This is a genomic window from Klebsiella sp. BIGb0138, assembly GCF_004342285.1.
Classification (GTDB): domain Bacteria; phylum Pseudomonadota; class Gammaproteobacteria; order Enterobacterales; family Enterobacteriaceae; genus Klebsiella.
Genome location: NZ_SMCV01000009.1, coordinates 170,778 through 226,963 on the forward strand (window position 1 = coordinate 170,778; position 56,186 = coordinate 226,963).

Annotated in this window: 56 protein-coding genes, 3 tRNA genes and 1 CRISPR repeat array (1 of these 60 only partly in view); of the genes, 20 read left to right on the plus strand and 39 right to left on the minus strand. The window is 56.2% G+C overall.

The window, feature by feature from the left end; translation table 11 throughout:
• The 5 genes from csy2 to zigA form a co-directional block, all read left to right on the plus strand.
• On the plus strand, positions 1-227 hold the 3' portion of the coding sequence (csy2, locus tag EDF73_RS19780) for a type I-F CRISPR-associated protein Csy2 (RefSeq protein WP_132730760.1). It extends 700 nt beyond the left edge of the window; only the last 227 of its 927 coding nucleotides appear in the window; its start codon lies off the left edge, out of view; its stop codon occupies positions 225-227.
• A gap of 21 nt (positions 228-248) precedes the next feature.
• A complete protein-coding gene (gene csy3 / locus EDF73_RS19785) occupies positions 249-1,253 on the plus strand; it encodes a type I-F CRISPR-associated protein Csy3 (protein ID WP_132730761.1) in 1,005 nt (334 codons plus the stop codon).
• Between the two features lie 9 nt (positions 1,254-1,262).
• On the plus strand, positions 1,263-1,817 hold the full coding sequence (gene cas6f / locus EDF73_RS19790; protein ID WP_132730762.1) for a type I-F CRISPR-associated endoribonuclease Cas6/Csy4: 555 nt from the start codon (positions 1,263-1,265) through the stop codon (positions 1,815-1,817).
• Between the two features lie 305 nt (positions 1,818-2,122).
• Positions 2,123-2,933: a CRISPR direct-repeat array (repeat unit 27 nt; unit sequence TGCACTGCCGTACAGGCAGCTTAGAAA).
• Between the two features lie 139 nt (positions 2,934-3,072).
• Positions 3,073-3,855 carry a DUF3750 domain-containing protein gene (locus EDF73_RS19795; RefSeq protein ID WP_132730763.1) on the plus strand — a complete coding sequence of 261 codons (783 nt, stop codon included), beginning with the start codon at positions 3,073-3,075 and terminating at the stop codon, positions 3,853-3,855.
• A 323-nt stretch (positions 3,856-4,178) separates the two neighbouring features.
• Entirely contained in the window at positions 4,179-5,402 is a 1,224-nt protein-coding gene (gene zigA / locus EDF73_RS19800) for a zinc metallochaperone GTPase ZigA (RefSeq protein ID WP_132730764.1), read from the plus strand.
• A gap of 21 nt (positions 5,403-5,423) precedes the next feature.
• On the opposite strand, the gene EDF73_RS19805 is transcribed toward zigA, so the two are convergent.
• The 8 genes from EDF73_RS19805 to EDF73_RS19840 all read right to left on the minus strand — a co-directional run bounded on the left by EDF73_RS19805 (position 5,424) and on the right by EDF73_RS19840 (position 10,644).
• A complete protein-coding gene (locus tag EDF73_RS19805) occupies positions 5,424-6,782 on the minus strand; it encodes an ATP-binding protein (RefSeq protein ID WP_132730765.1) in 1,359 nt (452 codons plus the stop codon).
• On the minus strand, positions 6,751-7,437 hold the full coding sequence (locus EDF73_RS19810; protein WP_132730766.1) for a response regulator transcription factor: 687 nt from the start codon (positions 7,435-7,437) through the stop codon (positions 6,751-6,753). Before EDF73_RS19810 ends, EDF73_RS19805 begins: the two co-directional genes overlap by 32 nt.
• Entirely contained in the window at positions 7,437-8,288 is an 852-nt protein-coding gene (locus EDF73_RS19815; RefSeq protein WP_243655240.1) for a MipA/OmpV family protein, read from the minus strand. The genes EDF73_RS19810 and EDF73_RS19815 overlap by 1 nt, the downstream gene beginning before the upstream one ends.
• A gap of 459 nt (positions 8,289-8,747) precedes the next feature.
• Positions 8,748-8,824, minus strand: a tRNA-Val gene (locus EDF73_RS19820).
• Positions 8,825-8,828: 4 nt separating this feature from the next.
• A tRNA-Val gene (locus EDF73_RS19825) sits at positions 8,829-8,905 on the minus strand.
• Between the two features lie 4 nt (positions 8,906-8,909).
• Positions 8,910-8,986, minus strand: a tRNA-Val gene (locus EDF73_RS19830).
• A 455-nt stretch (positions 8,987-9,441) separates the two neighbouring features.
• Positions 9,442-9,819 (minus strand): acid resistance repetitive basic protein Asr, encoded by a 378-nt coding sequence (gene asr / locus EDF73_RS19835; RefSeq protein WP_132730767.1) that lies wholly within the window; start codon positions 9,817-9,819, stop codon positions 9,442-9,444.
• 195 nt (positions 9,820-10,014) lie between these two features.
• The gene (locus EDF73_RS19840; RefSeq protein WP_132730768.1) at positions 10,015-10,644 is read right to left on the minus strand and encodes an NAD(P)-binding domain-containing protein; all 630 of its coding nucleotides are present in this window, start codon (positions 10,642-10,644) and stop codon (positions 10,015-10,017) included.
• Between the two features lie 107 nt (positions 10,645-10,751).
• On the opposite strand from EDF73_RS19840, the gene EDF73_RS19845 reads away from it, so the two are divergent.
• Complete coding sequence (locus EDF73_RS19845; RefSeq protein ID WP_132730769.1) at positions 10,752-11,645, plus strand: LysR family transcriptional regulator; 894 nt, start codon at positions 10,752-10,754, stop codon at positions 11,643-11,645.
• Between the two features lie 53 nt (positions 11,646-11,698).
• Here the strand turns inward: EDF73_RS19845 and mdtK are convergent, their stop codons facing one another.
• Positions 11,699-13,072: an MdtK family multidrug efflux MATE transporter gene (mdtK, locus tag EDF73_RS19850; protein ID WP_132730770.1), complete on the minus strand. Its 1,374-nt coding sequence runs from the start codon at positions 13,070-13,072 to the stop codon at positions 11,699-11,701.
• Positions 13,073-13,303: 231 nt separating this feature from the next.
• Between mdtK and EDF73_RS19855 the strand changes: the two genes are divergently transcribed.
• Positions 13,304-13,939, plus strand: a complete 636-nt coding sequence (locus EDF73_RS19855; protein ID WP_132730771.1) for a riboflavin synthase subunit alpha — start codon at positions 13,304-13,306, stop codon at positions 13,937-13,939.
• Positions 13,940-13,994: 55 nt separating this feature from the next.
• Here EDF73_RS19855 and cfa read toward each other — a convergent pair whose 3' ends face one another.
• Positions 13,995-15,143: a cyclopropane fatty acyl phospholipid synthase gene (gene cfa, locus EDF73_RS19860; RefSeq protein WP_132730772.1), complete on the minus strand. Its 1,149-nt coding sequence runs from the start codon at positions 15,141-15,143 to the stop codon at positions 13,995-13,997.
• A 296-nt stretch (positions 15,144-15,439) separates the two neighbouring features.
• The gene (punC, locus tag EDF73_RS19865; protein ID WP_132730773.1) at positions 15,440-16,624 is read right to left on the minus strand and encodes a purine nucleoside transporter PunC; all 1,185 of its coding nucleotides are present in this window, start codon (positions 16,622-16,624) and stop codon (positions 15,440-15,442) included.
• 108 nt (positions 16,625-16,732) lie between these two features.
• On the opposite strand from punC, the gene punR reads away from it, so the two are divergent.
• Positions 16,733-17,644, plus strand: coding sequence for a DNA-binding transcriptional activator PunR (gene punR / locus EDF73_RS19870; RefSeq protein WP_132730774.1), 912 nt, complete (start codon positions 16,733-16,735; stop codon positions 17,642-17,644).
• Between the two features lie 18 nt (positions 17,645-17,662).
• Here the strand turns inward: punR and purR are convergent, their stop codons facing one another.
• Complete coding sequence (gene purR, locus EDF73_RS19875) at positions 17,663-18,688, minus strand: HTH-type transcriptional repressor PurR (RefSeq protein WP_132730775.1); 1,026 nt, start codon at positions 18,686-18,688, stop codon at positions 17,663-17,665.
• Positions 18,689-18,983: 295 nt separating this feature from the next.
• Between purR and EDF73_RS19880 the strand changes: the two genes are divergently transcribed.
• Together EDF73_RS19880 and EDF73_RS19885 are read left to right on the plus strand one after the other, a co-directional pair.
• Positions 18,984-19,073, plus strand: a complete 90-nt coding sequence (locus EDF73_RS19880) for a YnhF family membrane protein (RefSeq protein ID WP_004862736.1) — start codon at positions 18,984-18,986, stop codon at positions 19,071-19,073.
• Between the two features lie 163 nt (positions 19,074-19,236).
• Positions 19,237-20,403, plus strand: a complete 1,167-nt coding sequence (locus EDF73_RS19885; protein ID WP_132730776.1) for an MFS transporter — start codon at positions 19,237-19,239, stop codon at positions 20,401-20,403.
• Between the two features lie 41 nt (positions 20,404-20,444).
• Here the strand turns inward: EDF73_RS19885 and sodB are convergent, their stop codons facing one another.
• Together sodB and EDF73_RS19895 are read right to left on the minus strand one after the other, a co-directional pair.
• Positions 20,445-21,026, minus strand: a complete 582-nt coding sequence (gene sodB / locus EDF73_RS19890; protein ID WP_132730777.1) for a superoxide dismutase [Fe] — start codon at positions 21,024-21,026, stop codon at positions 20,445-20,447.
• Between the two features lie 343 nt (positions 21,027-21,369).
• The gene (locus tag EDF73_RS19895) at positions 21,370-22,257 is read right to left on the minus strand and encodes a C40 family peptidase (protein ID WP_132730778.1); all 888 of its coding nucleotides are present in this window, start codon (positions 22,255-22,257) and stop codon (positions 21,370-21,372) included.
• A gap of 337 nt (positions 22,258-22,594) precedes the next feature.
• Here EDF73_RS19895 and grxD point away from each other — a divergent pair, with 337 nt between their 5' ends.
• The gene (gene grxD, locus EDF73_RS19900; protein WP_132730779.1) at positions 22,595-22,942 is read left to right on the plus strand and encodes a monothiol glutaredoxin 4; all 348 of its coding nucleotides are present in this window, start codon (positions 22,595-22,597) and stop codon (positions 22,940-22,942) included.
• A gap of 51 nt (positions 22,943-22,993) precedes the next feature.
• On the opposite strand, the gene rnt is transcribed toward grxD, so the two are convergent.
• The 8 genes from rnt to EDF73_RS19940 form a co-directional block, all read right to left on the minus strand.
• On the minus strand, positions 22,994-23,641 hold the full coding sequence (rnt, locus tag EDF73_RS19905; protein WP_132730780.1) for a ribonuclease T: 648 nt from the start codon (positions 23,639-23,641) through the stop codon (positions 22,994-22,996).
• 107 nt (positions 23,642-23,748) lie between these two features.
• Positions 23,749-24,156 carry a lactoylglutathione lyase gene (gene gloA / locus EDF73_RS19910; protein WP_132730781.1) on the minus strand — a complete coding sequence of 136 codons (408 nt, stop codon included), beginning with the start codon at positions 24,154-24,156 and terminating at the stop codon, positions 23,749-23,751.
• A 207-nt stretch (positions 24,157-24,363) separates the two neighbouring features.
• A complete protein-coding gene (locus EDF73_RS19915) occupies positions 24,364-25,539 on the minus strand; it encodes a TieB (RefSeq protein WP_132730782.1) in 1,176 nt (391 codons plus the stop codon).
• A 40-nt stretch (positions 25,540-25,579) separates the two neighbouring features.
• The gene (locus EDF73_RS19920; RefSeq protein WP_132730783.1) at positions 25,580-27,799 is read right to left on the minus strand and encodes a TonB-dependent receptor; all 2,220 of its coding nucleotides are present in this window, start codon (positions 27,797-27,799) and stop codon (positions 25,580-25,582) included.
• 226 nt (positions 27,800-28,025) lie between these two features.
• The gene (locus EDF73_RS19925; RefSeq protein ID WP_243655241.1) at positions 28,026-28,817 is read right to left on the minus strand and encodes an energy transducer TonB; all 792 of its coding nucleotides are present in this window, start codon (positions 28,815-28,817) and stop codon (positions 28,026-28,028) included.
• Positions 28,814-29,680, minus strand: a complete 867-nt coding sequence (locus EDF73_RS19930; protein WP_132730784.1) for a ChaN family lipoprotein — start codon at positions 29,678-29,680, stop codon at positions 28,814-28,816. Before EDF73_RS19930 ends, EDF73_RS19925 begins: the two co-directional genes overlap by 4 nt.
• A 232-nt stretch (positions 29,681-29,912) precedes the next feature.
• On the minus strand, positions 29,913-31,010 hold the full coding sequence (locus EDF73_RS19935) for an alkene reductase (protein WP_132730785.1): 1,098 nt from the start codon (positions 31,008-31,010) through the stop codon (positions 29,913-29,915).
• A 53-nt stretch (positions 31,011-31,063) separates the two neighbouring features.
• The gene (locus EDF73_RS19940; protein ID WP_132730786.1) at positions 31,064-31,663 is read right to left on the minus strand and encodes a TetR/AcrR family transcriptional regulator; all 600 of its coding nucleotides are present in this window, start codon (positions 31,661-31,663) and stop codon (positions 31,064-31,066) included.
• A gap of 141 nt (positions 31,664-31,804) precedes the next feature.
• Between EDF73_RS19940 and EDF73_RS19945 the strand changes: the two genes are divergently transcribed.
• The 3 genes from EDF73_RS19945 (at position 31,805) to sodC (ending at position 33,582) form a co-directional block, all read left to right on the plus strand.
• On the plus strand, positions 31,805-32,044 hold the full coding sequence (locus EDF73_RS19945) for a DUF1289 domain-containing protein (RefSeq protein WP_132730787.1): 240 nt from the start codon (positions 31,805-31,807) through the stop codon (positions 32,042-32,044).
• A gap of 48 nt (positions 32,045-32,092) precedes the next feature.
• Positions 32,093-32,989: an aldo/keto reductase family oxidoreductase gene (locus EDF73_RS19950; RefSeq protein ID WP_132730788.1), complete on the plus strand. Its 897-nt coding sequence runs from the start codon at positions 32,093-32,095 to the stop codon at positions 32,987-32,989.
• A 71-nt stretch (positions 32,990-33,060) separates the two neighbouring features.
• Complete coding sequence (sodC, locus tag EDF73_RS19955; RefSeq protein WP_132730789.1) at positions 33,061-33,582, plus strand: superoxide dismutase [Cu-Zn] SodC; 522 nt, start codon at positions 33,061-33,063, stop codon at positions 33,580-33,582.
• On the opposite strand, the gene EDF73_RS19960 is transcribed toward sodC, so the two are convergent.
• From EDF73_RS19960 to EDF73_RS19970, 3 genes are read right to left on the minus strand one after another with little or no spacing between them, the layout of a single operon-like run.
• Positions 33,575-35,599: an FUSC family protein gene (locus EDF73_RS19960; protein ID WP_132730790.1), complete on the minus strand. Its 2,025-nt coding sequence runs from the start codon at positions 35,597-35,599 to the stop codon at positions 33,575-33,577. The genes sodC and EDF73_RS19960 overlap by 8 nt on opposite strands.
• Complete coding sequence (locus EDF73_RS19965; protein WP_132730791.1) at positions 35,599-36,495, minus strand: HlyD family secretion protein; 897 nt, start codon at positions 36,493-36,495, stop codon at positions 35,599-35,601. Before EDF73_RS19965 ends, EDF73_RS19960 begins: the two co-directional genes overlap by 1 nt.
• Positions 36,496-36,505: 10 nt before the next feature.
• On the minus strand, positions 36,506-36,742 hold the full coding sequence (locus tag EDF73_RS19970) for a DUF1656 domain-containing protein (protein WP_132730792.1): 237 nt from the start codon (positions 36,740-36,742) through the stop codon (positions 36,506-36,508).
• 171 nt (positions 36,743-36,913) lie between these two features.
• On the opposite strand from EDF73_RS19970, the gene slyA reads away from it, so the two are divergent.
• A complete protein-coding gene (slyA, locus tag EDF73_RS19975) occupies positions 36,914-37,354 on the plus strand; it encodes a transcriptional regulator SlyA (protein WP_132730793.1) in 441 nt (146 codons plus the stop codon).
• A gap of 38 nt (positions 37,355-37,392) precedes the next feature.
• On the opposite strand, the gene EDF73_RS19980 is transcribed toward slyA, so the two are convergent.
• Positions 37,393-38,745 (minus strand): GGDEF domain-containing protein, encoded by a 1,353-nt coding sequence (locus EDF73_RS19980; protein ID WP_132730794.1) that lies wholly within the window; start codon positions 38,743-38,745, stop codon positions 37,393-37,395.
• A gap of 222 nt (positions 38,746-38,967) precedes the next feature.
• The gene (slyB, locus tag EDF73_RS19985) at positions 38,968-39,435 is read right to left on the minus strand and encodes an outer membrane lipoprotein SlyB (protein ID WP_132730795.1); all 468 of its coding nucleotides are present in this window, start codon (positions 39,433-39,435) and stop codon (positions 38,968-38,970) included.
• Between the two features lie 267 nt (positions 39,436-39,702).
• On the opposite strand from slyB, the gene anmK reads away from it, so the two are divergent.
• The 5 genes from anmK to pdxY all read left to right on the plus strand — a co-directional run bounded on the left by anmK (position 39,703) and on the right by pdxY (position 44,392).
• The gene (anmK, locus tag EDF73_RS19990) at positions 39,703-40,827 is read left to right on the plus strand and encodes an anhydro-N-acetylmuramic acid kinase (RefSeq protein ID WP_132730796.1); all 1,125 of its coding nucleotides are present in this window, start codon (positions 39,703-39,705) and stop codon (positions 40,825-40,827) included.
• A gap of 92 nt (positions 40,828-40,919) precedes the next feature.
• Positions 40,920-41,243 carry a C-type lysozyme inhibitor gene (gene mliC, locus EDF73_RS19995; protein ID WP_132730797.1) on the plus strand — a complete coding sequence of 108 codons (324 nt, stop codon included), beginning with the start codon at positions 40,920-40,922 and terminating at the stop codon, positions 41,241-41,243.
• Positions 41,244-41,300: 57 nt separating this feature from the next.
• Positions 41,301-41,957, plus strand: a complete 657-nt coding sequence (gene pdxH, locus EDF73_RS20000) for a pyridoxamine 5'-phosphate oxidase (RefSeq protein ID WP_132730834.1) — start codon at positions 41,301-41,303, stop codon at positions 41,955-41,957.
• A gap of 238 nt (positions 41,958-42,195) precedes the next feature.
• Positions 42,196-43,470: a tyrosine--tRNA ligase gene (tyrS, locus tag EDF73_RS20005; RefSeq protein ID WP_132730798.1), complete on the plus strand. Its 1,275-nt coding sequence runs from the start codon at positions 42,196-42,198 to the stop codon at positions 43,468-43,470.
• Between the two features lie 61 nt (positions 43,471-43,531).
• A complete protein-coding gene (gene pdxY / locus EDF73_RS20010) occupies positions 43,532-44,392 on the plus strand; it encodes a pyridoxal kinase PdxY (protein ID WP_132730799.1) in 861 nt (286 codons plus the stop codon).
• Positions 44,393-44,429: 37 nt separating this feature from the next.
• On the opposite strand, the gene gstA is transcribed toward pdxY, so the two are convergent.
• From gstA to EDF73_RS20075, 12 genes are all read right to left on the minus strand, one after another.
• Entirely contained in the window at positions 44,430-45,041 is a 612-nt protein-coding gene (gene gstA / locus EDF73_RS20015) for a glutathione transferase GstA (protein ID WP_132730800.1), read from the minus strand.
• Positions 45,042-45,150: 109 nt separating this feature from the next.
• Positions 45,151-46,656, minus strand: a complete 1,506-nt coding sequence (gene dtpA / locus EDF73_RS20020; RefSeq protein ID WP_132730801.1) for a dipeptide/tripeptide permease DtpA — start codon at positions 46,654-46,656, stop codon at positions 45,151-45,153.
• A 600-nt stretch (positions 46,657-47,256) separates the two neighbouring features.
• Positions 47,257-47,892 (minus strand): endonuclease III, encoded by a 636-nt coding sequence (gene nth / locus EDF73_RS20030; RefSeq protein ID WP_132730802.1) that lies wholly within the window; start codon positions 47,890-47,892, stop codon positions 47,257-47,259.
• Positions 47,889-48,593, minus strand: coding sequence for an electron transport complex subunit E (locus tag EDF73_RS20035; protein ID WP_132730803.1), 705 nt, complete (start codon positions 48,591-48,593; stop codon positions 47,889-47,891). Before EDF73_RS20035 ends, nth begins: the two co-directional genes overlap by 4 nt.
• Positions 48,594-48,596: 3 nt before the next feature.
• Positions 48,597-49,217 (minus strand): electron transport complex subunit RsxG, encoded by a 621-nt coding sequence (gene rsxG / locus EDF73_RS20040; protein ID WP_132730836.1) that lies wholly within the window; start codon positions 49,215-49,217, stop codon positions 48,597-48,599.
• A gap of 9 nt (positions 49,218-49,226) precedes the next feature.
• Complete coding sequence (gene rsxD / locus EDF73_RS20045) at positions 49,227-50,279, minus strand: electron transport complex subunit RsxD (protein ID WP_132730804.1); 1,053 nt, start codon at positions 50,277-50,279, stop codon at positions 49,227-49,229.
• Entirely contained in the window at positions 50,280-52,559 is a 2,280-nt protein-coding gene (rsxC, locus tag EDF73_RS20050; RefSeq protein ID WP_132730805.1) for an electron transport complex subunit RsxC, read from the minus strand. It abuts the gene before it with no gap.
• Positions 52,552-53,130: an electron transport complex subunit RsxB gene (gene rsxB / locus EDF73_RS20055; RefSeq protein WP_132730806.1), complete on the minus strand. Its 579-nt coding sequence runs from the start codon at positions 53,128-53,130 to the stop codon at positions 52,552-52,554. The genes rsxC and rsxB overlap by 8 nt, the downstream gene beginning before the upstream one ends.
• 1 nt (position 53,131) lies before the next feature.
• Positions 53,132-53,713, minus strand: coding sequence for an electron transport complex subunit RsxA (rsxA, locus tag EDF73_RS20060; RefSeq protein ID WP_025710820.1), 582 nt, complete (start codon positions 53,711-53,713; stop codon positions 53,132-53,134).
• 79 nt (positions 53,714-53,792) lie between these two features.
• Positions 53,793-54,233: a DUF2569 domain-containing protein gene (locus EDF73_RS20065; RefSeq protein ID WP_132730807.1), complete on the minus strand. Its 441-nt coding sequence runs from the start codon at positions 54,231-54,233 to the stop codon at positions 53,793-53,795.
• A gap of 68 nt (positions 54,234-54,301) precedes the next feature.
• Complete coding sequence (gene ydgT / locus EDF73_RS20070) at positions 54,302-54,517, minus strand: transcription modulator YdgT (RefSeq protein WP_032687419.1); 216 nt, start codon at positions 54,515-54,517, stop codon at positions 54,302-54,304.
• A 217-nt stretch (positions 54,518-54,734) separates the two neighbouring features.
• A complete protein-coding gene (locus tag EDF73_RS20075; protein WP_132730808.1) occupies positions 54,735-56,105 on the minus strand; it encodes a GH1 family beta-glucosidase in 1,371 nt (456 codons plus the stop codon).
• Between the last annotated feature and the right edge of the window lie 81 nt (positions 56,106-56,186).

Sequence of the window (56,186 nt, forward strand, 5' to 3'; positions counted from 1 at the left end):
CATTGATGACCGGATATCAGCGTATCTCTGAGCTGTATGCGCCCGGTGTTGTGGCGAACGCACGCGATGAGCTGACCCCCTTCGCTTTCACTGAGGCGGTCTACGGTATTGGCGAATGGTGCGGATTGCACCGGATTCATTCGTTGGAAGAGATCTTCTGGCGCTATCACACCACTGACACCGGTTATTACTGCCGGATCGCGGGCGCACCACTGGCGGCCGGGTAACATAAATAAAAGGATTAACACATGGCAAAGACTCCTACTGTCGTAAAAACGGCTTCTGTACTGGCATTTGAACGCAAACTGGCAACGTCCGACGCGGTGATGTATTCCGGAAGCTGGCAAGGAGGCGGCTGGCAACCGATCCGCATTCAGGAGAAGGCCGTACGCGGTACGATTTCTAATCGCCTGAAAAACGCGATTACCAGCGATCAGACAAAGCTGAATACCGAAATTCAGAAAGCCAACCTGCAACTTGTGGATGTTGCCGCTCTCCCGGCCGATGCCGATACGCTACAGGTAAAATTCACCCTGCGCGTGTTGGGAAACCTCTCCATGCCGTCCGTGTGTAACGATCGCACATATCAGGATGCGTTACAGAAAGTCATCGATGGCTATATCAGCGAGCATGGTTTTGCGGAACTGGCTCGTCGGTATGCGACTAATCTGGCAAATGGGCGCTTTTTGTGGCGTAACCGCGTTGGTGCGGAAAAAATCACTGTTAAGGTAAAGGGCAGCCAGTCTTGGGTCTTTGATGCATACAGCTACACATTGCGTGACTTTACCGTCCAGGAGCAGGATACAGAGCTGAGTTCGCTGGCGCAGGAGATTGAAAAAGGGCTGCATGGCGATAGTTTTGTCTTGCTGGAAGTCGAGGCGCAGGTGTTGTTAGGCTCAGGGCAGGAAGTTTTCCCTTCTCAGGAGCTGGTGCTGGACAGCAACAGCAGCAAGAGTCGTCTGTTGTACCAGGTTGATAACGTAGCGGGAATGCATTCACAGAAAATTGGTAATGCGCTGCGCACTATTGACACCTGGCATCCTCTGGCAGGTGAACTCGGGGCGATCGCCGTCGAACCTTACGGCTCGGTGACCAGCCGTGGCATCGCGTGCCGGCAGCCAGGAGATAAGATGGATTTTTATACCTTGCTGGATAACTGGGTAACGAAAGGCCAGCAACCGGATGTGGATCAGCAGCACTACGTGATGGCGATATTGATTCGCGGCGGCGTATTTGGCGAGAAGAGCGAATAAGGAGCCGTTATGGATCACTATCTGGAGATCCGCGTTCTTCCCGATCCTGAATTTGGTGAAGAGATGCTGATGGCGGCGCTGTTCGCTAAACTGCATCGCGCCCTGGCGGAAAGAGGCAAGGGCGATATTGGCGTGAGCTTCCCTTTACACGGTGTGAAACCGGGCGCAAGCCTGCGTTTGCACGGAAGCGCAAAGGCGTTGTGCGAACTGGAATCGCTATCATGGCGCAGAGGACTGGGCGATTACTGCCAGTGTACGGAGGTGATACCCGTGCCTGAAGTCAAAGGCTGGCGTTGCGTGAGTCGTATACAGGTAAAAAGCAGCCCTTCGCGGCTATTGCGGCGTTCGGTGAAAAAGGGTTGGTTGACGGAGAAGGAAGCACAGCAGAGGTTACTCACTATGCAGCAAGAGCAGACGGATTTACCGTGGATTAATTTGCGCAGTCTTTCGAACGGGCAATCGTTCCGTTTGTTTATCCGCCATGGCGATATTCTTGCCGTTCCTGTTGGTGGTGAGTTTTCAAACTATGGGTTAAGTTCGACGGCAACGGTGCCGTGGTTTTGAGATCGACAACCGACGCCCGGTTTTAGGGGGTCGGTTCTCAATATTTTGTCCATTTGTGAATATTACCCAGAACTCTGACGGGTAATCCTCTGTTCTGCAGCTAGATGAGCTGCGTGACCCGATTCGTGGGTAACTCACACTGTACCCATAGGCACGAGCAGGTGCTTTTTACTAGACCCTTTTATTTTCTCCGGTTGCAACTTACTGATTTTTATTAAGAGTAATGGCAAGACTAAAAGAGGGGGTAATGGATTATTTTTGGGTATTATTTATATAAAACAAATGGTTGAGTTGCTATGGCTTTAGTGCACTGCCGTACAGGCAGCTTAGAAACTGATGGTTGGTCGCGATGACTACCGGATTCGGTGCACTGCCGTACAGGCAGCTTAGAAACGTTTAACTTATTGATTAAATTGATATCTATGGTGCACTGCCGTACAGGCAGCTTAGAAATGCAGATTTATCCGGCTGGCATGCCAGCGCCAGTGCACTGCCGTACAGGCAGCTTAGAAACACCACCCGGGCGCGTATCCCCAGTGAACCGGGTGCACTGCCGTACAGGCAGCTTAGAAATAATGCACCGCATGCCCGCCCGCCTCGCAATAGTGCACTGCCGTACAGGCAGCTTAGAAACATGTGTTCCCGAGGTTTTTTACCGTTTCAGCATGCACTGCCGTACAGGCAGCTTAGAAAATCACCAACGGATCGGTACGCGATACAAACAGGTGCACTGCCGTACAGGTAGCTTAGAAAACACCGGGGGCATTTACTTTGAACGACTTCTTGTGCACTGCCGTACAGGCAGCTTAGAAATGTTCCATGCGCTGTTGCCGGGAGGGATCTACGTGCACTGCCGTACAGGCAGCTTAGAAACTGAGCACGTTTCGTCATGATGTCGCCATAACGTGCACTGCCGTACAGGCAGCTTAGAAACTGCAGGTGGCTGACTAGTATCAGGCCTGTTTTGTGCACTGCCGTACAGGCAGCTTAGAAAGGAGTCGACGATTTCGTCCAGGGGCAGCGTGACTAGTGCACTGCCGTACAGGCAGCTTAGAAAAATCGAGGAAACCACCGACGGGCCACTTCGCGTGCACTGCCGTACAGGCAGCTTATCAATTAACACCGGATCTTCAGGCTGAAATCTGTCATCGGTGTAGGCATTATTGACGATGATCTGGCCATTTTATATTGCCGCCCGGCCTCGTCAGGACAATAATCGCCCCTATGGATGTTTCCTCACTGAATACGGGTCGCCATGATCATAAAAATCGTTTGTCTGAGCCTTCTTTGCATCATCCTGCTCTCCCTTGGCGCCAGCCTGGCCCAGGCGATGCATCAGCGGGAGCTGCGTTCGCAGGACGGCTGGTGGTCCGCCCGCCGTGACTCTGCGGGTCTGGCGCCCGATCCCCACCAGAATGCCCGCCTGGCTATCGTGCAGGTCTATGCTGCGCCCACCTGGGGATGGAAAGGCGTGGTGGCGGTGCATCCCTGGATCATCTATAAACGCGCCGGTGAAACGGAGTATAACCGCTACGAAGTGATTAGCTGGGGAGGCGGGGATAAGGTGCGCCATAATAGCAACCCTCCGGACGGCTACTGGTTCGGCGCGAAACCACGTTTGCTGGTGGAGCACCGGGGAGCAGAGGCCGAAGCCATGATCCCGCAGATTGTCGCGGCAATTGCCTCCTATCCGTGGCCGGATACCTACCACGCGTGGCCGGGTCCTAACAGTAACACTTTCATTGCCCATATTGGGCGCGAGGTGCCCGCCCTTAAACTGGATCTGCCCGCCAACGCGGTGGGGAAAGATTTTCGCTCGCTGCTGGATCCGATTGGCTTACCGCCATCCGGGCGCGGAGTGCAGGTGTCGGTGCTCGGTATCGCCGGCGTAACGCTGGGGGCTGAAGAGGGATTTGAACTTAACATGCTGGGGCTGAACGTCGGCCTGGATTTCACGCCGCTACGTATCCGTCTGCCGTTTATTGGCGGCCTGGGCCATGATAATTTGCACAATGACACCGCGGAACACTCGCGATAAATGACGCCGATGCCTTCCCCGTTGGCATCGGTTAATAGCCAGACGCCCGGATGAAGGGGCCGAGCCGCAGGCTATGGTTATGGATTAAGGTCTTGACCCCGGCGTCGCCATCTTCGGCATCTCCTGTACAGGGCTTCGGCGACCTCCTGCCGTTAAGCAACCGGGGTTTATATCCTCGCACATCCCCCCTCCATGTGGATAGAAAGGTCAATATTGGCATCTTTATTGTTATGTTATAACATAACAATAAAGCGCTGCATTCATGCTTAGCGGCCCGAAACGAGTGGGCCAACGACCAATAAAGTACGAGGAGATGAAAGGCAATGTCCGAAACCAGCGTAGCAAGTCAGGGCGATAAGCGCCTTCCGGTGACCGTTCTGTCCGGGTTTTTGGGGGCGGGGAAAACGACCCTGCTCAACCATATTCTGCACAACCGGGAGGGCAGGCGCGTTGCGGTTATCGTCAATGATATGTCGGAGGTCAATATCGATGCCGCTCTGGTCCGGGAAGGGGGAGCTGAACTTTCACGTACCGATGAAAAACTGGTTGAAATGAGTAACGGCTGTATCTGCTGCACGCTGCGGGAAGATCTCCTGCTGGAAGTCCATCGCCTGGCGAAAGAAGGGCGTTTTGATCAGCTGGTTATCGAGTCTACCGGGATTTCTGAACCGCTTCCGGTTGCTGAAACCTTTACCTTTGCCGGCGATGACGGGCAAAGTCTTTCAACCGTGGCGCGTCTTGACACCATGGTTACCGTCGTGGATGCGTTCAATTTTCTGCAAGACTATGACTCCGCGGATAGCCTCCAGTCACGCGGAGAATCACTGGGCGAAGGCGATGAGCGCAGCGTGGTCGATCTGCTCATTGACCAGATTGAATTCTGTGATGTGCTGGTCCTGAACAAAGTCGATCTGATCAGCGACGAGCAAAAAGAAAAGCTGATGGCTATTTTGCGCTCGTTAAATCCACGGGCAAAACTGGTGGTCTCCCGGTTTGGTCAGGTAGCGCTGGATAAGGTGCTGAATACCGGGCTGTTTGATTTCGATCATGCCGCTCAGGCGCCAGGCTGGCTGAAGGAACTGCGCGGAGAGCATACGCCGGAAACGGAGGAGTATGGGATTAGCAGCTTTGTTTTTCGCGCCCGCCGGCCTTTCCATCCGGCCCGTTTCTGCGAGGTAATGGCGCATGAACTGGCCGGCGTGGTCAGATCGAAAGGGTATTTCTGGTTGGCAAGTCGTGCGGAATTTGCCGGTTGCTGGTCACAGGCGGGGGGCGTGGCGCGTCAGGAGCTGGGGGGAATGTGGTGGGCAAGTGTCCCCAGAGAACGCTGGCCTGAGGATGCGGAGTCGCTGAAGTTTATCCTCGCAAACTGGATGGATGGCGTTGGCGATGCCCGGCAGGAACTGGTGTTTATCGGAATGAATATGGATGAAACAGCGCTGCGCGCCAGGCTGGCGTCCGCCCTGCTAACGGACGAAGAAATGGCGGAAGGGCCGCGCGGCTGGCGTCACTATCCCGACCCGCTTGAGCCCTGGTTTACCGCGTGAACGACCGGGAACGGGGGCAGTTTATCGCCCTCTGGCGATGCGCATTAGCAGTCCTGGATTCGCCCGTTCGCCAGCCAGCGTCCAGCCATGCGCCGTACATATTTCCTGGCAAATCGACAGACCCAAGCCGGCGCCATGATCCCGCCGGTGCGCTCCGCGCCAAAAGCGGGTAAACAGCAGCGGAAGTTCTTCCGCAGCAGCTCCGGGCCCCCGGTCTCTGACGCAGATGTTGTCCGCACTGAGGGTGATGCTTATCACCGAGCCGCCCGGGGCGTGTTGAATGGCGTTTTCTATCAGATTTTTCAGGAGTGTGAACAGGGCGCCACGGTCCGCACGCCATATCAATCGCGCCGGGGGACCCTCTATTGAGAGTTGGATCTGCGATTCGTCCGCGATCCTCCCAAGGAACGCCACAACATCACGGACGCTTTCCGCCACATCGACATCTGAGTAATGGTAGCTCAGGGGCTCGCTGGCTTCCGCCAGTAACAAAAGCTGCTGAACATGGCGCGTCAGGTGTTCGACCTGAGCCAGCAGCGGCGCCCGAATATCAGGGCCCACCTCCATCAGATCGAGCTCGGCGCGTATCAGCGCCAGAGGGGTTTTCAGCTCATGGGCCGCCTGGGCAAGAAAATCCTGCTGAATTCTGAATCCCTTTTCAATACGGTCGAGCGCAGCATTGAAGTTGTTGATAAGCGGGGCGATCTCAAGCGGGATCCGATCGCTCTGCAGCCTATCGCCCAGCGATTTCGGGGAGAGCTCGGCGGCGGCGAGGGATGCTTTCCTGAGCGGTCTGAGGGAATATTTGAGACTGAAGTATGCGCAGACAGTAAATATAAATAACAGGATCGCACCAAATGCCAGGATGCCGAAGCTGATGAACGGGATGGCGAACTCCTGATGCAGGAAGTCAACGATGCGCGAGCTTACCGTCAGCTGGACGAACCAGCTTTTCCCGCCATGTTCGATGCGTTCGGTGGCGCCATTTTGTACGACGCCGTTATTTTCAACAGAGAAGCGCCCTTTCTCCAGCCGGCTGCTCATGCCGTCCCGGGGCCAGCTTTTTGCTCCGGGAGACATCAGCGCCACATTTCCGTCTTCATCCAGCACGCGCCAGGCTGTCTCCTGGGATAGGCTGTCGTAGATCCATAGCGGATGCTCACTGCTATTATGGAAACCGACAGGGCGTCCTGCACCGTCGAACGCCAGCAGCCGCGCCAGACTGAGCGTACGCTCGGGCATGGCCATGCCCGGCAGGCGCTCTTGCGCAATGGCGCCGAGCAAGACCAGCAGGCCGATGCTCAGCAGCGCGCCAGCAACGTAGGCCAGCAAGATCCGAAACGCCAGGCTACGGAGCCACGTCGGTGGGGTGAAGCGCATAGCCCTGACCTCTGATATTGACGATCTGCAGACCGGAACCGATCGCCTTAAGTTTACGGCGGAGGCGATGCAGAGCGACGTCCAGCGCGTTAGGCGTTACCGATTCGGTCAATCCCCAGCCGGCGGCTTCCAGGGCGCTACGGCGGACGATCCCGCCTTGCTTGCGCACCAGCGCCAGCATGATCTGCACTTCGGCCGGCGCGAGCAGGATACTTTCGACGCCGCAGCGAAGCGTGCCGGCGTCCGGGACAAGCTGCACGTCACCGTGCTCTGGTTGCAGCGGTTGGCTCAGGGACGGGCGGCGCAGCAGCGCCCGGACGCGTGCGACCAGCTCCGCCATGGCAAACGGCTTTGGCAGGTAGTCATCCGCGCCGGCTTCCAGGCCTTCCACCCGGTCGTGCAGCGCGTCTCTGGCGGTAAGTATCAGGCACGGGATGGTCACTCCGGCCTGGCGCATTCTCTGCAATAAATGCACGCCGTCCCCGTCAGGCAGGCCGCGATCCAGCACCAGCCCCTGATAGGAGACCAGTTGCATCGCCTGCCATGTGAACTCGCCGCGATCCACTACGTCCACCGCAATACCGGCGTTGGCTAATCCCTTACATATGAGTCTGGCCAGATGCTCATGATCTTCGACTAAAAGGATTCTGCCCATTAAAAGTGATAGAGATATCCAAGGAAAACGCGGTTTTCGGTTGAACGGTCCACTAACGGACTGTCCGTGACGGCGGCGGCCAGATGTCTGGCCCGGATGTCAAACATCAGCGAATGGCGCTCATTGAACCGGTAGACGCCCAGCAGGCCAACTTCGGTATTGATGCCAGATTCGCCGCGGTAGGCTGGGCGTCCGTTTCTGACCTCATCCGCCCGCACGCCATAATAGTAGTCAACATACCTGTTGTCATGCCACAACGCGCCGATACGAGGCGTGAGGGTAAAACGTTCCCCCGGTTGCCACGATCGTTCCAGATTCAGGCTGAAACGTTGTCCATCGCTGTTGCCAGCCACATCGTGCGTCCAGTCCGCGCTGATGTTCGCCAGGCTGGTCTGCCACTCTACCTTTGCGCCAGCCCAGAGACCACTTTTGCGCTTCGCCATGCCTTCCAGCGCCCATGAATCATCGGCCTCATAGCCGGCCCCCTCCCAGCGGGCAAGGAGGCGGACATTGATCCTGTTCGTCGCGCTGAACTGCAGGCCCGGCAGTTTAGCCTCGAGGGTGGTTCCGAAGAAGCGGACGTACCTGTTTTCGATATGCAGCAAGGGAAGTACGCTGGTATCGCGATCAACACCGGTATACGGCTTCTGCAAATTGACGACGCCCAGGCCAAGACCCCAGGTGGTTTTTTCTGAACTTGCCTCGTCGGCGAGGACGGTAGGGGAGGCGAATACCAGCCCGCCGGCGAGAGCGGCGGCCATCAACCGCGTAACAGTCGGTTGACCGGCGAGAAACAGGGGGGGAAAGCCCATGGTTATATTCCTGATGAGGGTATTGAATGTCCCCATCATCAGAAGAGCTCCCTTACTCGTTTCTTACTGAGCACGAATTAGTTTTCACGTGACCTCTGACGGCCTTTTTCAGGTCACGGGGTCGGGATGTCTGGATAGCGCTGCATCCCCGCGCCGATCGATTTCGCAGCAGATCAAACCGCCGATGGAGACGCTCATCCTCCTGACATCACCTCGGAAACCGGCATTACAACTGGAACGATGCCAGGCATGAGGCTGGTTTCTGGCGTCTTCGCGAAGCTCTTATACTTTTCAGTGAAATATTGGGCTAACGTCCGAAGGACCTTCGTTTGTCTGGCCGGCAGCATAACTACCAAAACATAATATTCGCGTAGCATGAAAATGGATTTCAACGCGGCGGAACAGAGGGATTCTATGGGGATTACGCAGAGGAAAGTATGGAGAAATCACACCTTTCAATAGCCTGCAGACGATTGCTAATGTCTGCGGAATAAAGAATGGTGCGTCCGAGTGGACTCGAACCACCGACCCCCACCATGTCAAGGTGGTGCTCTAACCAACTGAGCTACGGACGCATTATGGTGCGTTTAATTGGACTCGAACCAACGACCCCCACCATGTCAAGGTGGTGCTCTAACCAACTGAGCTATAAACGCATTATGGTGCGTTCAATTGGACTCGAACCAACGACCCCCACCATGTCAAGGTGGTGCTCTAACCAACTGAGCTATGAACGCAATGTTGTGGTGACAACGGGGACGCATATTAGCGATCGGGAGGGGTTGTGGCAAGAGGCAAACGCCACTTTTCTTTCAGATCTCACGCGATTGCGGAAGTTTTATGCATATTGTCTATATTTTACTGATGGTAAAGGATATTTCTTATCCACCCACCCTGTTGCGCGCGCCGCTCACGGGCCACGCGGCGCGCTGAAATTCTCAGCGACGGGGTAAGGGGAAGCGCAGACGGTGGTATTTATCGCGGTAAGAACGGCTTGCGCGTGGCGTCAGCGCCTGCGCAATGGAGAAAAACCGGGGGGTTATTTAAAAATAAGCCGCAGGGTAAAAAGCGCGCAGAGGATCAGCAGGATCAGTATGAGCTCAAAACGGTAGCGCCGCAGCATGGTCCTCTCCTGAAAAAAAACGGCGCTGAAGCAGCGCCGATTTATGATTAACTCAACTTCGCGCAAGCATTACGCTGCCGGCTGTGCAGCCGATTTAGCGGCCTGATGTTTGGTTGTTTTGTGGTGTTTTTTGGTTGCCTGAGCTTTCTGCGCTACCGGTTTTGTGGCGGGTTTAGTCGCCGCTTTATGGTGTTTTTTAGCGGCCTGGGCTTTCTGCGCGGCGGCCGGTTTTACAGCCGCTTTCTTGTGCTTTTTCGCCGCCTGAGCTTTCTGCTCTGCAGCGGGTTTAGCGGCGGCTTTATGGTGTTTCTTGTGATGGGTGGTTTTGGCAGCGGTGCTGTGAGTGGCAGCAGCCGGAGCCGGAGCGGTGCTTGCCGCATCGGCAGCGAAAGCAACAGAAGACAGACCCATAGCAGCGGCAACGACCAGAGCTAATACTTTTTTCATTCTGATATCCTCGAAAATGTTTCTTCAGTGTGAACCCCACTGCGGGGCTGTTGAAACCTACTATAGGCTTCTCTTTTCGCGGCTTCAGTGAGCGTTTGGTATCGGCAGGTAACGGAATGTACAACGGTTGTGGCGGGAGAGAAAGTATAAGAATCTCCGCTAACAGGAAGGCGTTAGCGGAGGTTGCTATGTCGTTTAGCCGCGGGTCGTTTGCGCAAGCGTCGTCAGCAGCTCCTGGCGGGTCATGCGCACACAATAGGCGGGTCTGCCGCGTTCAAAACGCCATCCTTCGGACAGGGGGCCGGCATCAACCGCGTCAAAACCAAACGCCTCATACAGCGCGGCGGCGATGTTTTTGCCTTCTTCATCATCGCCTGCCAGCGGTAGCGCGCGGCGATTTTCCGCACCGGCGGGTAGGCCATCGCTTTCGAGTTGCGTCATTGGGATGGCGTTAAACGCTTTGGTGACTCTGGCTGCGGGCAAGATATGTGCTAATAATTCACTGGTGGTGGTTTGCCCGGCATCGAGCCGGGAGATCTCGCCATCGCGCTCGGGGTAGTAATTTACCGCATCAATGACATGTTTATTGTTAATACCGGCGACCGGCAACGCATTCACCGCGCTGAGTGGCACGGCGATCACCACCACCTCGCCAAATTCGGCGGCATCGTTGGCGCTGCCAATCTGACAACCGATCATTGGACGCAGACTGAAAAGCGTCTGCGGCCCCCGTGAGTTACTGAGCATGACGTCATGCCCGGCCTGCAGCGCAAGTTTCGCGATAGACCGCCCGACAAAACCGGCGCCAATAATTCCAATCTTCATTTTTCACTCCTGACGAATTGTCCCGCTGAGTGAATAAATTTAATTCCCTCATCATAGAAGATAAATCGTAAGATGGTTGAATGATAAACAACTCAAATGAGTGAATTATGGATCAGCTCACCAGCATGAAGGTGTTCGTCAAGGCCGCAGAAGCGGGCTCATTTGCTGCGGTTGCTGAACAGATGCGGCTATCGCCGCAGATGGTCGCCCGTCACGTGGCCGCGCTTGAGGCACACCTCGGGACCGCATTGATCGCCCGCACCACGCGACGGCAGACGCTCACCGATATCGGCCGGAGCTACTATGAGCGTTGTCGGGTGGTGCTGGCCGAGGTCGCCGAGGCGGATGCGGTGGCGCTGGAGATGAAAGCGACCCCTGCAGGTATCATCCGGGTCAATGCGCCGGTTACCTTCGGTTCCCATGCGCTATCGACATTTATCGCCGATTATCTCGCCCGTTATCCCGATGTTGAGGTCGAGCTGACGCTCAGCGATCGCATTGTCGACCCGATTGAAGAAGAGTTTGAGGTGATTATTCGCATCGGCGAACTGGCCGATAGCTCGATGGTCGCATGGCCGCTGCTCCCTTACCGCTTAATTACCTGCGCCTCTCCCGACTATATTTTGCGCCACGGTGAACCGCAATCGCCGGACGACCTTCAGCGGCACTCCTGCCTGGTCTACGGTCACTGGTCGGCCATCAACGCCTGCCGCTGGCAATTCGACAAAGACGGCTCGACGCTGGAGGTCAAACCCGCCGGGCGCTTCCGTTCAAATGACTGGAAAGCGTTGATGAATGCCGCTATCGCCGGGCATGGCATCACCCTGGGGCCGGAGGAGGTGCTGAGAGGCGAAGTTGAACAGGGGAGGCTGGTGCAGGTCTTAGCGGAATTCTCCGGGCCTTCGCGCCCGATGCATGTCCTCGTCCCCGCCGGGCGCAGAAGGACGACGAAAATAAAATGTTTTGTGGAGGCGCTAAGAAAAGCGCTAGGCCCGCGTTGAATCAACATCAACCGGAGTAAGGGCACCCCGTCAATGGGGTGCCGTATAGGGCATCAACGCGCCGCGCGCTGCAAAATCACGTTTGAGGGCTGACGCTGCAGGAAGCGCATACGCAGCATCATCATAATCGCCGCCGAGGTTAAACCGATAATAAACCCGCACCAGAAGCCTGCCGGACCCATGCGCGGGACGATAATATCGGTTAAAGCCAGCAGGTAGCCGCTGGGCAGCCCCAGCACCCAGTAAGCGGTGAAGGTGATAAAGAAGATCGAACGCGTATCTTTATAACCACGCAGGATCCCGCTACCAATAACCTGCACGGAGTCGGAAATCTGATACACCGCCGCCAGCAGCATCAGCTGGGAAGCCAGCAGCACGACTTCCGGGTTGTCGTTATACAGCAGGGCAATCTGTTCACGCATCAGGATGGTGAAAATCGCCGTGATCACCGCCATACAGACGCCGACGCCCACCCCGGTTCTGGCCGAAACCTGCGCATCCAGGGTGGAGCCCTGGCCGAGGCGGAAACCGACGCGGATGGTGACCGCCGCCGCCAGCGACAGTGGTAAAACGAACATCAGCGAACTGAAGTTAAGGGCGATCTGGTGGCCGGCAACATCGACAATACCCAGTGGAGAAACCAGCAGTGCGACAACGGCAAACAGGGTCACTTCGAAAAACAGCGCCAGCGCAATCGGCAGTCCGAGCTGAACCAGGCGTTTCAGGACGCTAAAATCCGGTTTGCTGAACCCCTCGCTGCTGCGAATATCGCGCATCGAACGGGCGCGGCGCACCCAGGCGATCATGCTGATAAACATTACCCAGTATACGGACGCCGTCGCCACGCCGCAGCCAATGCCGCCCAGTTCCGGCATGCCAAAGTGACCATAGATAAAGATATAGTTCACCGGAATATTCACAACCAGGCCGATAAAACCCATGACCATCCCCGGCTTGGTTTTCGCCAGACCTTCGCACTGGTTACGCGCGACCTGGAAGAAAAGATAGCCCGGCGCGCCCCACAGCAGCGCCCGCAGATAGCCCACGGCTTTTTCCGCCAGCGCCGGGTCGATATTATGCATCGAACTGATGATATAGCCGGCATTCCACAGCACCACCATCACCAGCAGGGAGACGAACCCCGCCAGCCAGAACCCCTGACGCACCTGATGGGCAATACGATCGCGGCGCCCGGAGCCGTTCAGCTGGGCGATAACCGGGGTCAGGGCCAGCAGCAGGCCGTGGCCAAAGAGAATGGCGGGCAGCCAGATAGAGGTGCCAATGGCCACCGCCGCCATGTCGGTGGCGCTATAGCCTCCCGCCATTACGGTATCGACAAAGCCCATTGATGTTTGGGCGACCTGAGCAAGGATCACCGGAATTGCCAGGGCTAATAACTGACGCGCTTCAATAAAATACTTCTGCACGTGAACACCTTTTATATTGTTGTTATTTTGCGACTAAAAAAGCCGCCTTAGATGGCAGCAAGAAGAAAGAGCAGAGGGATTTGCCAGACTATTGTAGCGAGGATACGCCATTAAGCCAGTGAAAAAATGGTAGGGGCACGATGCGCGCTGGCAACCTTTTTTATCAGCTGTTATTGTTCCAGGCAGGTATAACGGTAATGATACCGTCACGAAAGTCTACAGGAGCAAAGCATGTTTACTGGCATTGTGCAGGGGACCGCTAAAGTGGTGTCCATTGATGAAAAACCCAATTTTCGCACCCATGTGGTGGAGCTGCCGGAGCATATGCTCGCAGGCCTCGAAACCGGGGCATCGGTGGCGCACAATGGCTGTTGTCTGACGGTTACCGAAATTGACGGCCCGCGCATCAGTTTTGATCTGATGAAAGAGACGCTGCGTATTACTAACCTCGGTGCGGTGCAGGAAGGCGACGTGGTCAACGTGGAGCGCGCGGCCAAGTTCAGCGATGAAATCGGTGGGCACCTGATGTCCGGGCATATTATGACCACCGCGGAAGTCGTCAAGATCCTGACCTCGGAAAATAACCGGCAGATCTGGTTTAAGGTCCAGGATCCGACCCTGATGAAATATATTCTGTATAAAGGCTTTATTGGCGTCGACGGAATTAGCCTGACGGTAGGTGAAGTCACTCCGACGCGTTTCTGCGTACATCTGATCCCGGAAACGCTCCAGCGCACGACGCTGGGGGCGAAAAAACTCGGCGACCGGGTGAATATCGAGATCGACCCGCAGACTCAGGCGGTGGTGGATACCGTCGAGCGGGTGCTGGCGGCGAAAGAAGCGGCGCAAAAAATCAGCGAAGAGTAACGCAGAATTAACGGCAGCATAAAAGAAAAATCCCCCGTATTACCGGGGGATTTTTTTACCGAGCGACGCGGAGTCCATTTTCGGCGCCGCGGGAAAAGACCACCTGCCAGAGCTGAATATCCCGCGCACGAAAAGCGCCTGCGCAGGCATTCAGGTAGTAACTGAACATGCGTTTAAAACGTTCCGAGTAGTTATCGGCGATTTCCGGCCAGCTGGCCAGAAAACGCTCATACCAGGCCATCAGCGTCGTGTCGTAATCGGCCCCGATGTTGTGCCAGTCCTCCATCACGAAATGCGATTCGCTGGCCTGCGCAATCTGGCGCACCGACGGTAAGCAGCCGTTAGGGAAGATATATTTATTAATCCATGGATCGACGTTGTGGTCCGTTTTTTTCGAACCAATGGTGTGCAGTAAGAAACGGCCATCGGCGCTCAGGTTGCGGTCGACCACCGAAAAGTAGGTGTCATAGTTTTTAGGGCCGACGTGTTCAAACATCCCGACGGAAACAATACGGTCAAAACTATCATCTAAGTCGCGATAGTCCTGCAGCAAAATAGTGACGTCTAGCCCTTCGCAGCGCTGTTGCGCCATTTTTTGCTGTTCTGCAGAAATGGTGACGCCGACCACGCTAACCTGGTAATTTTTGGCCATGTAATAAGCCAGGCCGCCCCAGCCGCAGCCAATATCCAGCACCCGCATGCCTGGCTCCAGCTCCAGCTTGCGGCAAATAAGATCGAGTTTTGCCTGCTGAGCTTGTTCCAGCGTTTGCGCATCTTTCCAGTAAGCACAGGAATATTGCATATAGGGGTCGAGCATGCGGCTGAAAAGATCGTTGCCAAGATCGTAGTGCTCTTTGCCGACGATCCACGCACGTTTTTTACTTTGTAGATTGAACAGGCGTGCGCTCGCGATACGCAGCGTGTCTTTCAGATGGTGAGGAAGCTGACTTTCCAGTCCGGCGCGAAGCACTTTATGGAAGAATATATCCAGCCGTTCGCAATCCCACCAGCCGTCCATATAACTTTCACCTAACCCCAGAGACCCTTCCTGTAAAACACGTTTAAAAAAGAGCGGGTTTTTAATCCGGAGATCGGAGGGGGCGGGCCCATTAATTTCAATGCCCGCGCGACCGAGCAACTCGGCTGCAATTCGGTACCAGTCGTCGTTTGGTACGCTTACTTCTTCTATACACGATGAACTCATAGCTTCTCCATCACGCCCAAGTGATCAGAACCTTAAAACAGCGTAGACGCTTTTTTGGCTTTGTGAGAAATCTCACGGAATATCCGTGAAGCTGCTATCCGACGTAGAACAGAGGAAGGGTGATAACCCTTGCCGAAAGGCCTTCCATGGTGAAACGGGATGCATCCTGCCCCCGTTAAGTGCAATAAACTTTCTATTTATGTGATGCCGGATCCAGTATAGGCCGCTAATATCGGGCTTTCAATAAAAATATATTAGCAGGCTAATTACTGTACGATAACATCAGTGAAATAATTCTATGCATGCGACGACTCCGTCGTCAGGCAGGCGGTATGACGCTGCATGAGGTATCCAATCCCGGCCAGCGCAATCGAGGCCAGCATCACGCTGGTGGTGGTCAGCAGCGGAGTGGCGATCAGCGCGGAAACCAGCAAACTGGTCAGGAAGCACAGGCCGAGCTGCAGGGTGTTCTGCAGCGCCGCGGCGCGGCCGGTGGCCTGCGGGAACGGCTTCAGCGCCTGGGCGACGACGATCGGGTAAATACCGCCGTTAACAATCGCCATGACGCAGAAGGGCACCATCAGCGCAACAATTGATACATCCGCCAGTCGGCCAACCAGCCAGGTGGCCGCGACGCTGACGGCGAAAATCACCAGCAGCCACGGGAGCAGCTGATTTCCCTGCCATTTTTGTAGCGCCGCGCGACAGCCATAGCCGCCAACTAAAAAGGCGATGGTCTGCGGGACATAGCTCAGGCCAATGGCGGTGGGGCCATAGCCCATCTCGTGCAGAATAAACGGTGAGCCGGTCAGCCAGGCGAAAAAGCTGGCGGAGCAGGCGGCGTAAATCAGTACATTACCGCTGTACTCGCGGGAGCGCAGCAGGGCAAGGAAGGTCAGCTTTTGCGCAGTGGCGCCGGGCTGCCTGTTCGCCGGTTTAAGCCGCAGGGCCGGCAGCATCAGCAGCACCGCGATAGCGAACAGGGTGGCGAAAATCGCCTGCCATTCGAGGTGCGTGAGTAACCAGCTGCCGAGCAGCGGCGCCAGCGCCGGAGATAAGCCCACTAGCGGCATAATGGTGGCAAAAATGCGGTTAGTGCGCTGGGCAGGGTAATAGTCGGTGACCATCGCCTGCCAGGTCACCGCCGCCGCGCAGACGCCGATGGCCTGAATAAAGCGCAGGACCAGCATCAGCGTGGCGTCACGCACCCACAGCATCCCGAGGCAGCTGATAGCGAAAATCGCCAGCCCGGACAGCAGAACCGGTTTGCGGCCGTAGCGGTCGGAAACCGGCCCCCAGAACAGCTGGCCGAGGGCGAAGCCGGCGAGGAATAAGCTCAAGCTGGCGCTCACCGATGCCGCTGAGGTATTCAGATCTTGTTGAATAGCTGAAAAAGCCGGCAGGTACATATCGGTGGCGAGGAAACCCAGCACGCTGAGTCCCGCCAGCCACACTAAAAATCCTTTCCCAGGTTGTTGCATAACATTCTCTTATAGATGCGGTCTGATGCCGCAGAGTGTAGGGAGTGCATAATGGCTTGTGAAACGCTAATATTTGCTACATGCATTCAAAAATTTTGCAGGCAGAATATGTGGTCCGAATACTCACTCGAAGTCGTTGATGCTGTTGCCCGCAACGGTAGCTTTAGCGCAGCGGCGCAGGAGCTGCATCGCGTACCTTCAGCAGTCAGCTACACCGTACGCCAGCTCGAAGAGTGGCTGAAGGTCCCCCTTTTCGAACGTCGCCATCGCGATGTTGAACTCACCCCGGCCGGGATCTGGTTTTTACAGGAAGGGCGTTCTGTTATCAAAAAAATGCAGATCACCCGCCGGCAGTGTCAGCAGATTGCCAACGGCTGGCGCGGGCAGCTGTCGATCGCCGTCGATGACATTGTTAAACCGGCGCGTATGCGGCAGATGATCGTCGATTTTTATCGCCACTTTCCCGATGTCGAACTGATTGTTTTTCAGGAGGTGTTTAACGGCGTCTGGGACGCGCTGGCCGACGGACGCGTGGAACTGGCGATTGGTGCGACCCGCTCGATTCCGGTGGGCGGGCGCTACGCCTTTCGCGATATGGGGATGCTAAGCTGGCACTGCGTGGTGGCGAGCCATCATCCGCTGGCGCAGATGACGGGCCCGTTGAGCGATGATATGTTGCGCAACTGGCCGTCGCTGGTGAGGGAAGATACCTCCCGCTCGTTGCCGAAACGCACAACCTGGCTACTGGACAATCAGAAAAGGGTGGTGGTACCCGACTGGGAATCGTCGGCGACCTGCCTGTCGGCGGGACTCTGCGTCGGGATGGTGCCGACGCACTTTGCCCGTCCGTGGATCGACCGCGGCGAATGGACCGCGCTGGCGCTGGAAAATCCGTTCCCGGACGCGGCGTGCTGCCTGACCTGGCAGCAAAGCGATACTTCGCCGGCGCTCGCGTGGCTGCTGGATTATCTGGGCGACAGTGAAACGTTGAACCGCGAGTGGCTGCGGGCGCCGGAGTAACCGGCGCCGTGGGGAAGGTTAGCGGCGGTAGTCGACGAACGGGCCGTCAACGACCGAGCGGCGTTCCACCAGACGCGGGTGAACCTCGATCGACTGCGACTCTTCGCGCTTGTTGACGATACGATCCATCAGCATGTTGAAGGCGGCTTCGCCGAGAGAATCTTTCGGCTGATGAATGGTGGTCAATGCCGGGCTGAAATAGCGGGCGTTGCGCACGTTATCATACCCGATCAGCGAAATATCCTGCGGCACGCGCAGGCCCATTTCGTCCGCCGCGCAGATGGCGCCCATCGCCATGATGTCGCCGCCGCAGAATACCGCCGTCGGACGGTGCTGCTGGCTGAGGATCTGCTGCATCGCCCGGTAGCCGGATTCCGGTTCGAAATCTCCCTGAACAATCCAGCTTTCCGGAACGGAAATCTGCGCTTCTTTCATGGCTTGCATAAAGCCGGCCAGCCGTCCGGCACCGGTATTACGCTCCAGCGGGCCGGGGATCACGCCAATTTCACGGTGGCCGCGTTCGACCAGGTAGCGGCCAGCCATATAGCCGCCCTCGAAGGCGTTATCGATGACCGAATCGGTAAAGTCGGCCTTCGCTTCACCCCAGTCCATCACCACCATCGGAATGTGGCGGTACTCTTCCAGCATGCTCAATACCGATTCCGGGTATTCCGAGCACATCACCAGCAGGCCGTCGACGCGCTTTTGCGCCATCATCGACAGGTAGGCCTGCTGCTTTTCAAGATCGTTCCACGCATTGCCCAGAATCAGGGTATAGCCTTTCTGGAAGCAGCTTTTCTCTACGGCTTCGATAATCTCAGCGAAATAGGCCGCTTCGCTGCTGGTGGCCAGCAGGCCGATAGATTTGGTGTGATTAACCTTCAGACTGCGCGCAACCGCACTGGGGGAGTAGTGCAGCTCTTTGATCGCCGCCCAGACCGCGTTGCGGGTTTCTTCAGCAACGAAGCGGGTTTTGTTAATCACATGTGAAACTGTTGTAGTGGAAACGTTTGCGCGCTTCGCTACATCTTTAATTGTTGCCATTACTTCTCACTCCAGACCTTGACCTGATCGTCTGATTATCGGTACGTAAACGTTTGCCTATACACACCCTGAGTACAATGTTCAACATTGCATCACGTCGGGAAAACGACACAGAACGACAGGAAGGGGTCAATGGCCGATACGCTTTCAAATTAGCGTGGGATTTTGTCCGATCTTGCGGCAAAGGGGAAGAGCAAAAATGTGCATCACCCTAAATCTCAGAAGATTTTTACGCTATATTGTGCAAAAATGAGCAAGCTCACTTTTCATGTGGGGATAACAGGGGGAAAAATTGATGGATACAGATTTGAAGTTTTCGCTGACCACAACGATTATTGTTCTGGGTCTCATTGTTGCCGCCGGGCTGACGGCGGTACTGCACTGATTTTGCCGGGGGAGAGCGCTCTTTCCCCCAACGTCCCGCCATTATTATCAATTTTGCAAAAATCTTTTGCCATTCCGTTTACTTTTGTTTTTCTGTGATTGATGTCATGCTTTTGACTTCTGATGAGATGCCGTCGCTGAGGACGGTCTGCTGGAGTCATTGAATGAAAATCAACTTTCCCCTGTTAGCGCTGGCGATCGGCGCGTTTGGTATTGGTACGACGGAGTTTTCCCCGATGGGGCTGCTGCCGGTCATTGCCAAAGGTGTCGACGTCTCTATTCCGGCTGCGGGAATGCTGATCAGCGCGTATGCGATTGGCGTGATGGTCGGCGCGCCGCTGATGACCTTACTGCTCTCCCATCGCGCGCGCAGAAATGCGCTGATTTTCCTGATGGCGATCTTTACTCTCGGCAACGTCCTCTCCTCAATGGCGCCGGATTACACGACCTTGCTGATCTCGCGCATTATCACCAGCCTTAATCACGGCGCTTTCTTTGGCCTGGGGTCGGTGGTTGCGGCGAGCGTAGTGCCAAAACACAAGCAGGCCAGCGCGGTGGCGACGATGTTTATGGGGTTGACCATCGCCAATATTGGCGGCGTTCCGGCGGCAACCTGGCTGGGTGAAACCATCGGCTGGCGGATGTCGTTTCTCGCTACCGCGGGCCTCGGTCTGGTGGCGATGGCCAGCCTGTGGTTCTCTCTGCCAAAAGGCAGCGCCGGCGAGCGGCCGAATGTTAAACAGGAGCTCACCGTGCTGATGCGTCCGCAGGTGCTTTCCGCGCTGCTGACCACGGTGCTGGGGGCCGGGGCCATGTTTACCCTCTATACCTATATTTCGCCGGTGCTGCATACCATTACGCATGCGTCGCCGCTGTTCGTCACCGCGATGCTGGTGCTGATTGGCGTCGGCTTCTCGCTGGGCAACTACCTGGGCGGTAAGTTTGCCGACCGTTCCGTTTCCGGCACGCTGAAAGGCTTTCTGCTGCTGCTGATGGTTATCATGCTGGCGATTCCGCTGCTGGCGCAAACCCAGGTGGGGGCGGCGATTAGCATGGTGGTGTGGGGAGCGGCGACCTTTGCCGTTGTACCGCCGCTGCAAATGCGCGTGATGCGCGTCGCTCATGAAGCGCCGGGGCTCTCTTCTTCGGTGAATATCGGGGCGTTTAACCTCGGCAATGCGCTGGGTGCGGCTGCCGGTGGGGCGGTGATTTCCGGTGGGCTGGGCTATGCCTTTGTCCCGGTGATGGGGGCGATTATTGCCGGCGTGGCGCTGCTGCTGGTGCTGTTCGGCGGCCGCTCGCAGCCTGAAGAGGCGTTTGCCGGGCAGTAACCGGGGATACGCAGAAGGGGCAACCCTTCTGCGTAGGCGATTTATGCCGCCAGATTGGCCGCCACAAACGTCCAGTTTACCAGCGCCCAGAAGTGCGCCAGATACTCAGGGCGGGCGTTACGGTAGTCGATGTAATAAGCGTGTTCCCAGACATCCACGGTCAGCAGCGGCGTAGCCTCGCCGGTCAGCGGCGTGCCCGCATTGCTGGTGGAGACAATACTCAGGCTGCCATCGGCATTTTTTACCAGCCATGTCCAGCCGGCGCCAAAGTTCTTCGCTGCCGCATCGCTAAATTGCGCTTTGAAATCGGCAAAGCTGCCGAAAGATTTGGCAATGGCTGCCGCCAGTTCACCTTCCGGCTCACCGCCGGCATTCGGCGCCAGGCAGTTCCAGTAAAACGTGTGGTTCCAGACCTGAGCGGCGTTGTTAAAGACGCCACCTTCTGAAGTACGCACGATCTGTTCTAAAGATTGGCCTTCAAACGCGGTGCCTGTGATCAGGTTATTGAGGTTAGTGACATAGGCCTGGTGATGTTTACCATAGTGGTATTCCAGGGTTTCGGCGGAAATGTGCGGCGCGAGGGCGTCTTTTGCATATGGTAATGCAGGTAATTCGAACGACATTGTTACTCTCCTTATAACTTCTTGTTTTCTTCTCACATTTAAAGGATGTATGACCATCCGGATACAGCGTGTACTGCGCTTCGCCGCGGCGAGTGCGACAGCTTTTTATTGTGACAAGGATGCTAACACTTGCCGATGGTAGTGAAAAGCCTTACTCCGATAAAGGTTATATTGAACAGGTCAGACGGAGGAAACCAGAGGCAGGTCGCGCTGGAAGGAAGGGCATCTGCGGCGCGTACATCGCTTAACGGCGGTGAAATATAGCTTTTTTTTTCAGGAGCGGTCTGTTTTGCCGGCGGCGGGTTCGCGCCAGATAGCCTGCCGCAGGCGCGGCAGGAGAGGCTTAGCGAATGGTTTTCGGCGTCATCACGCGGCGGGCGCCGACATAGTGGCGAACCCAGTAATCTTCGCTTAACGAGGTTATCTGAATATCGCGACCGGTGCGCGGCGACTGAATAAATTTGCCGTTGCCGACGTAGACGCCAACGTGGTCAGCGGTGCCGCGGCCACGGGTGCGAAAGAAGACGAGATCGCCGCTTTGCAGTTCGCCGCGATCCACCGGGCGGGCATCGCGCAGGTGATACATTTCATTAGCCGTGCGCGGGATGCGAATTTTCACCAGATCTTTATAGGCGTAGTACACCAGGCCGCTGCAATCGAAGCCGGTTCGCGGCGAGGTTCCGCCCCAGCGATACGGTTTGCCAATCTGATCCATCAGCTTCGACATCGCCGTGCTCTGCGCTTTTTGCACGCGGGCCTTATGCGCATCCGCCAGCGTCAGCGGCTGTTCTTCGGTCACGGTAACGGTTTTACAGCGCTTTTTGTATCCTTTACGCGCCACGCACTGCGTCTGGACGCTGGCCATCACCTGGGCCGACTCGGCGCCCGATTTGAGCGGCTTCGCACACTGCTTTTTATAGCCTTTACGCAGGACGCATTTTTTCGTACCGCCGGCGGCCTGACGGTTCAGCGCCGTTTGGCTGGATGCGGTCGTGCGGGTGGGGTGTCGGGTGCGGGAGGCCGTAGTGGCTTGTTTACTTGAGGTTTTGGCTGTGGATTTTGTTTTCTGACCGCTGGCTTTCTTTTTACGTTCGGTGGTGCCTTTCGCCTGATGTCCTTTTGGCGTAGCGGAGGTGTGCGTATGCCCTGAAGCATGCGCCAGTGGTGTAAATAAGATAGATGCAAACAGTAATGCACAGAGCGATATCGCGATTTTGTTTAGCTGCGCCACTGAGCAATCCCCTGATTAATGACAGATATGTGGCCATACCTGACGGTGAATGACAAAACCCAACGATTCTAAAGCATAAAAACCCGGAAAGTTAATACTCTTTTGTATCTAAAGTGTCGTTTGATTAACAATTGCAAAAAATTATCTCAGACATTAAGCACCTTGTACGCGAAATGTACAGCGATAACGCTTTTCGCGCCACAAAGTGATATTTATAAGGCAACTTCTGGGCACAGAAGATAAAATATAACGAGTGAAAAAAATGTTATTATCTGTCCTGCGTTCAGGACGCTACAATGACAAATTACTGCCGTATAGAAGTTAAGGAAGCATGACAATGAGCACGACTGTAGAAAAAATCCAACGTCAAATCGCTGAAAACCCGATCCTGCTGTACATGAAAGGGTCTCCGAAACTGCCAAGCTGCGGTTTTTCCGCCCAGGCCGTACAGGCCCTGTCCGCTTGCGGCGAGCGTTTTGCCTACGTTGACATCCTGCAGAACCCGGATATCCGCGCGGAACTGCCGAAATATGCGAACTGGCCGACCTTCCCGCAGCTGTGGGTAGATGGTGAGCTGGTTGGCGGTTGCGACATCGTGATTGAAATGTATCAGCGCGGCGAGCTGCAGCAGCTGATCAAAGAAACGGCCGCTAAGCACAAGACTGACGAGCCGAAAGCGGAGTAATTCTGCTGTCTGTAAAAAAGCGACTTCCGGTGAAGTCGCTTTTTTTATCTCTTATTCCTCTGTCGCCAGCGGCAATGGCCAGCCGCCAAGACGTTTCCAGCGATTCACTATCTCGCAAAACAGCTGAGCCGTCTGTTCGGTATCGTACAATGCGGAGTGTGCCTGGGTGCCATCAAACGCCATGCCGGCCGCCAGGCAGGCTTTGGACAGCACGGTCTGACCGAGCGCCAGCCCGCTAAGCGCCGCGGTGTCAAAGGTCACGAAAGGGTGGAACGGATTACGTTTCAGACCCGCACGTTCGGCCGCGGCCATCGTAAAGGTGAGATCGAAGGTAGCATTGTGAGCGACCATAATGGCGCGATTGCAATTGTGGTCCTTAATCCCCTTGCGGACTCGTTTAAAAATGGCGTGCAGGGCGTCGTATTCGCTCACCGCGCCGCGCTCAGGGTCGTGCGGATTGATGCCGTTGAATGCCAGCGCTTCAGGCTGCAGATTGGCACCTTCGAAAGGTTCAACATGAAAATGCAATGTCTCGTCCGGCATCAACCAGCCTTGCTCATCCATTTTCAACGTAATGGCGGCTATCTCAAGCAGGGCGTCGGTTTTGGCATTAAACCCGGCGGTTTCGACATCAATCACCACGGGGTAAAAACCGCGAAAACGGTCGCACAGACCATTAAGTTGAACGTTCTCGGACATCTGATTCTCTTAACTGGAAAAAAGTAGCGCGCATTATGGCAAATTTTGCCGCGCCTTGCAGCAGGAAGGGGCGAAAACAGCGGGCGCCAACCGACGCCCGCAGCCGGTTAGTGGCCGAGACCTTTACCGGCGTCTTTCTCTTCAATCAGTTCGATTTTGTAACCGTCCGGATCTTCAACGAAAGCGATAACCGTGGTGCCGCCCTTAACCGGGCCCGCTTCACGGGTGACGTTGCCGCCGTTCTGGCGAATACGCTCGCAGGCTTCAGCTGCATTATCCACGCTCAGTGCGATATGGCCGTATGCGCTACCGAGATCGTATTGATCCACGCCCCAGTTGTAGGTCAGTTCGATAACGGCGGTATCGCTCTCTTCGCCGTAACCTACGAAGGCCAGCGAGTATTTGTATTCGGTGTTTTCGCTGGTACGCAGCAGCTTCATGCCCAGCACGTTAGTGTAAAACTCGATGGAACGTTGCAGGTCGCCAACGCGCAGCATGGTGTGAAGTAAGCGCATATTTTTTATACTCCTTTTGTACAGCCACCGATCGGAGGCCGTCAGTGCAAATAGTCAGAATAGTACGGGAAACGGGCAAGGCGTTTCCCGTACCGCAGCACTATAACCTAAAAAGGCCGTCTTTTCAGGCGGCCCTGACGATCTTGCCCGGCACCTCGCCGCAAATCGCTGCCGTCAGCGGGTGTCGCCGCTCGTCATCCCGACAGATTACGATTTTTTTAAGTCAATGCGCAGAATGCGCTCTTTCGCCCCTGCAACAAACACATCCGGATCCCAGTCACGATTGAATCCCTCTTTGATACCGACGTAGAGGGTGTCCATATCCGCTGACAGCACCATCTGGTTTGGATAAACCGGCACACGGAATTCGCGGCTGACGGTATAGGTCCCGGCATCGACGACGCTGAGGGTGCCGCTGGTGAAGTTGGTCACATACAGTTCGTTATATTTTGGGTTAAAGCGCACCGCGTTGGCCCCGACGCCGGTGTGGACGTAGCCGAGCTGCTTACCATCGCGGAGATCAAATATATACAGCCCGTCATGCGGCCCGCTGCGGTCGTCATGGTCGAAGGCCACGACAAAAATCCTGCCGGAAGCCGGGTCTACGGCTAAATTTTGCGCGCTGGCGAGCCGGGGTTGCGGCGCGTTCAGGGGGATGGTGCGCAGCAGACGGTGCGTTTTCGCATCGATCTCGTTGACGTAATCCTGGCCGCCGACGTAGATTTTCTGCGTTTTTTCATCCAGCGTCAGGCCGTATGCCGTCCCTTTGTAGGCATCTTTCACCTCGCCCCTGAGGGCCAGCGTCGTGCCGTCCAGCATCAGCAGTTTATGCAGCGGTTTCATGCCCTGCGGCGTCCTCAGCATATTGCTGTAGCTGACGAACAGCATATTGGCGTCATGACTGTAGACCATATGGCGCAGGTGCTCGAAGCGGGAATCAGCCGCATCAGCGGTATGAAAGCTTAATTTCTCGCTGGTGTTGATGAGTTTGTCGGTGAGGGTATCGAGCTGGCTGATCCGCAATGAAGCCGATTGGGTGTGCCCGACGTAAAGCCGGTGCTGCTGCTGATTCATCGCCAGCGAAAACGCGCGATAGGGCATCGGGTGGCGGCTATCGATATGCAGCGAGTCGGGATTAAACGTATAGAGATAGCCCCTGTTCGCGGCGCGGTTGACCCGGTCGGTGACGGCGGCGAAGACCTTCTGCTGGGTATTATCGAAGGCCAGTTCATAGATCCCCTCATCGGCATCCTGCAGATAGTTTGTTTTCAGCGCGAAGCGTGAAGCTTCACGCTGCGGCGGATCGATGGCGAAGGTCACGGTCGGGAACAGGGCGGCGAGCAAGAGGCCGGCCAGGGGTTTAGCAACATTGAAGCGCTTCATTGTTATGCTCCTGATTGGAATAATGTGTTAAACGGCTGATTCAGAACTGAACCTCGCCGCCGAAGACCCAGGTCCGGCCCCGCGCGGTGGTGTTTATCGAGGTGCCTTCTTTGGCATTATCGAGGCTTTGGTTCATCCGGTTGAGCGCTTCGGCGTAATCACGATTGGTGACGTTCTGGACGCTTAAACGCAGCAGTATGTTGTCGGTCATCTGCCAGCTACTGTAGAGGTCGACGATGGTTGGGATATTGGGCATGCTCTCTTTCGGGACGGTGTTGGTGTCGTTGTTGATCCCCCCGGTACTCAGACGTTTCGTTTTGCCGGTGAATTTCACCAGGCTGCCGGCGGTGAGCTTGCGGTCGAAAAGACGCCCGCCGATATCCAGGGTGGCGTAGCTCGAGGGCAGGTCGCTCAGATCGCTGTAGGCAAAGCTGTAAACCGTGCTGGCGATCGAGGTGGGCTGATCGGTCTGCTGTTTGCTCCAGGAGAGGTTTGCGTAGGCGAATCCAAGATCGTATCCGGCCTCAATTTCGTAGCCTTTGCTGGTGACCGGCGAAGGGGTGTTGATATAGATGTTAGCGTTGAAGCTTTCTGAGACATCGTCGATATCCTGACAGAGCCGGCCGCTGCTGCAGAGGAAAAAGGATTCGCTGGTGATGTAATTCTTGATGCGGGAGCGGTAGGTCAGCGCTTTTAAGTGGAGGCTGTCCTGGGCGAACAGCAGCCCCTGCTGATTGATGTTAAATCCCGCTTCCCAGGTTTGCGCCTTTTCAGGCTTGAGGAACGGGTTCATTGAGGCGCCGCCTTCGTTAGCGAAAAACACCTCCTGGACGTTAGGCGCGCGCGAAGAGCGGCTCCAACTGATGAATGGCTGCAGCCACGGCGTTACCTGCGCGGAGAAGGTTGCCGAAGGGTTAACGGCGCGGTCATCGAGGTGCAGGGTGCTCTCACCCTGGGGGAAACACTTCTCATTGTCTGCGCAGGCGGGTTTGAAACCTTCAACCAGGCTGCGGGTGTAATTGAGAGTGAGATCTAACGTATAAATATCCTGGCTTAGCGTCAGGGTGGAATATAGGGCGGAGATCTGCTGTTTCCCGGCCGGTGCAAAAGCGTTGCTGTCAGTCCGGGTATTCTGAATAAAGCGGCGGGTATAGCGGGTATCCATCCATTTCCCTCCGAGCTGGAAAACCGAATACAGGTCGTCGGTGATTTTAAATCGGCTGGTATTACTGATGTCGAAGGCGTTAGATTTATTGGTGAGCGAGGAGTTGTTGAAATTATACAGCGATCCCGGCTTATAGGCCTGATTGCCCCGGCTGGTGCTGGCCAGCAGGTTAATTTCCACTCGTTCATCCAGCGGGGCGTAGTGATAACGCAGGTAATAATCATCGCTGGTAATGTCGCGGCGGGTAAATGCGTTGCGGTAATTTCTGCCGGAGAGTTCGAGTTTATTAAACTGGTCGGCATTGAAGTTCACTTTATACAGCTGAGAGCGTGGTTCCTGGCGCAGATATTTATTATCTTCAGCAATAAAGTCTTCGCTGCTGCGCCCGCCGCCATTTTTATAGGTCGCATAGGTTCGTGAACCGCTGATGCCCACCAGCGCCCCAAGGCCGCCGCCGTTGGCAAAACTCCCGGTCTTACCGGCCACCGCCACCATGCCGGTGCGTCCAAGACCGTTATCGCCCACCGAGAAGCGCGAGAGCAGGCCCGTCTGGCGTCCTTCCTTCAGCACATCATCAATACCAATGGTGCGCATATTGGCGCTCCCCGCCAGCGCGTTGACCCCTTGCGCGCCTGCGCTGCTGCCGCGCGCCACATCGACCCCGGCGAGAAAGTTCGGGTCGAGCGGTACGCCCGCCGCGGTGTTGGCCCCGCCGTGGTAGTTTGCCGGCGCCATACCGAAGTAGGTCTGCGTAACCCCGTCCACCATGGTATTGACCCGCCCCAGTCCGTTCATGCCGCGAATGTTCACGCTGATCGCACCCTGCAAGGGGTCGATTTGCGTGTAGGTGCCCGCCATGCTGCGCAGCGACGCATCCAGACTCTGCAAATTCTTATTTAGCGTACGCGAGCTATAGGCCCCGGGGCGGGTATAGCTCTCTTCAGAGGAGCCGACCGGGTTGTTATCTGCCAGCGGGTTGTCGGTAATGGTGAGCGGCGAAAAAACCGATTCCCCCTCATTTTCCGCGGCAAAAGCATGGCCGTGCATAATAAGCAGCCCGGTCATGAGTCCTCTGACTATTTGTGATTTTTCCATAATCAATTCCTGTTAGGTATTTTTTTAAACGCACAAAATGAGCGTATTTATCCGCCGGCCTGAGAGTTCCGGTCGGTGCTAAATCGCGCATAATAAAAAATGCGACGGCGGACCTGGCGTCATAGCGCGGTCAGCTTCTGTCTTTTAAAAAATAAATTTAGTGACGGTTAAAAATTATATTAAGGATGAACCGTTAAATATTTACCGAATAAAAATGGGACCTTGGCTATCGGTTTAACAGGTCAAATTCTATCGGTAGCGTGACCTGATGAATGCCGTTTTTTAATATTTCTTTTGGCGGCGGCGGGAGCGGCCGCGCATTTTGCAGGGCGGTTAACGCCGCTCTGTCCAGAGAAAGGGTACCCGACGAGACGACCAGCTGTGAGCTAAGTAACTCGCCGCGTTCATTTACCCTGAAGGTGATTTTCGCCGTTCCGCTGCGCTGACGGCGGCGCGCGTCATCAGGATAATTACGCATTTTGTTGATCTTGCCCTTCACCAACGACTGCCAGCTTATTTTGCTCTCGCTGATGCGCGAAGCATCGGTATCCAGCGGCGCGGCATTACGCTGGGTGAGCGCCGGCTGCACCGGCGGCGCGGCCATGCTGGTGGTCGTCGCATTGCCAGGCTCTGCCCGCTGTTCGCGATGGGATTTTTTCCGTAGCTCGGCGGCTTTTTTATTCTGTCGTTCCGGCCTGGACGCGGCCAGCTTGAGTTCAGCGTCGGGATGGGCAAGGAGCTTCGGCAGCGCCTTGTCATGTGCGGTCTCCTGCTCCGTCATCTGCTCGACTTTGCGCTGTTGACTGACGCCTGGCGACAGTTCGGGTCTGATGAATGAGACTTCCAGTTCCGCGGCGTATTCCATCATCACGGCGGCAGGCGGTGATTCGGCTGGCCGGAGTGAAAAATGGATGATGAATGGCAAGATCAGCGCAGCGTGGAACAGCACGCTGGCGGCGGAACCTCCGAGCCACGGTGAACGAGGCGGGGTGAAGGGGGCGATCGTATTGCCGTTCATTTTGTCGCCGCAACTGACCAGATGTAGTCAGCCTGTTTTGCCGTCAGCGTGGTCGCGGTGGTAGTCAGCATCACCACCACCGGCTCCGGCGCCTGTAAATCGGCCAGATGCAGCGGTACGCCAACGTCTTTCGCCGCGTGGTAACCGCCGGCGATCAGCAGGGCCGGGCGCGGCGCGCGGGAGAGTTGCTCGGCCATAAAGCGGTCGCGATGCTGTTGAATCGCCACCATGGCATTGACCTGTTGATCGTTGATTTGGCCATCGTGCATCAGATAGATAATGGCCGCCAGGGATTGCCGGACCTGCGGACGAGAAGTGCGTTCTCCGGGGGGAAAGGTTGGGTTTTTATAAAGCTCGCCGACCTGCTGGCGGCTGATATTCGCGGCAAGCAGCGGATACGGGCCTTTCAGCGCCGTCATCACCACGTCACGGTACAGGTCCCATGGCCAGCCGCTGTTCCAGCGCATCGCTGCGGCGGCGCGGGTCGCGCTGACCGGGGAGCCCGACGCCGCGGCCTGTTTAACCTGAGTGACCGCATCCTGCTGGCCGCTATCGATCATTTCCATCAGCACGCTGCCCTGGCGGCGGGAGAGGGGCAGGTTTTGCAGCAGCCACTGTTCAATGGCGTGATGGCGCACGTTGGTGTGCTCTTCACCGACGATGACCAGCGGCGCGCTGTCGAGGCGGGTAAGCAGCTGTGCTGATGTCAGCGTTTTACCGGTGTGGGCATCCAGGATACAGGCGCATTCCACGCCAGCAGCGGCCGTAGCGGCGGAAGTGGGCGTGGCAGCGTTCTGGCAGCCAGACAGAGCAAAAACGCTGCTGATAAGCAGAGATTTGAAAAAATATTCCGTATTAAACATAAATATCCGTTTGTATTTCTTTAGCTGTAGTTTTTTATGCTAAAAAGTGCGGCTGGATTATATGTGGTAATGATAATGATTATCAAGATCATTCTCATTTATGGTGATAATCAGGCAGGTGGATTTGCGCAACTGCAGTGAAAAAAGCGTACGCGGCTTGCGCAATGCCGGGCGGGGGAAGCCGAAGAGGAGCGAGGATAGCGGCGGAGCCCCGCCGCTAACAACAAAAGAATTACAAGGTCGGGTAGTCGGTATAGCCTTCCGCGCCGCCGCCGTAGAAACTCTCCGGACGCTGCGGGTTCAGCGCGGCTTTATGCTGCAGGCGGGCCACCAGGTCAGGGTTGGCGATAAAGTCACGACCAAAGGCCACTGCGTCGATTAACCCTTTGTTAATCAGGTCGTTGGCTTTTTCAACCGTGTATGCACCAGCACCGATAATGGCGCCAGGGAAACGCGCCCGGACTTTCTGACGGAACGCCTCACTGTACGGCTGGCCGCCCGCCCAGTCCGGCTCGGACATGTGCAGATAGGCAATACCTCGTTTCGCCAGCTCTTCAATCAGATACAGCGCATCGGCCTCCTCATTCGGACCGTTATCGACATTCTGGAAGCTGCCGATTGGCGAGACGCGGATACCGATGCGATCGGCGCTCCACTCTTTGCTGACCGCATCCACCACTTCCAGCACCAGGCGCGCACGATTTTCCACGCTGCCGCCGTACTGGTCGGTACGATGGTTAGACGTCGGGGAGAGGAACTGATGCAGGAGATAGCCGTGCGCGGAGTGCAGCTCCACGAGGTCGAAACCGGCATCACGCGCGTTACCTACCGCCTGGCGGAAATCATCGACGATACCCGGGATTTCATCCAGCTCCAGGGCGCGCGGCATTGAGGTATCGGCGCGCACGGCGTGGCCGTTTTCATCACGCAGAGAGGTGCGGGTACCGGCGCTGATAGCAGACGGCGCCACCGGGGCCTGGCCGCCAGGCTGCAGACTGCTGTGCGAGATCCGCCCGGTATGCCACAGCTGGACGGCGATGCGGCCATCTTCTGCGTGAACGCCAGCGGTAATTTTCTGCCATGCGGCGATCTGTTCCGGGCTGTGCAGACCCGGGGCGCCGGCGTAGCCTTTAGCCTGGGCGGAAATCTGCGTCGCTTCGGAGATGATCAGCCCGGAGCTGGCACGTTGACGGTAGTACTCCGCCATCAGCGGGGTGGGGATGTCGCCCGGTTCGATGCTGCGCAGACGCGTCAACGGAGCCATAAACACACGGTTAGGCACGGTTATCGCGCCCACTTTCAACGGGGTAAACAGTTTTGCTTCGGACATAGTGACTCCTGAGTAGACCGGTCGTCTTGTGATTCATTAAATAAAAACGCCTGTTACAGTTCAGGCGCCGTAATAATCGTTTTGGCATGCGCGAGGGCGCTTTCCAGCGGCGTGGCGCTGCGGGTAATCTTGGCCTGCAAATTGGCACCCAGCCACAGGGAATAGAGCACCTGGGAGAGGGTAAACGCGTCGCCGCGAAATCGCAGGCTGCCTTCCTGACGGCCCTTTTCCAGCGCTGCGCCCAGCAGGGTAATAATCTGGCTGGCGCCTTTATCCATTTCGGCACGCATCGATTCCGACAGATCGCACACTTCGGCCGAGAGTTTCACCGTCAGGCAGCCGCTAATAATGCCCTGCTGGCAGAACTGCGTCAGCGTGTGCTGATAGTAGGCCAGCAGGCGGTCGCGATAGTTGCCTTCACCGTGGGCAAAGTGTAGCGCCAGGCGCTGAAGGTAGCCCGTATAGTGATATTCCAGCAGCGCGACGCCGTAAGCTTCCTTGGAGCGAAAGTAGTGGTAGAAAGAGCCTTTCGGGACTTCCGCTATTTTCAACAGTTCGCTCAGGCCCATACCGGTAAAACCGCGGTGCATGCACAGCTGTTCGCCGGTGGCCAGGATATGTTCGCGGGTATCGCATTCGCTATGTTTGTTCATGGCGCTCACTGTAGTAGACCGATTGGTCTAATGCAAGCGAAAATTAGCGACCGCCTGGCCCAGAGGCTGAACAACAAAAGTTGCGTACCGCGGATGAAACGTCTTCAATAAAAGACAGAGAGAAGTGACGGGAGGCATGAGGTGGCAGAGCAGCTGGAGTTTTTCCCGGTACAAAGTCCGTGCCGGGGAATTTGTCAGTCAGATGAGCGCGGTTTTTGTCGCGGGTGCTTTCGCAGCCGTGAGGAGCGTTTTAACTGGCAAACGATGAGCGATGTACAAAAGCAGGATGTTCTGCGCCTGTGTCGCCAGCGTCTATTGCGCAAATTACGCGCAAATAAGCCGGCGCCTGCGGAAGAACCGCAGCAACCCTCACTGTTTTAATAGCAAAAGTGCGTATACTCAGAACACTTTTTTGTTGAGGACGGTGTTATGGTTCAGCGTATTGCTATGGCTCCACAGGGGCCGGAATTCTCACGTTTTGTTATGGGCTACTGGCGTTTAATGGACTGGAATATGTCCGCGCAAGCGCTGGTCAGTTTTATCGAGCAGCACCTGGATCTTGGCATTACGACCATTGATCATGCGGATATTTACGGCGACTATCAGTGCGAAGCGGCCTTTGGCGAGGCGCTTAAGCTGGCGCCGCATCTGCGCAGCCGGATGGAAATCGTCAGCAAATGCGGGATTGCGACCAAAGCCCGCGCCGAAAACACCATTGGTCACTATATTACCGACCGCGATCATATCGTGCTGAGCGCAGAGCAATCCTTGCGCAATCTGGCGACCGATCGCCTCGATCTGCTGCTGATCCACCGCCCGGACCCGTTGATGAATGCCGATGAGGTGGCGGAAGCCTTCCTCGCGCTGCATCACAGCGGTAAGGTGCGCCATTTCGGGGTCTCAAACTTTACGCCAGCACAGTTTACGCTGCTGCAATCCCGCCTGCCGTTTACGCTGGCGACTAACCAGGTTGAAATTTCCCCGGTGCATCAGCCGCTGCTGCTGGATGGTACCCTGGATCAGCTGCAGCAGCTGCGCATCCGCCCGATGGCCTGGTCCTGCCTTGGCGGCGGCCGTCTGTTTAATGACGACAGCTTCCAGCCGCTGCGCGATGAGCTGGCGCAGGTAGCCCAGGAGCTGAATGCCGAGAGCATTGAGCAGGTGGTTTATGCGTGGATCCTGCGCCTGCCGTCGCAGCCGTTGCCGATTATCGGATCCGGTAAAATTGAGCGCGTTCGCTCCGCGGTTGTCGCGGAAAAACTCAATATGTCCCGTCAGCAGTGGTTCCGCATCCGTAAAGCCGCGCTCGGCTACGACGTCCCTTAATCCCCGCTCAGCCTCCGCAATGGCCGTCCCTGGTTTACACTTATCAGGGACAGAGCCATTCTGGAGGTATTATGCAACGATGTATCCTCGCAATACTCGCGTTAGCGATCCCGGCAGGCGCACTGGCGGCCAGCGAAAACGTCGATCTCAATCTGGTGACCAGCCAGAGCGTGGGCCAGGCCGTTGGCAGCGTTAAAATCAGCGAAACCGCCGGCGGGCTGGAGTTCACGCCCGATCTGAAAGCGCTGCCGCCGGGTCAACACGGTTTTCATATTCACGCGAACGGCAGCTGCCAGCCGGCGATAAAAGACGGTAAGGCCGTCGCCGCCGGGGCTGCCGGCGGGCATTACGACCCGCAACAGACCGGGAAACATGGCGGGCCTGAGGGGCCAGGCCATCTGGGCGATCTGCCGGTACTGGTCGTCGACAGCGACGGTAAAGCCACTCAGCCGGTGGTGGCGCCGCGGCTGAAAACCCTGGCTGAGGTCAAAGGGAAAGCGCTGATGGTCCACGTGGGTGGGGACAATATGTCTGACAGTCCGCAGCCCCTCGGCGGAGGCGGCGAACGTTTTGCCTGCGGCGTGATTAAGTAGTTCTTTCCGTTATGGTCCCGGCGGCAGGCGCCTGCTCAAGCTGGGACAACGCGCAGTATAAGCGCCAGATCACCGCCGCCAGATCTTTTGCTGCCGGTTGATGATGGTGATTGAGCGTGTCGCAAATACGCTGCAGTTCCTGCAGCGTAGAGGCCAGCGGACGCTGCTGGACCCCGCGTTCGCTCATCACGTCCCGCAGCAAACTGATACACAAATCACGCACGCGTGAGAGGGGATCGGAGCGGGTCTCCCAGTCGCGCAGCTGCCAGACCACGTGTGAGCAGTTTAGCAGCACCACGCCCCAGCGCAGCAGCCAGCGGCGCGCTAAGGCATCCTGGCTGTTACTCAACTGACTGATGTGATGGTAAACCAGAGATTCAAACTCATGCTCGCTGTGCTGCGGGCGGCGACTTAGCTGATCGACAAAGTGACGCCGTAACGCTTTGATGTGGCGACGGCTTTTACGCGCATCTGAACCGGGGCTAATCACCGCAAAGGCCAGCCAGGCAAAGCCCACGCCAATAATTTTCCCCAGGTTGTCATTCAGAAAGGAGGCGAAGTCGTACGCCGGCGGGTTGGTCACCGAAATGAACGAGCCCATAAACACGATCAGCTGTCCCCACAGACCCGCCAGCTTCGGCATCTGTAATTTAAGTAGCTGCATGGTGGTCAGCAGAGGGAAAAGAAACAGCAGGAACTGCCATAGATCGGTTATCTGCACCATCAGGCCGAATTTCACCACGAAGCTGAACACCGAGAGCAGCAGCAGCGTGCGCATCAGCAGGGTCAGAGATTTGAACGGCGACGGCGAGACGGAGTACAGCACGCAGCAAATGGCGGCCAGGGTCAGCGCGGCCGCGCAGGCCTCCCATTGGCTGCTGATCCCCCAGGCGCCGATGGCGACCAGCGCGCAGAACGTTCTGACGCCGTTCCACAGCGCCTCTGCCTGATCGGTATAGCGGGCCAGCGCCGGTGCGGAAGGGACATTGAATTCGGCGATCGCCGAGGCGTTTTCCACGCGGCGGATCCAGCGACTGCTGTCGAGATACAGGCGGCAAAAGTAGCGCAGGCGCTTCCAGAAGGCGAGATGGCGATAGTCGGCATCCGCCGGGGGAGCCAGCGGGGCGACGATCCGGGCGACGGTGTAAAAATCGGCGCGTGGGTTAGCCAGTTCGACGAGCAGCGTTTCCAGCACCTGACGAGTGTGCGCCGGCGCCGCTGGCCAGTTGATCAGCATCCGGCGCAGGCTCGAGATGACGCTGGTCAGGCGCAGCTGCTGGTGGAGTAAATAATTGAGCAGCGGATTCTGGCGGCGAAAGCGGTAATGGCTCCAGAAGGCCTGAATACGCAGCAGGTTCATGGTCAGAATTTGCCCGATCACGCTTTCATGAGCGCTGCGAATCGCATCGGTGGTTTCCGGCACCCACAGCAGGCTGGCGTGCTCAAGCAGGCGGGCATGCATATTTTTTAATGCCGTCAGCAGCGTCGCGCCGTCTGAGGTGCTGGGCATGATCATCATCATCAGCCCGCCGCAGAGGATACCGACGATCACCTCGCACACGCGCGACTGCGCAATGGTCCATAGCTCGTTTGCGTCGGTGATGTTAATGACCGGGAAGGCAATAATGGCGCAGGTATAGCCGGCAAGCTGGAAGGCGTAGGCGACGTTGTTGGTGTACATCGCGCAGGCCCAGGTGCAGAGCGCAATCCACGCTGAGATGCTGAATAAAAACAACCACGGGTCGTTCAGCGTATGCCCGGCGAGCAGCAGCGCGGCACAGGCGCCGAGCAAGCTCCCGGCAATGCGGCCAAAACTCTTGCTGATCACGCCGCCGACGGTAGGGAAGCTGACGACGGCGGCTGAGGTCATCGCCCAGTAGGGCTCATCGAGATTCAGCCAGTAGGCGATGCTCAGCGCCAGACACATCGCAATTCCGTTACGCAGGGCGTAGCGCCACTGTGGACGGCTGGCTTTAACCCACGGCAGTGCCCGCCATGATAAGGCCTGAAGCTTCATCAGGGTTCGCCAATCGAGACGGTACAGGTAGTGCCCGAGACCAGCGTCGTATCCTGCGGCAGCGCCTTAAATTCGATCCGTACCGGAACGCGCTGGGCCAGGCGTACCCAGGGAATATTGGGTTTAATATCGGCAACCAGGCTGCTCCCGCCCTCAACGCTTTGGTCGACAATGGCCCGGCCGATGCTGCTTACGTGACCCTGTAACGTTTGTTTGCTGCTATACAGGACGATTTGCGCGCTATCGCCAGCGTGAATGTGGCGCAGCTTCGTTTCTTCAAAGTAGCCAATGACATAAAACGAATGGCTGTCGACGAGGGCAAAGACCGGATGGCCGACGGAGGCGTAGTCGCCGACGCGGGTTGACAGGTTCGTGACCCAGCCGTCCACCGGTGATTTGACGACCGTTTGCCCGAGCTGCCACTGCGCGTGCTCAAGGCTGGCCTGCGCCACGCCGACCACCGCTTTGGCCGCTTCCAGGGTGGTGTTCGCCGTGTTAAGGGCGGTATTGGCATTTTCCAGATCTTCAACGGAGATCGCGTTCTGTGACAGGTTACGCCGGCGATGCGCGTCATTGGCCGCTTTGATCTGTTCCGCTTTGGCTTTCGCCATTTCAGCCGTGGCTTTGGCGAGCTGCGCCTCGGCGTTGAGGACGGCGAGGCGGTAGGGCGTATCGTCGATCCTGAACAGCACGTCACCGGCTTTGACCAGCTGGTTATCACCGACGTTGAGCTGCCGGATGCTGCCGGAGACCTGAGGCGTAATGCTGACCTGTTCGGCGCGGACCTTACCGTCGCGGGTCCAGGGCGATTGCGTGTAGTAATTCCAGACCAGCCAGGCGGCAATGATGGCAAGAGCGGCGACGAGTAAGGTCGAGAAGTATTTGAGTTTTTTCATGTCGTGAACATTACCAGGCAGTCAGTAAAACCAGCGCCAGACAAACCGAAAGCGCAAACAGGGACAAGTCCATCAGCAGGGGGTGCCAGATATCGCCGGCATACATCCAGTCGCGGAGCTGACGGTGAATGATCAGCCAGATAAAAAATCCCAGCAGGACGGCTTTAAATAAGGGGGGAAAGTAGATAGAAGCGCCGAATACCAGATCCTGGAGCGACAATCCGTTAGAGTTAAGACTCAGTTTCACAAGCAAAAATCCTTTGCCATTGCAGGGAGAATGTTCATGTTATGCGACTATTCACATTGTAAATCATTGTTTTGATTTTGGTGAATCTGGTAATTCATTTGTTTTGGTAATTTAAATGCTGCACACTATTCTAAAATCAGTATAATAACTTAGCAAGCTAATTATAAGGAGATGAAATTGGAATCGCCACTGGGTTCTGATCTGGCACGTTTAGTGCGCGTCTGGCGCGCGCTGATCGACCATCGCCTGAAACCTCTGGAATTAACGCAGACGCACTGGGTCACGCTGCACAACATTCATCAGCTGCCTCCTGAGCAGTCGCAGATTCAACTGGCGAAAGCTATTGGTATCGAGCAACCTTCTCTGGTGCGCACGCTGGATCAGCTGGAAGAGAAAGGCCTTATTTCTCGCCAGACTTGTGCAAACGATCGGCGCGCGAAGCGTATCCGGTTGACGGAAAAAGCTGAACCGCTGATCAATGAAATGGAAGAGGTGATCGGTAAGACGCGCGATGAAATTCTGTCCGGCGTTTCGGCACAAGAAGTGGAAACGCTGCTGCATCTGGTGCGTAAACTGGAACAGAATATCCTCGATCTTCAGGCAAAAGATTAATCTATTCAGGGCTTTGATTTCTCAAAGCCCTTTTTCATTCACTCCCGCCAGACGATCACCCGGTTACGACCGCCATTCTTTGCTTCATACATCGCCGCATCCGCACGCTTCACGCACTCTTCTGCGCTCAGGGTCGCATCAGTGGCGGTAAATATGCCCGCGCTGATGGTCATTCTTTCCGTGAAGTCATCCTGCGGTTGATGTACCGCCTGACGAATACGCTCTGCTATCGCCTGCGCCTCCTCCGTGCTGGTATTGACCAGCAGCAAGGCAAACTCTTCACCGCCGATCCGTGCGGCGGTGTCCTGCGCGCGCACGTTTTTCTGCAGGACGCTGGCGGTAAACTGGATGACTTTGTCTCCCTGCACATGGCCGTAGTTGTCGTTAATGCGCTTGAAATAGTCGAGATCGCCGACGATCACCGAAAGCGGTCGCGAGGCCGAGGTCTCCGGCAGCAGGGCGGCAAGGGTATCGTAGAAGTGACTGCGGTTATACAACCGGGTCAGCGAGTCGCGGATGGAATTTTGATAAGAACAGAGATATTTCTCTCGGGACTCGCGGTACAGCGCAAACACATCGCAAACGATAACCATCAACATAAACAATGTACTGATGGTTTCAAAAAAGCGCGCGTAATACCATGAATATCCTGAGCTTCGTTCTGCCATTAATAAAATAACCACGGTGAAAATGTACGCTGCGCAAAAAAAAGCTCCGCTATACCAGAATGTATTTCGCAGTCGGGAGACGGCAATCAGCAGTGCTAACGTCATTAACCAACCAACGGTTAAACCCCAGCCGGTATAATGATGCCACGCCGGCATAAATAACGTGGTTAAATTATCGACCAAAGTGATATTCAGCAGCGGATGATGGCTCGAATACAGCCACGAAAGGGTAATAATCACACCGGTGAAACTCAGGCACGCCGTCAAAATAACGCCATGTATTCCGGCGGTAAGTCGGGGGCTGTGGCGAAAGTGGTATAAAATAACAGCTACGGTAAATAATACCATCAGCATGATATTGCGGAAGCTATAGAAAATTAGCGCGTCATTGGCATTGGCGCGTAAACCCGTGCCGCACATTAACCAGCCGGGGTAACTATTCAGCGTCCCCAGCATCAAAAGCGCTGAGCCGGCGAAGGCGCAGGCGATCGCCATCAGGTACAGACGCTCGCGGTCGCACCAGTACTTCATCAGCATCACGCCGGCGATTGTGGCGTGGAATATGAGTAAAAAAATGGTCAGTAGCGGAAACAGGACTGGACTAAACGTAGAGCTACGACTTAGTACTGAGATGAGACCTACGTGTATGACACCGATAGCGCCAATACAAACAATGATATAGATAAATATTCTCTTCAGTAAATTCTGAGGGCTCGTAAACATATTATTCATCCATGGATAATAAAATTATATTATTTGCCGCCAGAGCTGGGGCCATTAATTGTATGCAGCGTTATCATACCGTTATATAGCGAGTGAAACTTGCGCCAGCGCAAATAAATCGTGTGGTGGGTTTGTGTTATATGATGGGGGATGAGTTCTAATACATTCCGAGGCGCTGAGAATAATGCGGTCGGGTAAGACCGCATATATAAATAGGCAATATTAACGCGGGGAGACGGTCACCTGGCTGCCGCTGCCGGCAATGGCTACGCGCTGGCCGACGGAGAACGGGGTGCTACCCTGTTTCTGCACCACCAGAATGGTATTGCCGTCATCTTTACGGATTTCCAGCTCCACGCCCTGGGTTTTATTCATTGCACCCTGTACGCCCTGGCCGGCGACGCCGCCTGCGACCGCGCCCGCAGCGGTAGCCAGTGAACGCCCGGTGCCGCCGCCGATGGTGTTACCGAGGAAGCCGCCGAGAACGGCGCCGCCGATCGCGCCGATCGCATTGCTGTCATCGCCGCCCTGAATCTGGACCGCGCGGGTATGAACGATGGTCCCGTAGGTGACGCTTTGCACCTGTTTGGCTTCGGATGCGGAGTAAACGTCACCGGAAAGGCCGCTGCTGCTGACGCAGCCTGCAAGCGATAAACCAATCATCGAGACAGCCAAAGCACGTAAAATCATTTATGAATCTCCTTCACCAAAATAGTGTTCAGTTGAACGTCCATGCGTTCAATTATATGGCATTTAAGCGTTGGCGGGCACAACTTCGGCATGGACTATACAAAAAATAATAATCAGCAACGTCTCAACCTTAGCTAAACGTAAGTTCTTTACGTAATGGGCAATCTTTAACGTTTTAGTGTTAAAAAACATTATCGCAGCATAGCATTAACCCCAGCTTTATGGTGGAGTGTGGGAATACGAGGGTCATGGAATGAAGGAAAGCGTATGAAATCAGGTCACTTTATCGGCGTCATGTCCGGCACCAGCCTTGATGGTATTGATGTTGTTCTCGCCGCAATAAACGAAAACGTGGTCGCTCAGCAGGCGAGCCTGTCGTACCCCATCCCCGTGACATTAAAAGAAGACATTCTGGCTATTTGCCAGGGACAGCCGCTGACATTATCGCAGCTGGGTCGCCTTGATACGCGTCTGGGGCGGCTGTTCGCTGAAGCGGTCCTCGCGCTGATGCGTCAGGAGAATTTGCAGGCCGCGGACATTATCGCCATTGGTTGCCACGGACAGACGGTGTGGCATGAGCCGACCGGCGAGGCGCCGAATACGCTGCAAATCGGGGATAATAACCAGATTGCCGCTCATACCGGCGTGACGGTGGTCGGCGATTTTCGCCGCCGCGATATCGCTCTGGGCGGCCAGGGCGCGCCGCTGGTGCCTGCTTTCCACCATGCCCTGCTGGCGCACCCGGTTGAGCGACGGATGGTGCTCAACATCGGCGGGATCGCTAATCTGTCGCTGCTGGCGCCGGGCGTGTCGGTACGCGGTTATGACACCGGGCCGGGCAATATGCTGATGGATGCCTGGATCTGGCGCCAATGCGGCAAAGCGTATGATAAAGATGCCCGCTGGGCCAGCGAAGGCAAGGTTCTGTTGCCGCTGCTGCAAAATATGCTGAGCGACCCGTGGTTTGCCCTCCCGGCGCCAAAAAGTACCGGGCGCGAGTATTTCAACTATGGCTGGCTGGAGCACCATCTGGCCCGCTATCCCGGGCTGCGACCGCAGGATGTACAGGCCACGCTGGCGGAACTGACCGCCGTGACGATCGCTGAACAGGTGCTGCTGAGCGGCGGCTGTGAACGCCTGCTGGTATGCGGCGGCGGGGCGCGTAATCCGCTGCTGATGTCGCGTCTGGCGGCGCTGCTGCCGGGTACCGAGGTCGCAACCACCGATGCGGCGGGGATCAGCGGCGATGACATGGAAGCGCTGGCTTTTGCCTGGCTGGCCTGGCGGACGATGTCCGGCTTACCCGGCAACCTGCCGTCGGTCACCGGCGCATCTGAAGCCTCTATCCTCGGGGCCATTTTCCCCGCCAATCCGCCGCAGAATCAGAGTTAACTGAAACCCTTGTTTTTTATTAACCGGTAGACTGGATCAAGTTAACGGGGGGCGACATGCTCCCCTGGACCGGGAAAGTCGAAGGCAAACGAATGAAAAAAATCCTTATCGCTGTTGTACCTTTTATGCTGGCGGGCTGTAGCTACTACAACCAGTTTGTCGAGCGCATGCAGACGGATACGCTGGAGTATCAGTGCGATCAGAAACCGTTGACCGTACATATTAACAACACCCGCCAGATGGCCAGTTTCATTTACGACAATCAGCAGCTGAATCTGCAACAGGGGCTGTCGGCGTCAGGCGCGCGTTACACCGACGGGGTGTATGTCTTCTGGTCGAAAGGCGACAGCGCCACCGTCTACAAACGGGATCGCGTGGTGCTGGAAAACTGTCAGCTGCAGACGGCCAAACGTTGAGATTTCTGTCCCGGGGGCGCACAATGACGCCACCCGAAGACTCTTTTCTCAATGGCCATGTCTGATAACGACGAATTGCAGCAAATCGCGCATCTGCGCCGAGAGTATACCCGTGGCGGTCTGCGTCGCCACGATCTTCCCGCCGAACCGCTGGCGCTGTTTGAGCGTTGGCTCAGGCAAGCGTGTGACGCCCGCCTGGCCGACCCGACGGCGATGGTCGTCGCGACCGTTGATGAAAACGGTCAGCCCTACCAGCGTATCGTTCTGCTTAAGCACTATGACGAGAAAGGGCTGGTGTTTTATACCAACCTCGGCAGCCGTAAAGCCCGCCAGATTGAACACAATCCGCGCGTGAGCCTGCTCTTCCCGTGGCATATGCTGGAGCGTCAGGTGATGGTGACGGGCAAAGCGGAGCGTCTGTCGACGCTGGAAGTGGTCAAATATTTCCATAGCCGCCCGCGTGATAGCCAGATCGGCGCCTGGGTCTCTCAGCAGTCTACCCGCATCTCCGCCCGCGGCATTCTTGAAAGCAAATTCCTCGAACTGAAGCAGAAGTTCCAGCAGGGCGAAGTGCCTCTGCCGAGCTTCTGGGGCGGATTCCGCGTCAATATTGAGCAGATGGAGTTCTGGCAGGGCGGTGAACACCGCCTGCACGATCGTTTTTTGTACCAGCGTGACAATGACGCATGGAAAATCGATCGCCTGGCCCCCTAATCCCTGAAATTTGTTGTGCTAAGCGCTGGTGCTGGATGGGCTGGCGCTTTATTCTATAGGCTTCATTCATCACGCTGCCTCCTGGCTGGCTGTGCCTGATTTTCCCGGACATTGCCCGGTTGAGCCACGCCTGCCGCCGTAATGCAGCCTGTATGATTTTGCATAGCTGTTTTTTTTCGCGTCTGGCGAAAAGTCGTGTACCGGCAAAGGTGCAGTCGTTTTATACATGGAGAATTTGATGGCAAGCAGTAACTTGATTAAACAATTGCAAGAGCGGGGGCTGGTAGCCCAGGTGACGGACGAGGAAGCGTTAGCAGAGCGACTGGCGCAAGGCCCGATCGCGCTCTATTGCGGCTTCGATCCTACCGCTGACAGCTTGCATTTGGGGCATCTTGTTCCATTGTTATGCCTGAAACGCTTCCAGCAGGCAGGCCATAAGCCTGTGGCGCTGGTGGGCGGTGCGACCGGTCTGATTGGTGACCCGAGCTTTAAAGCCGCCGAGCGTAAACTGAACACCGAAGATACCGTGCAGGAGTGGGTGGATAAAATTCGCAAACAGGTCGCGCCGTTCCTCGACTTTGATTGCGGTGACAACTCGGCGATTGCCGCGAATAACTACGACTGGTTCGGCGGCATGAACGTGCTGACTTTCCTGCGTGATATCGGCAAGCACTTCTCCGTCAACCAGATGATCAACAAAGAAGCGGTGAAGCAGCGTCTGAACCGTGACGATCAGGGCATCTCGTTTACCGAGTTCTCCTATAACCTGCTGCAGGGTTACGACTTCGCGTGTCTGAACAAGCTGCACGGCGTCGCGCTGCAGATTGGCGGTTCCGATCAGTGGGGTAACATCACCTCCGGTATCGATCTGACCCGTCGTCTGCATCAGAACCAGGTGTTTGGTCTGACCGTTCCGCTGATCACCAAAGCGGATGGCACCAAGTTCGGTAAGACCGAGGGCGGCGCCGTCTGGCTGGATCCGAAGAAAACCAGCCCGTACAAATTCTATCAGTTCTGGATCAACACCGCGGATGCGGATGTTTATCGCTTCCTGAAGTTCTTCACCTTTATGGACATTGAAGAGATCAATGCCCTGGAAGAAGAAGACAAAAACAGCGGTAAAGCGCCGCGGGCGCAGTACGTGCTGGCGGAGCAGGTGACCCGCCTGGTCCACGGCGAGGAAGGTCTGGTCGCGGCAAAACGCATCACCGCAAGCCTGTTTAACGGCAACCTGAGCGATCTGAGCGAAGCCGATTTTGAACAGCTGGCCCAGGACGGCGTGCCGATGATTGAAATGGAAAAAGGCGCAGACCTGATGCAGGCGCTGGTGGATTCCGAGCTGCAGCCGTCCCGCGGCCAGGCGCGTAAAACCATCGCTTCCAATGCGGTGACCATCAACGGCGAAAAACAGTCTGACCCGGAATATGTGTTTACCGATGGCGACCGGCTGTTCGGTCGCTACACCTTATTGCGTCGCGGTAAGAAAAATTACTGTCTGGTTTGCTGGAAGTAATTGCGTAAAGGCAGGGGCGTGGGAAACCACGCCCCTTATTTTTTGCTGTCAGGTACCTAAGATGAAGAATATCCTCGCCATCCAGTCTCACGTTGTGTTTGGCCATGCCGGCAATAGTGCCGCCGAGTTTCCGATGCGCCGCCTTGGCGCGAACGTCTGGCCCCTTAATACCGTACAGTTCTCCAACCATACCCAGTACGGGAAATGGACCGGTTGCGTGATGCCGCCTGCGCATCTGAGCGAAATCGTTCAGGGGATTGCGGATATCGATCAGCTCCAGCGCTGTGACGCGGTATTGACCGGCTACCTGGGTTCTGCCGAACAGGGTGAGCATATTCTTGGCATTGTGCGTCAGGTGAAGGCGGCCAACCCGGCGGCAAAATATTTTTGCGACCCGGTGATGGGCCACCCGGAAAAGGGCTGTATCGTCGCCCCCGGCGTGGCGGAGTTTCATGTCCGCTATGCGCTACCAGCAAGCGACATCGTTGCGCCGAACCTGGTTGAACTGGAGATCCTCTGCGGCCATCCGGTGGCGAATGTCAGCGAAGCCGTGGCTGCCGCGCGTGAGCTGATCGCGCAGGGGCCGCAGGTGGTGCTGGTTAAACATCTTTCCCGTGCCGGCTTGAGTATGGACCGTTTTGAAATGCTGCTCGTGACGCATGACGAAGCCTGGCACATCAGCCGCCCGCTGGTGGATTTTGGCCTGCGTCAGCCGGTGGGCGTCGGCGATGTCACCAGCGGTTTGCTGTTAGTGAAGCTACTGCAGGGCGCGAGCCTGCGCGATGCGCTGGAACATGTCACCGCGGCGGTGTATGAGATTATGTTGGCCACCAAAAATATGCAGGAGTATGAGCTGCAGGTGGTGGCGGCACAGGACCGTATCGCCCGGCCGGAGCACTACTTTAGCGCCACCCAGCTGTAAGGGGGGATTTGCCCGGCCTCAGCGCCGGGCAAAGGGTTCAGATTGACTTCAGACCTTCCGCAGCCAGCGCCGCGGCAACCGCCGGACGCGCGGCAACATGTTTCATCCACGCTTCGATGTTGCGATATTCCGCCATCTTCAACTTCACGCCATAGCCCCAGCGCAGCACGGTAAACAGGTAGCCATCAGCAATGGTAAAACGATGCCCGTTCAGCCACTGTTTTTCCTCCAGCGCCTTATCAATATACTGCAGTTTCTTCTCCAGCAGCGCGCGAGCGGTAGCTTTGTAATCTTCCGGGGTATCCGCGCGGAACAGCGGAGAAAAGCCTTTATGCAGCTCTGTGGCGACGTAGTTTAACCACTCCAGCGTCTGGTAACGAGCAATGGTGCCCACCGGCGCCAGCAGCTGACGGTCCGGCACGAGGTCGGCAATATATTGCATAATCGCGACGCCTTCCGTTAACAAGATTTCGTCGTCAAGCAGCAGCGCCGGAACCTGTCCTTTGGGGTTGATCAGCAGGTAATCATCACCATTTTCCAGACGTTTATTCGCCAGATCAACGCCTTGCAATGTGAAGTCCAGTCCGCTTTCGCGCAGGGCAATGTGTGAAGCAAGGGAACACGCGCCGGGTTTGTAGAACAGTTTCATCAGTAACTCCTCGTGGCTGCAGTTTTCTGTATGTTAGTCCCCCCGGGGGTAAAAAAAAAGCCGCTAACAAAAGGTTAGCGGCTTAAATTTATTGGTTTTCCCGGAGCGCTTAGGCGGTTGCCGTGTCACGTACTTTGGCGACGGCGTCGTCATCCTGGGTCATGCGATTCAGTTTCGGTGCGGTAGCAAACATCAGCACGGCGATAATGGCGGTCGCAATACCAATCTGCAGGAAGACATGACCATATACGGCCAGCGACTGCAGCGGGTCGGTGACGTTATCCGGTACCGCCATCAGGTTCGCCACTTTACCGGCGATGATAGCCGCGCCGGCGGTAGTCAGGAACCAGCTACCCATGATGAAGCCCATCAGACGCTGTGGTACCAGCTGAGCCACCATCGCCAGACCCAGACCAGAGATCATCAGCTCGCCGATACTCTGCAGCGCGTAGCTCAGAATCAGCCAGTTAACGGAAACGATACCGGCATCGGTGGCAAACTTCGCACCCAGCGGCAGTACGAGGAAGGCCAGTGAACACAGCACCATACCGATAGCGAATTTGTGCGGCATCGGCAGACGGTCGCCCATCTTGTTATAGATTGCGGCCAGAATCGGGCTACCAACCATAATCCAGAACGGGTTCAGCGCCTGGAACTGCTCCGGCTGGAAGCTGATGCCGAGAATAGCATGCTCAACGTTGCGGATAGCGAAGAAGTTCAGCGAGGTCGGCATCTGGCTATAGAGCACGAAGAAGACGATCGCCTGCACCATCAGCACGAAGGCGACAATCATCTTACGACGCGCCGCGCCTTTCATGGCGATAGCTTCTTTCGCAAAGACAATCACGATGCCCAGCGCCACCACACCCAGCACCATACGCGCAATACCCTGGTTATGCAGCAGCCAGGTCGCAATCACCACCAGGATGACCACGCCGACGATAGTCGCCAGCAGCTTGCCGAAATGAACCGGCGCAAAGTCTGGTTTGGAGCCGTAGTCTTTCACCCATTTCTTGCAGAACATGAAGTTCACCAGCGTGATCAGCATACCGACAAAGCTCAGGGAGAAGGCGATGCTCCAGCCGAACTTCGCGGCCAGCCACGGAGTTGCCAGCATGGAGAAGAACGAGCCGATGTTGATGGACATGTAGTACATGGTAAATGCGCCATCAAGACGCGGGTCATCTTTCGCATAGCAGGTAGACAGCAGGGACGACGGGTTAGCCTTAAACAGGCCGTTACCGACGGCAATGGTCGCCATACCCATATAAACGATAGCCGCATCATGACCGGACCAGGCGACCAGCGCATAGCCGATAGCCAGAACGATGGTTCCCAGCATAATGACACGTTTGGTGCCAAGCACTTTATCGCCCAGCCAGCCGCCAATAGCCACGAGGCCATAAACCAGTGCGCTGAAGGAGGAGAAGAGTGTAATAGAATCCGCTTCCGACATACCCAGCTGTTTTACCAGGTAAACGGCCATGATCCCTTGCAGGCCGTAATAACCAAAACGCTCCCATAATTCGATCGAGAAGATCAGGTAGAACGATTTCGGTTGTTTGAAAGCGTTCAGACTCACGCTTTCTGCTGGTTTATTGTTTGCAGTTGACACATATACCTCTTTTTTTACATCCCATATTAACGGGGGGTGTTCGGGGCGCAATCTGGCAAGACCGCCGCCTTTATAGTTATTCTGGAGGGAAAACGGGAAGTAATGTTCACTATCCTGTCCCTTCAGGCAAGAGTTTTGTAATACCCTGTTACATATCTTTCAGGCGTTATAATACGCCAGTCATTCAAATGTTATACAGAGTTAAATTTCACCTTTTAGTTATTGGTGATATTTTTGTCTGCCGGGAACCGCAGGGTAAGGCGCAAAGGCGATATATTCTGCTAATAAGCCTTGAACATAGTGATATAGCCCATAATCCTAAAAAAAGTTGGGGTATTGTCCTGGTGATTGTCTCTCAGCTATTGGAAACACTGGCTTTTTTTATCATTAATGTAACAATGATTTAACATTGCGTTGCATGGATGATCTGGATCACAAATGTATAGAAATTTTTTCGCTGCAAAAAATGATTAACCTGGCTGTACGTTATATGGGCGGTTAATTGTACTGGAGGATGAAGAGATAGCGGTGTTAAACACAGGATGGGCCGGTAATGAGCAGAACCATTACCACAATCAGGGTAATGATTCTGTTTTGAGGTTACGGATAGACCTTCTCTTTAAACTCACAAAGATCTTCAATCAGGCAGGAGCCACAGCGGGGCTTGCGGGCGATACAGGTGTATCGTCCGTGGAGGATCAGCCAGTGGTGGCAGTCGACTTTGAACTCAGCCGGCACCACCTTTAAGAGCTTTTCTTCCACCTGTTCAACGTTCTTGCCGGGGGCAAACTGCGTACGGTTGCAAACGCGGAAAATATGCGTGTCGACGGCAATCGTCGGCCAGCCGAAAGCGGTGTTTAATACCACGTTTGCGGTTTTTCGACCCACGCCCGGCAGCGCTTCCAGCGCGGCCCGATCTTCCGGGACTTCGCCCTGATGTTGCTCAAGCAGGATCCGACAGGTTTTGATGACATTTTCCGCCTTGCCGTTAAACAGCCCGATGGTCTTGATATACGATTTGACGCCATCAACGCCCAGTTCCAGCATGGCGGCCGGGGTATTCGCGACCGGGTACAGCCTGGCAGTGGCTTTATTCACGCTGACGTCGGTGGCCTGAGCCGAGAGTAAGACGGCAATCAATAACTCGAACGGTGAACTGAAATGAAGTTCCGTCGTTGGATGCGGGTTGTTATCCCGCAGCCGGGTCAGTATTTCCAGACGCTTGCTCTTATTCATCCTGGAATTTTCCCTGCGGCATCCGCCGGTGCGGCGAGAGGCGTATCCACTGCTTTGGCTTTACGCTGTTTAGTGCGTTCATCAATGAGGTATTTTACCGCCAGCATCATGCCCAGGCCAATAAATGCCCCCGGGGGCAGCATCGCCAGCAGGAACGGCGTATCGGTATGGAAGACTTCAATGCGCAGCACTTTGGCCCAACTGCCCAGCAGGCTATCTGCGCCATCAAACAGCGTGCCGTTGCCGATGATTTCGCGCAGGGAGCCCAGCACAAACATGGCGCAGGTCGCTCCCATACCGATGGAAAAACCATCCAGCGCCGACAGGGCCGGCCCTTTTTTGGCAGCGAAGGCTTCGGCGCGCCCGACCACGATACAGTTGGTCACGATCAGCGGGATAAAAATCCCCAGCGACTGATACAGACCAAACGCATAGGCGTTAATCAGCATCTGTACGACGCTCACCACCGAGGCGATGATCATGACGTAAATCGGAATACGGATCTCAGCCGGCGTCCAGCGGCGCAGGCTGGAGATAGTCAGGTTAGTCAGCGTCAGGACCAGCGTTGTGGCAAGCCCCAACCCCAGCGCATTGGTAGCGGTAGAGGTGACCGCAAGCAGGGGGCACATGCCTAACAGCTGTACCAGCGCGGAGTTGTTTTTCCACAACCCCTGAACAATCACGTCTTTTACTTCGCTCATGGTCTAGTCTCCGCAGGCGGTGAATTCGGGAATCTGCGCGGGCAGCGTTTGGGCGTACAAACCGGCACGCTTAACGGCGTTGACCACCGCGCGCGGGGTAATAGTCGCCCCGGTAAACTGATCAAAATCACCGCCATCTTTTTTGACCGCCCAGTGGCTGTCGCCGGGGCCCTTGATAATCTTACCGGCAAAATGGGTTATCCAGTCCGACAGGCGTAACTCTATTTTATCCCCTAGTCCTGGGGTTTCATGATGCTCGGTGACACGAGTACCGAGCACGGTACCTTTAAAATCGGCGGCGACCAGCAGCTGAATCGCGCCGGAGTAACCGTCTGGCGCCGTGGTTTCCATGACGGCACCCACCGGCGTGTCGTTATTTTTGGCAATCCAGACCTTATGCTGCCCTTTACCGAGAGGCGGGGCAGTGACCAGATAACAGCTTTTCAGCAGATCGTTATTATAAAGGTCTGCTGGCAGAACCTGATTGAATAACGCTTTTTGCTGGATCGCGGCCTGCTCATCAATCGTTGATTTTGTCAGCTCGTTGATGGCCGCAGTTAATCCGGTGGAACCCGCGGCAAAGAGTGCCAGCGTGACGCCGTGTTTGCGCATGCTTTTTAACATCATCGGTCCTCAGCGGTGGCCATAGACGCGCGGACGCGTGTAGTAATCGATCAGCGGAACGGTAATGTTCGCCAGCAGTACAGCGAAGGCCACACCATCAGGATAGCCGCCGAAACTGCGGATTAGCCAGACCAGCAAACCGGCCAGCGCGCCAAAAATCAAGCGGCCGCGGTTGGTCGTGGAGGCGGTGACCGGGTCGGTTAAAATAAAGAATGCGCCCAGCATTGTGGCGCCGGAGAGCAGGTGGATCTGTGGGGCCGCGAGGCTTTGCGGCGAAAACAGCCAGCCGAGCGTGGCACAAATGGCCAGGCTCAGCAGGAAGCTGACCGGTATATGCCAGCGAATGGTTTTCTGCCAAAGCAAAAACAGCCCGCCGACCAGATAGGCGATGTTGACCCACTGCCAGCCAAGGCCGGCCAGCGCGCCGCCGTAGATTGGATACTGCAGGATCTCGTTCACCTCATGTCCGGCATGGAGCGAGGTTTTAAAGGTGTCTAACGGCGTAGCCTGGCTGATACCGTCGACGCCCATGCGCAGCGCGTTCATGTCACCGCCGGCGGCGGTGTGGCCGGTGAAGATCACCCGCAAAGCATCGGTAAAGCCTGGGACGGTGGCGGCGATTTCATGCGGCGGCAGCCAGGAGGTCATCTGGACCGGGAACGAGATCAGTAGCACGACGTACCCAATCATCGCCGGATTAAACGGGTTATGACCCAGGCCGCCATACAGCTGTTTAGCGATAATCACCGCGAAAGCGGTGCCTAAAACGACCATCCACCAGGGGGCCAGCGGCGGAATACTGATTGCCAGCAGCAGACCGGTCAGCAGCGCTGAGTTATCGGCAAGCAGGGCGGAGACATGCTGTTTACGCAGTTTGAGGATAGCGGCTTCTGCTCCCCAGGCGCTTAAGGCCGCCAGGATCACCTGCAGCACGGTGCCCCAGCCAAAGAACCAGGTCTGAACCACAATGCCGGGCACGGCGGCAAGCAGAACCAGCAGCATAATGCGCGATGTCTGGCGCTGGTTGTGGGTATAAGGGGAACTTGCGATTCTGAAAACCATTTAATCCTCGTTGACTGCCTGCCGGGATGCTTTCCTGGCCTGAACGCGGGCGATTGCTTCGGCGACGGCGGCTTTGCGCGCGTCATCGTCGTTGGCGATTGACCGGGTCATTGTTTGTTGTTGTTCTACCTTGCGGGCCTTCGCACGGGCGATAGCGGCGTCAACGGCGGCTTTACGCGGGTCGACGGCTTCCGCGGCCGGCGGGAGCTCAACCTGCGTCGCCGCCTGCTGTTCGGCTTTACGGGCCTTCGCGCGGGCGATAGCGGCGTCAACGGCGGCTTTGCGCGGGTCGACGGCTTCCGCGGCCGGCGGGAGCTCAACCTGCGCCGCCGCCTGCTGTTCGGCTTTGCGGGCCTTCGCACGGGCGATAGCGGCTTCAACGGCGGCTTTACGCGGGTCGACGGCTTCCGCGGCCGGCGGTGGCTCAACCTGCGCCGCTGCCTGCTGTTCGGCTTTACGGGCCTTCGCGCGGGCGATAGCGGCGTCGACGGCGGCTTTACGCGGGTCGACGGCTTCCGCGGCCGGCGGTGGCTCAGCCTGCGTCGCCGCCTGCTGTTCGGCTTTACGGGCCTTCGCGCGGGCGATAGCGGCGTCAACGGCGGCTTTGCGCGGGTCGACGACTTCACCGGTCGATGGCCCGATATCCGGAGTCTGCTGCGCTAGCTTGCGCGCGCGCGCTTCGGCTTTACGCGCTTCACGTGCGGCGATAGCTTCGCTGTTATCCGGCTTCGCACCGGCCTGGACAACGATCGGCTGTGCGGCATCGCGCTGTTTCTCGCGCACGCGCGCCAGGGCGGCATTAATCGCATCCTGATCTTTCGCTGCCGGTTGCGCGGCGGACTGTTTATGGCGTTCCAGACGCGCGGCTTTATCGCGCTCCAGGCGCGCCTGACGAGCTTCAAAGCGCGCTTTGGCTTCCGCAGCGCGTTGCTCTTCCTGACGGATCGCCGCAATCTCCGCTTTTTCCTGGCGGAAATACTGCACCAGCGGAATATTACTCGGGCACACCCAGGCGCAGGCGCCGCACTCAATACAGTCGGCCAGATTATGGCTGGTCGCCTTATCGTGCTGCTGGCCTTTGCTAAACCAGTACAGCTGCTGTGGGAGCAGGTCGGCAGGGCAGGCATCGGCGCAGGCGCTGCAGCGGATACACCCTTTTTCTTCTTCGGCCTCGCCCATTTCGCTGGCCGACGGAGCCAGCAGACAGTTGGTAATTTTCACCACCGGCACGTCAAGCCACGGCAGGGTAAAGCCCATCAGAGGCCCTCCCATAATGACCATCTGTTCGGCGCTCGGGCAAAAACCGGCATCTTCCAGCAGGTGGCGGACCGGCGTTCCCAGCCGCGCCCAGACATTACCCGGACGGGTCACCGCTTCCCCGGTTAACGTCACCACGCGTTCAGTCAGCGGTTCACCATCGATAACAGCACGTTTGACGGCATAGGCGGTGCCGACGTTTTGCATCAGGACGCCGATATCGGAGGAACGCCCGCCGTGGGGGACCTGCTTGCCGGTGAGGATCTGGGTGAGCTGCTTCGCGCCGCCGGAGGGGTATTTCGTCGGAATGACCCGCAGGTCGATGCCATGGGCATCACTCAGCACCGCCCGCAGCATCGAAATCGCCTGCGGTTTATTATCCTCAATACCGATCAGCACCTGGCTCGGTTGTAAGATATGCGCAAGGATGCGAATGCCGTCGATAATCTGCGCAGCGCAATCCTGCATCAGCCGATCGTCGGCGGTAATATAGGGTTCGCACTCGGCGGCGTTAATGATTAAGGTTTCAATCTTGTCGCCGCCGCCGCGCAGCTTTGTTCCGGTCGGGAAGCCAGCGCCGCCAAGCCCGGCGACGCCAAACTGGTGGATGCGTTCAATCAGCTCTTCGCGGGTTTTCAGCAGGTACTGGCTCCAGCCGTCACGTTCAATCCACCGGTCTTCACCATCGGCATCAATGATGATGCTCATTTCTGCCAGCGCCGAAGGGTGGGCGGTGGAATGCGGCGCGATGGCGCTGACGATCCCGGAGGTCGGCGCGTGCACCGGCAGCATTCTCCCCCAGCCGCGGGTTAACGGCTGGCCGCGCAGTACGCGGTCGCCAGGCTGGACGCAGAGTTCACCCTCAGCGCCGATATGCTGCTTTAACGGGATCACCAGCCGCTGCGGGAGTGAAACCTGGCGCAGCGGCGTACCGTTAGACTGGCTTTTCATTTCCGGCGGATGAATCCCGCCGTTGAAGTCCCAGACTTTGTCTTTTCTGAACGCGGAAAATAACTTAAACATGTTGTTCCACAGGAATATTGCGTACCGGAATAGTGTGCAGGTCCCACTTCCAGTTTTCAGTGGTCGTCGCGACCGGAACCATTTCGATACATTGCGTCGGGCAGGGCGCGACGCAAAGATTGCAGCCGGTACAGAGATCGCTCACCACGGTGTGCATTGCGCGGGTGGCGCCGACAATGGCATCGACAGGACAGGCCTGAATACATTTTGTGCACCCGATGCAGTTCTTTTCATCAATAACCGCGAGCATGCGAACCGGCTCCAGCTCTTGCTCATCGCCATCGATAGGCTGCGGGTCGACGTTCAACAGGGCGGCAATTTTTAACATCACCGCTTCGCCTCCTGGGGCGCAACGGTTGATTTTCTCACCCTGTTGGCCGACGGCTTCCGCGTACGGGCGGCAGCCGGGGTAGCCGCACTGACCGCACTGACTTTGCGGCAGGAGTTGATCGACTTTTTCAACGACCGGGTCATCCTCCACCTCAAAACGGCGGGCGGCATATCCCAGAATCAAGCCAAAAATCAGCCCGAGCAGGCTAATGGCAATGACGGCAATCCACACAGCGCTCATATTACAACTTCACCAAACCGCTAAAGCCCATAAATGCCAATGACATCAAACCTGCGGTCACCAGGGCAATGGCGTTACCGCGAAACGGCGCGGGGACATCCGCCACCACCAGACGTTCACGAATCGCCGCGAACAGAACCATGACCAACGAGAAGCCGACCGCGGCGGCAAAGCCGTACAGCGCGGACTGTAAGAAGTTATGCCCGAGGTTAATATTGAGCAGCGCGACGCCGAGAACCGCACAGTTGGTGGTGATCAGCGGCAAGAAGATGCCTAACAGACGATACAGCGCCGGGCTGGTTTTACGCACCACCATTTCGGTGAATTGCACCACCACCGCGATGACCAGGATAAAGGCCAGCGTGCGCAAATAGACCAGGTTCAGCGGGATGAGGATCCAGGTATCAATCAGCCAGGCGCAGATTGAGGCCAGCGTCATCACAAACGTGGTGGCCAGTCCCATCCCCATAGCGGTTTCCAGTTTTTTGGAAACCCCCATAAACGGGCACAATCCAAGAAACTTCACCAGCACGAAGTTGTTAACGAGGACAGTACCAATAAAGAGCAGTAAATAATCAGCCATCTACCCGACCTGAAAACAGAAAAAGCCGCCTATTATCGAATAAATCAATACCGGCGACAACAGGTTAACTGTGTGGTTATTACAAATTCACGAAGGTGCGTTTAACCCGTTCGGAACGTTTGAAGTAGGGTACCAACAGCGCCGCCGCGAGAAGCGGGAACAGCAGCTGACGCAGAGCCAGAACGTCTGAAATCGGCGAAAAAGCAAACGACTTTATTGCCAGCAGCAGCGAGATAAGTAACCAGATAATATAGTGTTTCGGGACAACGGTGCGCCGTTTGAAAAAGGCGATTGTCAACCACAGGGTATAATACCACATCGCGACAGCAAACAGCAGCGACCCGACCCACAGCAGGAGATGCCCGGCGCTCATGGCTTTCAACAGAGCGAAAGTCTGGGAGGACATCAGCGCATTAGCAAAAATCAGCAGCGACAGCGAGGTGCTAAGCAGTGCAACCAGTAGCCATGCCAGCGGCGCCAGCAGCCATCCGCCGATGCGTTCTGCAGAGTGAGAAGACATTATTTCTCCCGGATTCGATGAAAATTAAGAGCGGGAGTATAAGCAACTGGCATGGATGATAACAGTATTTATTGCACGTAACGCCACACGGATTTAGGAACCTGCCCGACATCGAACAATTTACCGCCAGAAACCAGCTCTGCCCGGCGATGATCAGCGGCGCGATACATGTTGACGATTTCGGCTGTGTCGGTCAGAGAATAGTTAAGGTGGTCAAAAAGTTTTTCAAGGCTTTCAAGCGAACTGATTTTACGAAATTTTAATAAGTAGTCCTGGACGGTCATTGGCGTTTCCATTTTATAATCGGAATAATAAGTCGAATAATATCAACTTTTCAGTAAACCTGCGTTCAACTAACGGTGCCTTCTTAACGGACCTGGCGGAATTATTTCGGTTGTAAATACTAAAGACAAGAACTCATTTCATTCCTGGCGTAGTCACAAGAAATTTAAGAATATTCTATAGCTGAATCAGGCGCCGGACGGCGCCTGGAAGAGAAGATTAACGCTGTTCGCCCCGGCTGGCAATAACGTTTTGATACCAAAAAAAGCTCTTTTTTCGTTTACGGGCGCGATCTTGCTGATGATCGACATACACAAAGCCGTACTGTTTTTGGTAGCCGTTCAGCCAGCTCAGGAGGTCAATAAAGGACCAGGGATAATAACCGCGGACATCGGCCCCGGCGGCTAACGCGTTTTCCAACGCGCGAATGTGGCTGCTGAGATAATCAATACGCGGGTCGTCAACGACTTCGCCATCAATAATGGGGTCTTTGGCGCCTAACCCATTTTCGGTGATGTAAATGGGGATATCGCCATAGCGTTCCTTGATCATCATAATGCCATCGGTTAAACCCTGCGGCCAAATTTCCCAACCCCATTCGGTATAGGTGCTTTGCGGATTGCGCACGAAATAGAACAGCCCTTCAACACCGGGTTCGCCCCCGCTTGACCCCTCCTGCGGCTGCGCGGAGACCGTTTCGCGGCGATAGTAGTTAAGGCCGATGAAATCACAGCGGTTTTCACGCAGCAGCGCGTCATCGCCTGGCGCAAAGCGCGGGACGTCCCACAGGGCTTGCGTTTGCCGGAGCAGGTCGGCGGGATAATGACCGGTCAAAACCGGATCGTATAACCAGTGGGTGTGGATCGCGTCCGCCATGGCGGTGGCCTGGCGATCTTCTTCGCTGGGGGTAAGCGGGGTATGGGGTTGCAGAACGTTGACGAAACCAATCTCGCCGCTAATGCCGGTTTGGCGAAAGTCTTTTACCGCCAGCGCGTGGGCGATGAAGACGTGGTGGCAGGCCTGGATGGCACGCGCCGGGTCGCGGACCGCGGGAGGATGGCAACCGTTAATATAGCCATGGCCGATGAAAACAAGGGTTTCATTAAACGTCGCCCACAGCTTCACCCGTGAGCCGTAGCGTGCGTAACACAGGCGAGCATATTCGGCGAAAGCCTCGGCGGTGCTCCGCGCTTCCCAGCCGCCTTCATCCTGTAACGCCTGCGGCAGATCCCAATGATAGAGCGTAATCATCGGCTCGATATTATGCGCCAGCAGTTCGTCGATTAAATCGCTATAAAACCGAACGCCGGCTTCGTTAACTTCTCCGCGTCCCTGCGGCAGCAGGCGGGGCCAGGAGATGGAAAATCGGTAGCTCTGCAGACCCATTTCAGCCATCAGCGCGACGTCTTCACGAAAGCGATGGTAATGATCGACAGCAACGTCGCCATTGGTGTTCTGGAAGGTCGCTCCCGGTTGATGGGCGTAGATATCCCAGATCGACGGACCTTTACCGTCGGCGTCGTGCCCGCCTTCAACCTGATAGGCGGCGGTGGCGGCGCCCCATAGAAAATTTTGCGGAAATGCGGCCATGAAAAACTCCTTATCGAATGATAAAGAGAGTGTAATGAATGCCTTCGCAAGTCTGCAACCGGTCTCTGAAACCGGTTGCAG

Excerpts from the sequence above, each read along its gene's own strand:
- EDF73_RS20065 (WP_132730807.1), bottom strand. The coding sequence starts at position 54,233 with ATGTCTTCTCACTCTGCAGAACGCATCGGCGGATGGCTGCTGGCGCCG.
- gloA (WP_132730781.1), bottom strand. The coding sequence starts at position 24,156 with ATGCGCTTACTTCACACCATGCTGCGCGTTGGCGACCTGCAACGTTCC.
- nth (WP_132730802.1), bottom strand. The coding sequence starts at position 47,892 with ATGAATAAGAGCAAGCGTCTGGAAATACTGACCCGGCTGCGGGATAAC.
- EDF73_RS19805 (WP_132730765.1), bottom strand. The coding sequence starts at position 6,782 with ATGCGCTTCACCCCACCGACGTGGCTCCGTAGCCTGGCGTTTCGGATC.
- sodB (WP_132730777.1), bottom strand. The coding sequence starts at position 21,026 with ATGTCGTTCGAATTACCTGCATTACCATATGCAAAAGACGCCCTCGCG.
- EDF73_RS19930 (WP_132730784.1), bottom strand. The coding sequence starts at position 29,680 with ATGTTTAATACGGAATATTTTTTCAAATCTCTGCTTATCAGCAGCGTT.
- ydgT (WP_032687419.1), bottom strand. The coding sequence starts at position 54,517 with ATGACCGTCCAGGACTACTTATTAAAATTTCGTAAAATCAGTTCGCTT.
- EDF73_RS19940 (WP_132730786.1), bottom strand. The coding sequence starts at position 31,663 with ATGAACAAACATAGCGAATGCGATACCCGCGAACATATCCTGGCCACC.
- punC (WP_132730773.1), bottom strand. The coding sequence starts at position 16,624 with ATGCAACAACCTGGGAAAGGATTTTTAGTGTGGCTGGCGGGACTCAGC.
- cfa (WP_132730772.1), bottom strand. The coding sequence starts at position 15,143 with ATGAGTTCATCGTGTATAGAAGAAGTAAGCGTACCAAACGACGACTGG.
- EDF73_RS19855 (WP_132730771.1), top strand. The coding sequence starts at position 13,304 with ATGTTTACTGGCATTGTGCAGGGGACCGCTAAAGTGGTGTCCATTGAT.
- pdxH (WP_132730834.1), top strand. The coding sequence starts at position 41,301 with ATGTCTGATAACGACGAATTGCAGCAAATCGCGCATCTGCGCCGAGAG.
- rsxC (WP_132730805.1), bottom strand. The coding sequence starts at position 52,559 with ATGTTTAAGTTATTTTCCGCGTTCAGAAAAGACAAAGTCTGGGACTTC.
- punR (WP_132730774.1), top strand. The coding sequence starts at position 16,733 with ATGTGGTCCGAATACTCACTCGAAGTCGTTGATGCTGTTGCCCGCAAC.
- EDF73_RS19915 (WP_132730782.1), bottom strand. The coding sequence starts at position 25,539 with ATGAAGCGCTTCAATGTTGCTAAACCCCTGGCCGGCCTCTTGCTCGCC.
- rsxG (WP_132730836.1), bottom strand. The coding sequence starts at position 49,217 with ATGTTAAAAAGCATGCGCAAACACGGCGTCACGCTGGCACTCTTTGCC.
- rsxB (WP_132730806.1), bottom strand. The coding sequence starts at position 53,130 with ATGAGCGCTGTGTGGATTGCCGTCATTGCCATTAGCCTGCTCGGGCTG.
- zigA (WP_132730764.1), top strand. The coding sequence starts at position 4,179 with ATGTCCGAAACCAGCGTAGCAAGTCAGGGCGATAAGCGCCTTCCGGTG.
- slyB (WP_132730795.1), bottom strand. The coding sequence starts at position 39,435 with ATGATTTTACGTGCTTTGGCTGTCTCGATGATTGGTTTATCGCTTGCA.
- EDF73_RS19885 (WP_132730776.1), top strand. The coding sequence starts at position 19,237 with ATGAAAATCAACTTTCCCCTGTTAGCGCTGGCGATCGGCGCGTTTGGT.
- rsxD (WP_132730804.1), bottom strand. The coding sequence starts at position 50,279 with ATGGTTTTCAGAATCGCAAGTTCCCCTTATACCCACAACCAGCGCCAG.
- EDF73_RS20075 (WP_132730808.1), bottom strand. The coding sequence starts at position 56,105 with ATGGCCGCATTTCCGCAAAATTTTCTATGGGGCGCCGCCACCGCCGCC.
- EDF73_RS19815 (WP_243655240.1), bottom strand. The coding sequence starts at position 8,288 with ATGATGGGGACATTCAATACCCTCATCAGGAATATAACCATGGGCTTT.
- EDF73_RS19935 (WP_132730785.1), bottom strand. The coding sequence starts at position 31,010 with ATGTCCGAAGCAAAACTGTTTACCCCGTTGAAAGTGGGCGCGATAACC.
- slyA (WP_132730793.1), top strand. The coding sequence starts at position 36,914 with ATGAAATTGGAATCGCCACTGGGTTCTGATCTGGCACGTTTAGTGCGC.
- rnt (WP_132730780.1), bottom strand. The coding sequence starts at position 23,641 with ATGTCCGAGAACGTTCAACTTAATGGTCTGTGCGACCGTTTTCGCGGT.
- EDF73_RS19960 (WP_132730790.1), bottom strand. The coding sequence starts at position 35,599 with ATGAAGCTTCAGGCCTTATCATGGCGGGCACTGCCGTGGGTTAAAGCC.
- EDF73_RS19965 (WP_132730791.1), bottom strand. The coding sequence starts at position 36,495 with ATGAAAAAACTCAAATACTTCTCGACCTTACTCGTCGCCGCTCTTGCC.
- EDF73_RS19795 (WP_132730763.1), top strand. The coding sequence starts at position 3,073 with ATGATCATAAAAATCGTTTGTCTGAGCCTTCTTTGCATCATCCTGCTC.
- EDF73_RS19980 (WP_132730794.1), bottom strand. The coding sequence starts at position 38,745 with ATGTTTACGAGCCCTCAGAATTTACTGAAGAGAATATTTATCTATATC.
- rsxA (WP_025710820.1), bottom strand. The coding sequence starts at position 53,713 with ATGGCTGATTATTTACTGCTCTTTATTGGTACTGTCCTCGTTAACAAC.
- EDF73_RS19840 (WP_132730768.1), bottom strand. The coding sequence starts at position 10,644 with ATGAAGATTGGAATTATTGGCGCCGGTTTTGTCGGGCGGTCTATCGCG.
- EDF73_RS19950 (WP_132730788.1), top strand. The coding sequence starts at position 32,093 with ATGGTTCAGCGTATTGCTATGGCTCCACAGGGGCCGGAATTCTCACGT.
- csy3 (WP_132730761.1), top strand. The coding sequence starts at position 249 with ATGGCAAAGACTCCTACTGTCGTAAAAACGGCTTCTGTACTGGCATTT.
- mliC (WP_132730797.1), top strand. The coding sequence starts at position 40,920 with ATGAAAAAAATCCTTATCGCTGTTGTACCTTTTATGCTGGCGGGCTGT.
- EDF73_RS19845 (WP_132730769.1), top strand. The coding sequence starts at position 10,752 with ATGGATCAGCTCACCAGCATGAAGGTGTTCGTCAAGGCCGCAGAAGCG.
- cas6f (WP_132730762.1), top strand. The coding sequence starts at position 1,263 with ATGGATCACTATCTGGAGATCCGCGTTCTTCCCGATCCTGAATTTGGT.
- pdxY (WP_132730799.1), top strand. The coding sequence starts at position 43,532 with ATGAAGAATATCCTCGCCATCCAGTCTCACGTTGTGTTTGGCCATGCC.
- grxD (WP_132730779.1), top strand. The coding sequence starts at position 22,595 with ATGAGCACGACTGTAGAAAAAATCCAACGTCAAATCGCTGAAAACCCG.
- EDF73_RS20035 (WP_132730803.1), bottom strand. The coding sequence starts at position 48,593 with ATGAGCGAAGTAAAAGACGTGATTGTTCAGGGGTTGTGGAAAAACAAC.
- asr (WP_132730767.1), bottom strand. The coding sequence starts at position 9,819 with ATGAAAAAAGTATTAGCTCTGGTCGTTGCCGCTGCTATGGGTCTGTCT.
- EDF73_RS19925 (WP_243655241.1), bottom strand. The coding sequence starts at position 28,817 with ATGAACGGCAATACGATCGCCCCCTTCACCCCGCCTCGTTCACCGTGG.
- EDF73_RS19810 (WP_132730766.1), bottom strand. The coding sequence starts at position 7,437 with ATGGGCAGAATCCTTTTAGTCGAAGATCATGAGCATCTGGCCAGACTC.
- tyrS (WP_132730798.1), top strand. The coding sequence starts at position 42,196 with ATGGCAAGCAGTAACTTGATTAAACAATTGCAAGAGCGGGGGCTGGTA.
- purR (WP_132730775.1), bottom strand. The coding sequence starts at position 18,688 with ATGGCAACAATTAAAGATGTAGCGAAGCGCGCAAACGTTTCCACTACA.
- EDF73_RS19920 (WP_132730783.1), bottom strand. The coding sequence starts at position 27,799 with ATGGAAAAATCACAAATAGTCAGAGGACTCATGACCGGGCTGCTTATT.
- EDF73_RS19880 (WP_004862736.1), top strand. The coding sequence starts at position 18,984 with ATGGATACAGATTTGAAGTTTTCGCTGACCACAACGATTATTGTTCTG.
- sodC (WP_132730789.1), top strand. The coding sequence starts at position 33,061 with ATGCAACGATGTATCCTCGCAATACTCGCGTTAGCGATCCCGGCAGGC.
- anmK (WP_132730796.1), top strand. The coding sequence starts at position 39,703 with ATGAAATCAGGTCACTTTATCGGCGTCATGTCCGGCACCAGCCTTGAT.
- gstA (WP_132730800.1), bottom strand. The coding sequence starts at position 45,041 with ATGAAACTGTTCTACAAACCCGGCGCGTGTTCCCTTGCTTCACACATT.